Annotated in this window: 49 protein-coding genes, 1 pseudogene and 1 riboswitch (1 of these 51 running past the window's edge); of the genes and pseudogenes, 23 read left to right on the top strand and 27 right to left on the bottom strand. The window is 65.9% G+C overall.

The window, feature by feature from the left end; genetic code table 11:
* From ABZ293_RS36225 to ABZ293_RS36205, 5 genes are all read right to left on the bottom strand, one after another.
* Positions 1-130, bottom strand: the 5' portion of a protein-coding gene (locus tag ABZ293_RS36225) for a hypothetical protein (RefSeq protein WP_355188232.1). 320 nt of this gene lie to the left of the window's left edge; the window shows 130 of its 450 coding nt (coding positions 1-130); its start codon is at positions 128-130; its stop codon lies off the left edge, out of view.
* A gap of 523 nt (positions 131-653) precedes the next feature.
* A complete protein-coding gene (locus ABZ293_RS36220) occupies positions 654-1925 on the bottom strand; it encodes an SGNH/GDSL hydrolase family protein (RefSeq protein ID WP_355188230.1) in 1272 nt (423 codons plus the stop codon).
* Positions 1926-2648: 723 nt separating this feature from the next.
* The gene (locus tag ABZ293_RS36215; RefSeq protein ID WP_355188228.1) at positions 2649-3086 is read right to left on the bottom strand and encodes an ester cyclase; all 438 of its coding nucleotides are present in this window, start codon (positions 3084-3086) and stop codon (positions 2649-2651) included.
* A gap of 28 nt (positions 3087-3114) precedes the next feature.
* Complete coding sequence (locus ABZ293_RS36210) at positions 3115-4452, bottom strand: carotenoid oxygenase family protein (protein ID WP_355188226.1); 1338 nt, start codon at positions 4450-4452, stop codon at positions 3115-3117.
* Positions 4377-5714, bottom strand: a complete 1338-nt coding sequence (locus ABZ293_RS36205; RefSeq protein ID WP_355188224.1) for an MFS transporter — start codon at positions 5712-5714, stop codon at positions 4377-4379. Before ABZ293_RS36205 ends, ABZ293_RS36210 begins: the two co-directional genes overlap by 76 nt.
* Positions 5715-5825: 111 nt before the next feature.
* Here ABZ293_RS36205 and ABZ293_RS36200 point away from each other — a divergent pair, with 111 nt between their 5' ends.
* The gene (locus tag ABZ293_RS36200; RefSeq protein ID WP_355188222.1) at positions 5826-8426 is read left to right on the top strand and encodes an AAA family ATPase; all 2601 of its coding nucleotides are present in this window, start codon (positions 5826-5828) and stop codon (positions 8424-8426) included.
* 122 nt (positions 8427-8548) lie between these two features.
* Here ABZ293_RS36200 and ABZ293_RS36195 read toward each other — a convergent pair whose 3' ends face one another.
* From ABZ293_RS36195 to ABZ293_RS36185, 3 genes are all read right to left on the bottom strand, one after another.
* Entirely contained in the window at positions 8549-10033 is a 1485-nt protein-coding gene (locus tag ABZ293_RS36195) for a biotin carboxylase (protein WP_355188242.1), read from the bottom strand.
* Between the two features lie 2 nt (positions 10034-10035).
* Complete coding sequence (locus ABZ293_RS36190) at positions 10036-10209, bottom strand: hypothetical protein (RefSeq protein ID WP_355188220.1); 174 nt, start codon at positions 10207-10209, stop codon at positions 10036-10038.
* Between the two features lie 229 nt (positions 10210-10438).
* Positions 10439-10993, bottom strand: coding sequence for a CGNR zinc finger domain-containing protein (locus ABZ293_RS36185; RefSeq protein WP_355188218.1), 555 nt, complete (start codon positions 10991-10993; stop codon positions 10439-10441).
* A 35-nt stretch (positions 10994-11028) separates the two neighbouring features.
* Here ABZ293_RS36185 and ABZ293_RS36180 point away from each other — a divergent pair, with 35 nt between their 5' ends.
* Positions 11029-11943: an AEC family transporter gene (locus ABZ293_RS36180; protein ID WP_355188216.1), complete on the top strand. Its 915-nt coding sequence runs from the start codon at positions 11029-11031 to the stop codon at positions 11941-11943.
* Positions 11944-12025: 82 nt separating this feature from the next.
* Here ABZ293_RS36180 and ABZ293_RS36175 read toward each other — a convergent pair whose 3' ends face one another.
* Positions 12026-12322: a nitroreductase/quinone reductase family protein gene (locus ABZ293_RS36175; RefSeq protein WP_355188214.1), complete on the bottom strand. Its 297-nt coding sequence runs from the start codon at positions 12320-12322 to the stop codon at positions 12026-12028.
* Between the two features lie 362 nt (positions 12323-12684).
* Here ABZ293_RS36175 and ABZ293_RS36170 point away from each other — a divergent pair, with 362 nt between their 5' ends.
* The 5 genes from ABZ293_RS36170 to ABZ293_RS36150 all read left to right on the top strand — a co-directional run bounded on the left by ABZ293_RS36170 (position 12685) and on the right by ABZ293_RS36150 (position 19565).
* Positions 12685-14325 carry a GMC family oxidoreductase gene (locus tag ABZ293_RS36170; protein WP_355188212.1) on the top strand — a complete coding sequence of 547 codons (1641 nt, stop codon included), beginning with the start codon at positions 12685-12687 and terminating at the stop codon, positions 14323-14325.
* Between the two features lie 10 nt (positions 14326-14335).
* On the top strand, positions 14336-14728 hold the full coding sequence (locus tag ABZ293_RS36165) for a hypothetical protein (RefSeq protein WP_355188210.1): 393 nt from the start codon (positions 14336-14338) through the stop codon (positions 14726-14728).
* Between the two features lie 57 nt (positions 14729-14785).
* Positions 14786-16219 (top strand): cytosine permease, encoded by a 1434-nt coding sequence (locus ABZ293_RS36160; RefSeq protein WP_355188208.1) that lies wholly within the window; start codon positions 14786-14788, stop codon positions 16217-16219.
* Between the two features lie 111 nt (positions 16220-16330).
* Positions 16331-17833, top strand: a complete 1503-nt coding sequence (locus ABZ293_RS36155) for an aldehyde dehydrogenase family protein (protein ID WP_355188206.1) — start codon at positions 16331-16333, stop codon at positions 17831-17833.
* A 205-nt stretch (positions 17834-18038) separates the two neighbouring features.
* Positions 18039-19565 carry a PucR family transcriptional regulator ligand-binding domain-containing protein gene (locus ABZ293_RS36150; protein ID WP_355188204.1) on the top strand — a complete coding sequence of 509 codons (1527 nt, stop codon included), beginning with the start codon at positions 18039-18041 and terminating at the stop codon, positions 19563-19565.
* Between the two features lie 387 nt (positions 19566-19952).
* On the opposite strand, the gene lpdA is transcribed toward ABZ293_RS36150, so the two are convergent.
* Both lpdA and ABZ293_RS36140 read right to left on the bottom strand, forming a co-directional pair.
* Positions 19953-21326, bottom strand: a complete 1374-nt coding sequence (gene lpdA, locus ABZ293_RS36145) for a dihydrolipoyl dehydrogenase (RefSeq protein WP_355188202.1) — start codon at positions 21324-21326, stop codon at positions 19953-19955.
* Positions 21327-21417: 91 nt separating this feature from the next.
* Positions 21418-21513: pseudogene (locus ABZ293_RS36140) on the bottom strand (lipoyl synthase); the annotation flags it as partial.
* Between the two features lie 242 nt (positions 21514-21755).
* Positions 21756-21863: riboswitch (glycine riboswitch) on the top strand.
* 123 nt (positions 21864-21986) lie between these two features.
* Here ABZ293_RS36140 and gcvP point away from each other — a divergent pair.
* The 7 genes from gcvP to ABZ293_RS36105 all read left to right on the top strand — a co-directional run bounded on the left by gcvP (position 21987) and on the right by ABZ293_RS36105 (position 33980).
* Positions 21987-24956, top strand: coding sequence for an aminomethyl-transferring glycine dehydrogenase (gene gcvP / locus ABZ293_RS36135; protein ID WP_355188200.1), 2970 nt, complete (start codon positions 21987-21989; stop codon positions 24954-24956).
* The gene (gene gcvT / locus ABZ293_RS36130; RefSeq protein WP_355188198.1) at positions 24953-26086 is read left to right on the top strand and encodes a glycine cleavage system aminomethyltransferase GcvT; all 1134 of its coding nucleotides are present in this window, start codon (positions 24953-24955) and stop codon (positions 26084-26086) included. Before gcvP ends, gcvT begins: the two co-directional genes overlap by 4 nt.
* Positions 26087-26181: 95 nt before the next feature.
* Positions 26182-26586 (top strand): glycine cleavage system protein GcvH, encoded by a 405-nt coding sequence (gcvH, locus tag ABZ293_RS36125; RefSeq protein WP_354952626.1) that lies wholly within the window; start codon positions 26182-26184, stop codon positions 26584-26586.
* Complete coding sequence (gene glyA / locus ABZ293_RS36120; RefSeq protein WP_355188196.1) at positions 26583-27851, top strand: serine hydroxymethyltransferase; 1269 nt, start codon at positions 26583-26585, stop codon at positions 27849-27851. Before gcvH ends, glyA begins: the two co-directional genes overlap by 4 nt.
* An 89-nt stretch (positions 27852-27940) precedes the next feature.
* On the top strand, positions 27941-29323 hold the full coding sequence (locus ABZ293_RS36115) for an L-serine ammonia-lyase (RefSeq protein ID WP_355188194.1): 1383 nt from the start codon (positions 27941-27943) through the stop codon (positions 29321-29323).
* Positions 29324-29527: 204 nt separating this feature from the next.
* Entirely contained in the window at positions 29528-32587 is a 3060-nt protein-coding gene (locus tag ABZ293_RS36110; protein WP_355188192.1) for a protein kinase, read from the top strand.
* Between the two features lie 424 nt (positions 32588-33011).
* Complete coding sequence (locus ABZ293_RS36105; protein WP_355188190.1) at positions 33012-33980, top strand: zinc-dependent alcohol dehydrogenase family protein; 969 nt, start codon at positions 33012-33014, stop codon at positions 33978-33980.
* A 103-nt stretch (positions 33981-34083) separates the two neighbouring features.
* On the opposite strand, the gene speB is transcribed toward ABZ293_RS36105, so the two are convergent.
* The 3 genes from speB to ABZ293_RS36090 form a co-directional block, all read right to left on the bottom strand.
* Positions 34084-35097 carry an agmatinase gene (gene speB / locus ABZ293_RS36100; protein WP_355188188.1) on the bottom strand — a complete coding sequence of 338 codons (1014 nt, stop codon included), beginning with the start codon at positions 35095-35097 and terminating at the stop codon, positions 34084-34086.
* A 242-nt stretch (positions 35098-35339) separates the two neighbouring features.
* Entirely contained in the window at positions 35340-35735 is a 396-nt protein-coding gene (locus tag ABZ293_RS36095; RefSeq protein WP_355188186.1) for a hypothetical protein, read from the bottom strand.
* Positions 35736-35875: 140 nt separating this feature from the next.
* On the bottom strand, positions 35876-36145 hold the full coding sequence (locus tag ABZ293_RS36090) for a hypothetical protein (RefSeq protein ID WP_355188184.1): 270 nt from the start codon (positions 36143-36145) through the stop codon (positions 35876-35878).
* A gap of 200 nt (positions 36146-36345) precedes the next feature.
* On the opposite strand from ABZ293_RS36090, the gene ABZ293_RS36085 reads away from it, so the two are divergent.
* On the top strand, positions 36346-36624 hold the full coding sequence (locus ABZ293_RS36085; RefSeq protein ID WP_355188182.1) for a hypothetical protein: 279 nt from the start codon (positions 36346-36348) through the stop codon (positions 36622-36624).
* Between the two features lie 466 nt (positions 36625-37090).
* Complete coding sequence (locus ABZ293_RS36080) at positions 37091-37609, top strand: DUF4232 domain-containing protein (RefSeq protein WP_355188180.1); 519 nt, start codon at positions 37091-37093, stop codon at positions 37607-37609.
* A gap of 259 nt (positions 37610-37868) precedes the next feature.
* Here the strand turns inward: ABZ293_RS36080 and ABZ293_RS36075 are convergent, their stop codons facing one another.
* The 5 genes from ABZ293_RS36075 to ABZ293_RS36055 all read right to left on the bottom strand — a co-directional run bounded on the left by ABZ293_RS36075 (position 37869) and on the right by ABZ293_RS36055 (position 43115).
* Positions 37869-39302, bottom strand: coding sequence for an aminotransferase class V-fold PLP-dependent enzyme (locus tag ABZ293_RS36075; protein ID WP_355188178.1), 1434 nt, complete (start codon positions 39300-39302; stop codon positions 37869-37871).
* Between the two features lie 141 nt (positions 39303-39443).
* On the bottom strand, positions 39444-40856 hold the full coding sequence (locus ABZ293_RS36070; protein WP_355188176.1) for a DHA2 family efflux MFS transporter permease subunit: 1413 nt from the start codon (positions 40854-40856) through the stop codon (positions 39444-39446).
* Positions 40853-41386, bottom strand: a complete 534-nt coding sequence (locus ABZ293_RS36065; protein ID WP_355188174.1) for a PadR family transcriptional regulator — start codon at positions 41384-41386, stop codon at positions 40853-40855. The genes ABZ293_RS36070 and ABZ293_RS36065 overlap by 4 nt, the downstream gene beginning before the upstream one ends.
* Positions 41387-41654: 268 nt before the next feature.
* Positions 41655-42572: a type II CAAX endopeptidase family protein gene (locus tag ABZ293_RS36060; protein ID WP_355188172.1), complete on the bottom strand. Its 918-nt coding sequence runs from the start codon at positions 42570-42572 to the stop codon at positions 41655-41657.
* 78 nt (positions 42573-42650) lie between these two features.
* Positions 42651-43115, bottom strand: a complete 465-nt coding sequence (locus ABZ293_RS36055; protein WP_355188170.1) for a DUF6194 family protein — start codon at positions 43113-43115, stop codon at positions 42651-42653.
* A 62-nt stretch (positions 43116-43177) separates the two neighbouring features.
* On the opposite strand from ABZ293_RS36055, the gene ABZ293_RS36050 reads away from it, so the two are divergent.
* On the top strand, positions 43178-43906 hold the full coding sequence (locus tag ABZ293_RS36050; RefSeq protein WP_355188168.1) for a MerR family transcriptional regulator: 729 nt from the start codon (positions 43178-43180) through the stop codon (positions 43904-43906).
* Here ABZ293_RS36050 and ABZ293_RS36045 read toward each other — a convergent pair.
* The 3 genes from ABZ293_RS36045 to ABZ293_RS36035 all read right to left on the bottom strand — a co-directional run bounded on the left by ABZ293_RS36045 (position 43835) and on the right by ABZ293_RS36035 (position 46008).
* Positions 43835-44386 carry a MarR family transcriptional regulator gene (locus ABZ293_RS36045; RefSeq protein ID WP_355188166.1) on the bottom strand — a complete coding sequence of 184 codons (552 nt, stop codon included), beginning with the start codon at positions 44384-44386 and terminating at the stop codon, positions 43835-43837. The two genes, ABZ293_RS36050 and ABZ293_RS36045, sit on opposite strands and share 72 nt — an antisense overlap.
* Positions 44387-44432: 46 nt before the next feature.
* Complete coding sequence (locus ABZ293_RS36040; protein WP_355188164.1) at positions 44433-44855, bottom strand: SRPBCC family protein; 423 nt, start codon at positions 44853-44855, stop codon at positions 44433-44435.
* A 697-nt stretch (positions 44856-45552) separates the two neighbouring features.
* Complete coding sequence (locus ABZ293_RS36035; protein WP_355188162.1) at positions 45553-46008, bottom strand: nuclear transport factor 2 family protein; 456 nt, start codon at positions 46006-46008, stop codon at positions 45553-45555.
* Positions 46009-46148: 140 nt separating this feature from the next.
* On the opposite strand from ABZ293_RS36035, the gene ABZ293_RS36030 reads away from it, so the two are divergent.
* Positions 46149-46748: a TetR family transcriptional regulator gene (locus ABZ293_RS36030; RefSeq protein ID WP_355188160.1), complete on the top strand. Its 600-nt coding sequence runs from the start codon at positions 46149-46151 to the stop codon at positions 46746-46748.
* Positions 46749-47343: 595 nt separating this feature from the next.
* Here ABZ293_RS36030 and ABZ293_RS36025 read toward each other — a convergent pair.
* The 4 genes from ABZ293_RS36025 to ABZ293_RS36010 form a co-directional block, all read right to left on the bottom strand.
* Positions 47344-47730, bottom strand: coding sequence for a hypothetical protein (locus tag ABZ293_RS36025; RefSeq protein WP_355188158.1), 387 nt, complete (start codon positions 47728-47730; stop codon positions 47344-47346).
* A gap of 134 nt (positions 47731-47864) precedes the next feature.
* Positions 47865-48707, bottom strand: a complete 843-nt coding sequence (locus ABZ293_RS36020; RefSeq protein WP_355188156.1) for a hypothetical protein — start codon at positions 48705-48707, stop codon at positions 47865-47867.
* Positions 48707-49021, bottom strand: a complete 315-nt coding sequence (locus ABZ293_RS36015) for a type VII secretion target (RefSeq protein WP_355188154.1) — start codon at positions 49019-49021, stop codon at positions 48707-48709. The genes ABZ293_RS36020 and ABZ293_RS36015 overlap by 1 nt, the downstream gene beginning before the upstream one ends.
* Positions 49018-49590, bottom strand: coding sequence for a hypothetical protein (locus ABZ293_RS36010; RefSeq protein WP_355188152.1), 573 nt, complete (start codon positions 49588-49590; stop codon positions 49018-49020). Before ABZ293_RS36010 ends, ABZ293_RS36015 begins: the two co-directional genes overlap by 4 nt.
* Between ABZ293_RS36010 and ABZ293_RS36005 the strand changes: the two genes are divergently transcribed.
* The 3 genes from ABZ293_RS36005 to ABZ293_RS35995 all read left to right on the top strand — a co-directional run bounded on the left by ABZ293_RS36005 (position 49589) and on the right by ABZ293_RS35995 (position 51767).
* Entirely contained in the window at positions 49589-49966 is a 378-nt protein-coding gene (locus tag ABZ293_RS36005) for an SSI family serine proteinase inhibitor (protein ID WP_355188150.1), read from the top strand. The genes ABZ293_RS36010 and ABZ293_RS36005 overlap by 2 nt on opposite strands.
* 449 nt (positions 49967-50415) lie before the next feature.
* Complete coding sequence (locus ABZ293_RS36000) at positions 50416-50766, top strand: hypothetical protein (protein WP_355188148.1); 351 nt, start codon at positions 50416-50418, stop codon at positions 50764-50766.
* A complete protein-coding gene (locus ABZ293_RS35995; protein ID WP_355188146.1) occupies positions 50748-51767 on the top strand; it encodes a TIGR03118 family protein in 1020 nt (339 codons plus the stop codon). Before ABZ293_RS36000 ends, ABZ293_RS35995 begins: the two co-directional genes overlap by 19 nt.
* Before the next feature lie 293 nt (positions 51768-52060).
* On the opposite strand, the gene ABZ293_RS35990 is transcribed toward ABZ293_RS35995, so the two are convergent.
* Positions 52061-53119 (bottom strand): serine hydrolase domain-containing protein, encoded by a 1059-nt coding sequence (locus ABZ293_RS35990; RefSeq protein WP_355188144.1) that lies wholly within the window; start codon positions 53117-53119, stop codon positions 52061-52063.
* 214 nt (positions 53120-53333) lie between these two features.
* On the opposite strand from ABZ293_RS35990, the gene ABZ293_RS35985 reads away from it, so the two are divergent.
* Both ABZ293_RS35985 and ABZ293_RS35980 read left to right on the top strand, forming a co-directional pair.
* The gene (locus ABZ293_RS35985) at positions 53334-54266 is read left to right on the top strand and encodes a helix-turn-helix domain-containing protein (protein WP_355188142.1); all 933 of its coding nucleotides are present in this window, start codon (positions 53334-53336) and stop codon (positions 54264-54266) included.
* A gap of 1978 nt (positions 54267-56244) precedes the next feature.
* A partial coding sequence (locus ABZ293_RS35980) for a polyketide synthase (protein ID WP_355188240.1) occupies positions 56245-57479 on the top strand: 1235 nt, incomplete at its 3' end.

Below are 57479 nucleotides of genomic sequence, written 5' to 3'. Positions count from 1 at the left end.
CACCGGCCGCGACACCCTGCACGCCGCCGATCACGCCATTGACGGCGGCGCCGCTCACGGCCCCGGCCGCAGCTGTGGTCGCGTCGGCCGTCCAGGTAATCATGTCCACCACGCCATCGGAAATGTTCATCGTCACTCCATCGCGTTCGCCGTCGGACATCACCGGGCAAATCGGAGTTTACCCGGAATCGGGTCATGCGACCGGGTCGTCGAACAAGTACGCGTCAGCTTGGCAGACCCGCTCTCCAACACTGATAAGCAGGGATTTGTCACACAAAATCCAGATATGTTGCGACATGGTCACGACGCCGAACTACTGCCGGACGGAGTAGTTGCGATCCGCCGCTCAACGATGCGGGATCCGATTGGACAATTCTCGGCAATCTTCCAGAAACGGTCAGGGAACGTCACATCCAGCCGTTTGGCAACCTCGGTAGGAACTTTCACGTAGAACTCCTCGACGGAGCGGTGGGAGCGAATACGAACGGACCTGTCCCCCTTCAGAATTGATCGACTTCGACGACTTGGCCCGATATCCGCAGCGACAGGGGAACAGGCCTTTCTGTCGGTGCCCTCGACCATCAGCATGGCCTTGACGCACGTCGCCTCGGCCGTGCTGGACGATGCCCGCAACGGATACGGGCGCAAGGGCATCACAACCTGTCGATATCGACTGCCGCGGCCATGGCGTGGTACCCCGCGTCGTTCGGGTGTAGATGGTCGCCGCTGTCGTAGATCGGAGCGATCTTCTCCGTGTCGACCGAATCGGCAATCGCCGTGGCGAAATCCGCGACTCCGTCGAACGCACCGGAATTGCGGATCCAATCGTTGATTGCGTGGCGCTTTGCGGCCGACCGGGTGGAGTAGTGGTCCGAGTCACCGAATGGCAGCATCGTCGCGCCGACGACCTTGATGCCGCGTTCATGAGCCTTCTTGATCAGCGCACGGTATCCGGCGATGACTTGATCGGCGGAGACGTCCGCGCTGGGTTTGTACGTTGGCTGATCGGTCTCACTGAACCCGATGTCGTTGACACCTTCGAGGACGATCACGCTGCGCACTCCTGGTTTGTCGAGGGCATCGCGCTCGAACCGAGCAGCGGCACGGTCTCCGTACCAAGCGGAATCGTTGACCACCAGGTTCCCGCCGATGCCCTCGTTCAGCACGGCGCGCTGCTTGCCCGCGAGCGCCAGTCGGTCGGCGAGTGCGTCCGTATAGCGGCGGTTGGCACCTGCGGTCGAGGCGAAACCATCGGTGATCGAATCGCCGAGCGCTACGACGGTGTCTCGCCGGACCGGACCATCCGACATCTCGACATCGGTCAGGTAATACCAGGATTTCGTGTGCTCGCCGAAAGCTGTCGCGCCTGTATCGGTCACGTGATCTCCGGCCGAGCGGTATGTGTCGGTCCACGCCTGTGAGTGGAAAGTGGCAGGGCCGGTGGTGCCTGCGAAATAGAGTGTCACCGTTACCGACTCGAGCGGCGCTACTCGCAATTCCGCTGCATCACTTGCTACTTCTGCACCGGCAGGAATAACGACATGCTCGGATGAGTCGAACGTCAACGGCCGCAGCGAATCCGGCCGGGTCGCCGCACCGTTGGCGGCAAGGGCGATGGTCGCGCCGGTTACTTCGAGTGGGCTCGCACCGAACCGGTTGGATAAGCGGATCCTCGCGTTGCCGCCACCGTTGGTGACTCGCACCACCTGACGGATGGTCTGTCCAGAGAATCCCTCTTCGGACCAGTTCGGGCCGAATCCGGCCGATGGCCGCTGCATCGCCGCCGACCAGGCCGCTGACCATGACTGCTCCATACCGTTCGATATCGAGCCGCCGTGGTCGGCGCCGCATGCCGACAGAGTCGCCGCCGCCACCGCCGCGACGGCTGCCAGCACCCCAGCAACGCTCAGCGATTTCTGCACCATCTCGATCCCTCGACTTCGTGATTGGTCGCAATCCGAGAGCCTCGCCAGGCTAACGGGTCACGAGTTCCATTAAGATGTCCGACGGTATCAGAAGTGCACGACTAATGGAACCTGAATCCCATTTATGTGCGGGGTGCTGTTTGGCGGCCGGCGGCCGGACGCACTGTCCTGAGCCATATCGCAGTACCGCCTGACAGCGAGGTCGATCGCGGCCGAGTCGCAACCCGACGCGGCACCGTGATCCCCTGGATCCCGCAAGGAGCAAACGGTCGGCGCAGAAGCTGAGCGCCCCAATACTTCTGGAGCATCTGCATTGTGCTGATGTCCGCGAAGCACGGCATCGCTATGCCCGGAGGCGCCATCAGCCGTGTCGGGGGCCCGGGTCTGCGGTGCGGAGTGCACAAGCGGTGTGGGCCGATCGCTCGGACAACGAACTTTCCGCACACATAAGAATGCTCCCCGGAGATCGGAACTGATTTTCTCAGTCCAACTTCCGGGGAGCAGCTCAGCAGCGGTACCACCGCTCAACTCACTTCGACACAGGCCCTAGCCGAGGCGCACAGATCCGTCGCTGACACGGCCCGTTGGAGAACAACTCTCCGGTCCAAGCGCGACGCGACACCCTCGAATGACCACTTCCCACGCCGAATCCGCGACGGCGTGCACCCGAGGAGGACGAGGAACCGGATCGTTGCTACCAGCGAAGGAGCTGGCTGGAGTAGTTCAGGTAGAGACGCCGAGCTGGGCCAGCAGCACGTGGATATCGGAGTTGATCCAGTACTCCGCGAACTTGCCGTCCTCGACGCGCAGCACGTCGGTGCCCGCGAAACGGATCGCGGCACCTACCGTTGCCGTCGCGCCGGGGAACCCGCCGCCGTAGGTTCCGGTGGCGATCCACCGGACCGCGCAGCGGTCACCGTCCACGATCGGACCCACCTCCACCTGAAACACCAACTCGGAGAAGGCGGCCCGAGTCTGTGCGATCCACGCGACCAATCCCTGCGGGCCTCGCACCGCACTGCCGTCACCACCGTCGAGCAGCGCGGCATGCACAGTGAAGTTGGGGGCGATGATGTCGTCGGCGGGGCTGTAGTCGCCGTTCCAGATGGTGAGCCAGCTGGAGAACAGCTGCCCGACAGTGCTGCCGGTCGTTGATTCCATGACGAAAATCCTTGGTCGAGCGGTGGTTTCAGCTCTGGGCCGGGATCCAGTGCCCGTGGATGCCGGCGGGCACTCGCTGCGGGAGATCGACGGTGGCAATCGGCTCGGACAGATCCGAGGCGTCGAGGATGAGCAACTGGGACGCGTCGGCCTCGATATCGCTGACGACGGTGAGCAGATAGCCGTCGTCCTCGCGGGTCGCCCCGGCGGCGGGCGCGAAGACGGCCTCGCCGGGCATACGTGCCGGTCCGTGCGCGAACAGCTGTCGCTCGCCGGTCCGGGTGTCGAATTTGACTGTGTGATAGCCGGTCAGTCCGGCTCCCGGGAAAGCGACCGCGTAGCTGTAGCGATTCGGTGCTCCGGTCAGATCGTCGTTGATGGCGGGGAATTCGACGACCAGATCGTCCAGCGCCTCCTCGGTCGCGGTGCCGGTGGCGGGGTCGAGAATCCAGCGATGGAGCGTGGTGCCGACGCCGGGGGTGTCGGGGTAGCCCGGGGCGGCGATCCACCATTTCCAGGAGGTTTCCCAGGCCGAGCGGTCGAAGCGCGGGCATTCGAGCACGACGCGTCCACGGTCGTCGACATAGGAGTTGGCGACGTGCAGGATGGCCGCCTGGCTGTCGATGTCGAACCAGCTGATCTCTCCCGAGCCGTGCCTGGGCAGCACGCCGATCCGGAACGGCGCGTCGTCGTGCCAGCGGTAGGGGATTCCGGAGTGCTCGGCGGGATCGAAGACGACCGGGGAATGCAGGAATACGGCATGCTCACGGGTGATCGCGAAATCGTGCATGAGCGAGGGCCCTGCACCGTCGATCGTGGTCGCCCGGATGATCTCGCCGGACGCGTCCGCGATGTAGTAGATCAGATAGGGCGGGAACGGGCTGTAGGAGAAGAAGTGCAGCTCTCCCGTGACCGGATCCACCTTGGGATGCGCGGTCATCGAACTGGTCAGCTTCCCGCCGAAGTCGTAGACGCCGACCGTGTCCAGTTCGCCGGTGACTTCCCAGGGCAGGTTGGCCTCCTGCAGCGCCAGATAGCGTCCGCCGTGGAAGATGATATTGGTCGCGGCGGCGCTGACCTCGAGTTCGGTGCCCGTGAACGGAACCCCGTCCAAATAGGGCGTCTTGACCCAGCGATTGCGGTACCATTGCGCGCGCCCGCCGGACAGCCGGATACCGTGCAGCATCCCCGCACCGCGGAACCAATGGGTCGGTGTCACACCCGGTTTGGGATTGTGACCATTGCGGAAGTAACGGCCGTCCAGGTCGTCGGGCAGTGTTCCGTGGACGGTCAGCTCGAATGCGGTGAGCTCGTCGGGGGTCGGTGCGTAGTGCCCGGTGACATAGGGCCTGGGTGGTTGTGCCATATCGATATCGCCTTTCCGGTGACGGTGATGAGGGTGAGCACGGTGATGGCGGCACAGGTCAGGAAGACCGCGCCGAAGGTGGGCAGGACGGTCAGGAAGGACAGGCCGGCGGCGCCGCCGAGCTGGCGGCTCGCATTCACCAGGCCGCCCGCCAGCCCGCTGTCGGTGGCCGGAACTCCGGCGGAGGCCAACGCGGTGATCCGGACGAAGGCCACGCCCATTCCGGCCCCGATGAGCAGGGTGGGACCGAGCAGATCGATGAGAAAGCTTGCAACGGATGGCGTCCGGGCCAGCCAGGCCAGACCGGTTGCAAGCATGAGCAGGCCGACCGGCAGCGTGGCGCGGCTCGGAAGCCGGCCCGCCACCCAGGAGGAGACGGTGATCATCAGCGCCAGCGGAAGCTGGGTCAGCCCGGCGCGTAACGGCGTGTAGCCGAGGGTGTGCTGCTGATACAGCGGCAGGTAGTAGAACAATCCCAGCCAGACGGCGCCGAGCAGCGCCATCGCGACGTTGGGCCACGCGACCGGCGCCATCCGCGGCGGCAGCAGCGGGTCGGCCACGCGCCGCTGCCGAAAGGCGAAGGCCACCAACAGGATCAGTCCCGCGGCCAGCGCCGTCCAGTGGCCCGACAGCCCGTAGGTGAGGGCGACGAGCCCGACGGTGGCGGTGACCACACTCGGAACATCCGGTCGCCCACCGACCGCGGGCCTCGGCTCGACCAACCGCCACGTCGTCAGCAGAACGGCCAATGCGACGGGAACGACCAACAAGAAGACCGACCGCCAGCCGAAGCGATCGGTGAGCAGTCCGCCCAGCAATACACCCGCGGCGCCGCCCGCACCGGATACCGCACCCCAAACCCCCAACGCCACGCCACTGTCCCGGGAATCGCGGTACAGCGTGAGTACCAGGGCCAGCGCCGTCGGTGCCATGAGCGCCGCGCCGAGCCCCTGCACCGATCGGGCCGCGATCAGGGCGGCAATGTCGGGCGCGATCGCCGCGGCCGCTGCGGAAGCCGCGAAAATGCCCGCACCGACGAGGAATACGCGGCGCAGACCGTAGGCGTCGCCGAAGCGCCCGCCCGGCAGCAATAGCGCTCCGAACGCCAGCACATAGGCATTGACCACCCACGACAGGCCGGTCGCCGATGCGCCAAGACCGCTGCGGATCTGCGGCAGGGAGACGTTCACGATGGAGGTGCTGAGCACCACGAGGAACTGCGCGGTAGCCAGCACCGCCAGTGGCAGCCATCGTGTTCTCATGCCCGTCAGCCTGGTGCGCGCCGCGGTTCGCTCGCGTCGGTGATTCCTACCTACTCCGTCTACCTACTCCGTCGTGCCGCCGACCGATTTGTCCGGCATGATGCACCGTGTATGGATTCGTTGATCGGGCGCCGGGATGAGACGGCGCGGCTGCGTGCATTTCTGGACCAGGCGAGGCGGTCGCGGGGCGGTGCCCTGCTGGTCCACGGCGAGCCGGGCATCGGCAAGAGCGCCTTGCTGGCCGACCTCGGTGCAGCGGCCGCCGATTTCGTGATCATGCGGGCCTGCGGCGCCGAATTCGAGACGGAACTGCCGTATTCGGCGCTGCATCAGCTGTGCGCGGCGGCCCTGGCGCATCTGGACGGGCTGCCGCCCGCGCAGGCCAGGGCGTTGCGCATCGCGTTCGGTATGGAGGTCGGAACTCCCGACCCGTTCCTGGTTGGTGCGGCGACGCTCGGGCTGCTGCTCGAATACGACGGGCCGGTGCTGTGTCTCGTCGACGACGCGCAGTGGCTGGACCGCGCCTCGGCCCATGCACTGGCCTTCGTGGCCCGGCGCGTGGATGCCGAACGGGTGGCGATGGTCTTCGCCGCGCGCGACGATGCGGGTGATCTGAATCTGTTGCCGCGGTTGGCGATACCGCGGCTCAGCGATACCGCGGCCCGTGCCCTGCTGGCTCGCGCGCTGCGCGGTCCGCTGGACGATCGGGTCCGCGACCGCATTCTAGCCGAGGCGCGTGGCAACCCGCTGGCCCTGTTGGAACTGCCCGGAACCACCGAATTGGCCGGTCTCACTGGAGATTTCGATCTGCCCGCCCCGGCGGCGGCGGAACGGAGCTATCGCGCCCGTCTGGAGGTGCTGCCCGACCGGGTCCGGCTGCTGCTGACCGTCGCCGCCGCCGAACCCGTCGGCGATCCGTGCCTGCTGTGGCGGGCGGCGGAGCTGCTCGGCATCGAGACAACCGCCGACGACGAGGTGCCACTGGTCGAATTCGGCACCCGGATCCGCTTCGTACATCCCTTGGCCCGCTCCGCGGTCTACCGGGCCGCGACCGATCGCGAGCGGCGGCGGGCGCACGGTGCACTCGCGCGGGTGAGCGATCCGATCGCCGATCCGGACCGCGTGGCCTGGCATCGTGCCCAGGCCAGCGTCGGCCCCGACGAAGACGTGGCCGACGCCCTGGCTCGTTCGGCAGCGCGCGCGCAGGCTCGCGGCGGGGTGGCGGCCGCGGCGGCCTTCCTGGAACGTTCGGCCGCACTGACATTCGATCCGGCACTGCGGGCCGAACGGGTGCTGGCGGCGGCCGAGGCCAAGCTGTCCGCGGGGGATTTCGAGGCCGCCGACGAGCTGCTGTCGACCCTCGCTCCCGACGATCCCCGCATCGACCTGCTGCGCGGCCGAATCTCCTTCGCTCGCTTCCGGGGTGACGACCGTCCCACCGTCCGCCTGCTCCGCGCCGCAGCGAAATTGGCTGTGCACGAACCGGATCGTGCCCGCGCCTGCTATGTGGACGCAATCGAGACGGCCGTGCTGACCGGCGGCCTCGACAGCGTGATCGCGGCCGCGGCGGCCGCGCCGCGCGCCCCGGCGCGGCCCGGCAGTGCCGATATCGTCCTCGACGGCATGGTGGCCTTGACCACCGAGGGGCACGCGGCCGCCACGAAGCTGCTGCGCCCGCTCGTCTCGAACCATCGCGACGAGGTCTGGAGTCGTTGGCCCACACTCGGCTATCTGCTCGCCCTCGAACTGTGGGATCCCGACGCGATACGTGCTATCGCCTCGCGGACCGCCGTATCCGGCCGCAGTTCGGGTTCGCTCCACACGCTGCGGATCGGGCTGGCCATGCTCGCCACCGTCGCCGTGCACGCCGGCGATTTCGGCGCGGCCCAGGAGCTGATCTCCGAGGAGGAGGCGATCGCCGAGGCCACCTCCGCCGCTCCGCTGGTCTACCCGCGCATCCACCTGGCCGCGCTGCGCGGCCGCCGCGCCGACGCCGAAGTGCTGTTCGCCTCGGTGGGACCGCATCTGACTCTCAGCGTGCAGCACGCCACCGCGGTCCTGCACAACGGCCTCGCCGACTATCCCACGGCGCTGCAGGCCGCCGAAGAGGCCGTCGCGACGGGCGATCTGGGCCTGGCCGGCCAGACGCTGCCCGAACTGGTGGAGGCGGCGGTGCACTGTGGCGAGGCGGCGGTGGCCCGGTCCGCGCTCGCGGCACTGACCGAACGCGCTGGCGAGCAGTCGTGGGGACAAGGCGTCGAAGCCTGGGCGCGAGCCATGCTGTACGAGGACGAGGACGCCCACCAGGAAGCCGTCGCGCTGCTGGACTCATGCCCGATGCGGATCTGGTCCGGTCGCGCCCACCTGGTGTACGGCGAGTGGTTGCGCCGCAAGGGACGCCGCCGCGACGCCCGGACCGAATTGCGCCATGCCCACGAGTTGCTGTCCGACTTCGGCGCGGAGGCCTTCGCCGCCCGGGCCGCGGGTGAGCTCCGCGCCACCGGCGAACACGCCCGCCGCCGCACCGCGCAGGCATCCGACGCACTCACCATGCAGGAAGTGCACATCGCGCGCCTGGCCGCCGACGGCGCCACGTCCAAGGAGATCGCGGCCACCCTGTTCCTCAGCCCGCGCACCGTGGAAGCCCACCTCCGCAACATCTTCCGCAAACTCGGCATCACCTCCCGCCGGCAACTGCGCGACATTCGTTGATCGGTCCCTTGTGCCCGAGCGTCGCAGTGCGCGGCGCACCGTGACGGTGATCGTCACGGGCATCAGGAACTCCTGGATCAGGCGCTCGCGTTCGATGCCGGGTTTGTCGAGCAGCTCGCTGCTCACGCTCGTGCAACGAGCCGCGAGACGATCGGCGTGGCCGCCGCACCCGACGCCAGGGGTGTTGAGGCGAACTGCGCCTCGATGCCTTCGATCCAGCGCCGGGCGTGCTCGGTGAGCTGGTAATCGTTGGTCTGCAGGTGCCCGCGGGTGACGAGCACGCCGAGTTGGGCGCCCTTGCAACGTAAGTCGCCAGGCGCCGCGACGCGCATGTAGAAGGCCTCGGACTCGTCGACCAGCGAGTCCCAGTCGTTGCCCCAGCGCGCAAAGGAGATGCGCCCGTCGTCGTCGAGGTGCCACACACCTGTGCGTGGGGCCGCGGTCAAGAGCTCGAGATCCGGCGAGGTCTCCGTGATCATCAGCTGACCCCAGACCTCGTCTTCGCCATAGCCCCGCTCCCAGCGCGCGTTGATCTCCTCGACGTCGAGCTCGTAGTCCACGTCCATGTACTCGAGCAGGTGGAAAAGGAACAGCGGCATATCGGCGTAGGCCTCGGTGGTCAAGTTCGTCATCGTGCTTACCCCGCTCACGCGCGGGTTCACCTCGCCGAGGTAGAACTCGTCCGAGTCCAGGTCGTGCAAGAGATCCACCTCGAAGTAGCCGCAGTACCCCTCGCGGCGCAGGACATCGCCCAGCTTTCGCACCATCTCTCGCACGGCGTGCGTCTGTTCGGGCGGCAGCACCCCGCGCCAGATGTCATTGCCGCACCAGCCGCCCTTGTACGGAGTCAGCTCTGGGTAACCGACGAGACTCGTCATCGCGGTGCCGACCACGGTGCCGTGCCGGGTCACGGTGCCCTCGAGACACACCTCGACATTGCGGATGCGCTTCATGACTTTGACTTCCTGCTCGACCAGGTCACCGGCGTAATGGTCCCAGTCGCGTTGACCGCGCAGAAAGAACGTCTCCGTGCCGGCGTCGCCATAAGCGGCCTCGACGACGAGGTCATCTCCCAGCCCAGCGCTCTTCGCGAGCGTCAGCAGTTCATCGTAGGAGCCGACCCGTCCGATCACGTTGGGCACGCTCGGCACGCCCGCCTCCTCGGCCAGGCGCGTCATGACGATCTTGGAGCCCAGCCGATGGCGTAGCGCCGCCGACGGGTGCATGACCTCGAGCCCCGCCTTGTGCGCGAGGGCCTGGGTCTCCTCGTCGAGCATCACAAAGCAGGCCTTGCCACCGGGCCCTCGGTGCGCGATGAACTCGAGTGTCTCGGGATCGCACAGGAGGTGGTTGCACACGTCCTCCATGCCCCCGAAATCCCTGCGGTCGCGCCGCCGGGGCACGAACACGCGCGGATGTGCGCCCTCGAAAGAGTCGAAGTACGTCAGGTAGAAGAAGTTCCGTACCCAGCGGTCGATGCCTAATAGGTTGAACGGGGTCGGCGAGATGAAGTACAGCGGTACGGCGTTGGTGTGAAAGAACGCACGTACGTCCGAGACGCCGTTCAGCAGGCGGCGCGGCTCGGGCTCAGGCCCGCCGGCGTGCACGGTCACGTCAGCCGCTGCGACATCGACGCCTGGGCCTGGCGCAGAGACCGCGGCAGGGGCGCTGCGGTCAGCGCGACGGTGGTGGTCTCACATACCTCCACACCACAAGTCTGCACCTGCCCATAGCCGTGTGGAAGTGCGGAGTGCCCCAGTACTTCGAGTACTGGAAATCTCATGTGGTGCATCAGATTCGACGACTGGGCGAGCGATGTGTTCGCATGGGTCGCTGGCATCTACGGCGCCGCCCCCATCAACGATGGGCGCGCCGCCGCCGTTTCGCTGTTGCTGCGGCGAAGGCGATGGCCCCGCTCGACGTCTCGAGCTGTGGGCGATGGTCCAGGCAGTGCGTCTGGTCAATACCGGAGCGGTGGCCTGGGAATGTCAGTGTTGTACCGTCTTAGAGCATTATTCAGCGGGAGCTGGGTGCCTTGTGCTGTGGCGGGCTCGACGGCGGTGCCGGTCCACGGCGTCGGCATTGCTGCAGCGGGTCGAGCAGTAGGCGCGGCGACCGTTGCGGCTCGTGTCGACGAACACGCGTAGGCATCCCGATCGCCCGCAGGCGCCGAGCCGATTGCCCTCGGCCTCGACCGTGAAGATGGCGAGGCTCCCCGAGGTAACCGACATGATCCGGCCGACCACATCGTCCTCGTCCGGGGTGAAGTGCAGGTGCGGACGCAATCCGTTGTGCGTGGTCAGGTAGACGCCCGCGGCGCCGTCGACGAGCAGTCCGTTGATCGCGTGGCAGCGCGTCTCGACGTCGGGTGCCGCGAAGACGGCTCGCAGCCGGACCGCCCAGCGGCGCAGCGCGATGACCGCGGCGGGCGACAGCTCCGGCCGCCGGATGTCGTGGTGCCGGAGCACCGCCTCCAGGGCATCGAGCGACCAGTCCGTCCTCGCACGCAGGTTGACGATGTCGGCGGCCAGGTAGACCCCCGTCATATTGTCATGGTTGAACTGCATAGAGCCATTACATCAGGGTGGACGGTGTGTATCTAGTGACCACCGCGATCGTTCCCGTCGTCCTCGTTCTCGTACTCGGCGCGGTCCTGCGCCGCTGGGCAGTGACCGATCCCGGATTCTGGCGTGGCCTGGAGTGGATGAGCTACTGGGTCTTCACCCCGGCGCTGTTCGTCGGCTCCATCGCGCGCACCGACCTGACGTCGGTCTCGCTCGGCCTGCTGGCTCTGGGGCTCGCTGTCCCGATCCTCGGCACCGGACTGCTGGTGATCGCGCTGCGAAGGGTGCTGCGGGCCGACGGTCCGCAACTGACGTCGCTGGTGCAGGGCAGCATCCGCATCAACACCTACATCGGGCTGGTGTTCGCCTCGGCGCTGCACGGCGCGGACGGGGTGGCGACATTCGCGATCGCTGCTGCGGTGGTGGTTCCGCTGGTGAACGTCATCTCGGTGACCACGCTGTCGATCTACGGCAACGAGGAGTCACCGGCGCACCGGGGCGGGCCCTGGCGGGAACTGGCCGCCAACCCGCTCATCCTGGGTTGCGTCGGTGGCCTGGCGCTCAACCTGCTGGGTATCGGTCTTCCGGTGGTGGCGGCCGCGCCGGTCGACATGCTCGCCTCTCCGGCGCTGCTGTCCGGGACGCTGGCCGCGGGCGCGGCGATTACCCTGCAATTCCGGCTACGCGACGCGCTCGACATCGGGATGGCCTCGATGCTGAAACTGGTGGCGTTGCCGCTGGCCGCTGGCGCGATCGCGCACACGGTGGGTGTCACCGGCGCCGCTCTGGCGAGCGTCGTCATCATCTGCGCCCTGCCGACCGCGCCCTCCGCCTACATTCTCGCCACCCGGATGGGCGGCGACTCACGGCTCATGGCCTCCATCACCGGTGTGCAAACCATCCTTGCCACCGCAACCCTGCCCGCCGTGCTCACTGTCGTCGGAGTACTCTGAGCCGCGACCCCCTCCCTGCCTTCACCGTCGGCGACCGCGTGGGGCGACTGCGGCCACCAGCAGAGATTGTCAGTGCAGCCACTCAGGAGATCCGGTCGTGTGGATGTACCTGGATATTGCGATACCACTGGGCTTTCGTGCCGAACCTCGAGACGATGACGAACTCGCCCGGCGCGGGCCGATCGACGACTTCGAGTACGGCGAATCGGCGATCGCCGGATGTGCGCCCGATGTGTTGCACCATCAGAATCCGCGTGCCGAAAAGGAATCCGAGCCCGGCTCGGTAGAGCCGGATGGGCGCGCGCACCAGCCATTTCGCCCTGGACTGCAGCGATCCACCGCGACCCCATGCGTTCGCGGCGCGCACTCTGGTGTTCATGGATCGCCACTGACCAACCCCGGGTGGTCTTCGCTGCCGAACAGCGGAATTGTGAGCGTGTCTTCGAGAGCGGGAAGGTCCGCCGGCGGTGTTTCGGGGGTCGATCCGCGGCCCCACACCTGGCCCGCCGGTTGGGTCGAGGGGCGAAGGGGCACCGCGGTGGCCCGTGCCACGAAGTCGCGTTAATTGCGCATTTCGTCTCGTTGTGCGTATGCACAAGACAGGTTCGCCGGTTTGTTGCGGATCGACGCTAGCCGGCGAAGTGTGACCCACGCATCATTGCTCGTGACACCCCGATCCGGGGAAGGACCCATGGGCGCGACCGGCTTCGGCTGGGCCTGAGCTGACCAGGAGCACAGCCGATGAACACACAGCACATCGACTACGACACCGCCGAAGGAGTCGACGTCCTCATCGTGGGCGCCGGAGCAGCTGGCGGCGTGGCAGCACTCGAGTTGGCCAGCAGAGGCCTGAAGGTCGTGTGTCTCGAGCAGGGAGACTGGAACCTGCCCGACGACTTCACCGGCGACAAACCGTCCTGGGAGCTCACCCGCCTGAAGCAGTGGAACTCCAGCCCGAATGTGCGCCAGAACCCGGCCGACTATCCGGTCGACGCCACCGAGAGCCCGGTCGAACCGCTGATGTTCAACGGCGTCGGCGGCAGCACGATCATGTTCTCCGGGCACTGGGTTCGCGCGATGCCGTCGGACTTCCGGGTCAAGACGCTCGACGGCGTGGCCAAGGACTGGCCATTCACCTATGCGGATCTGCGACCGTTCTACGACGAGGTCACCCACCATATCGGCGCGTCCGGGCTGGAAGGCGACCCCGCCTATCCGGATCCGCACACCTTTCCGCTGCCGCCGCTGCCGATCGGCAAATACGGTGTAGTCGCGGCCAAAGGGATGGACAAGCTGGGCTGGCACTGGTGGCCGGCACCGAATGCCATCGCGTCGCGCAACTTCAAGAACCGCCCGGCCTGTCTGCGCTACGGCGCGTGTGAATCCGGATGCCCGACCGGAGCCAAGGCCAGCACCGACCTCACACACTGGCGTGACGCGATCGCGCTGGGTGCGGTGCTGATCACCGGTGCCCGGGTCAGCCAGCTCACCGTGAACGACCGCGGCCTTGTCACCGGCGCCGAGTACATCGACCGCGACGGGAACCTGCAACACCAGGCGGCCCGAGTGACCGTGATGGCCGCGAACGGTGTAGGCACACCGCGCCTGCTACTGAACTCGACCTCGTCGCTCTTCCCCAACGGCCTCGCCAACTCCTCCGGGCTGGTGGGCAAGCGTCTGATGACGCACCCGTACGCCTCGGTATACGGCGCCTACGACGAAGAGCTCGAAACCTGGCTCGGCCCGGCAGGACAGGCGCTGCAGTCGATGCAGTTCTACGAGACCGACACCGACCGCGGTTTCGTGCGGGGAGCGAAGTGGAACCTGATGCCGACCGGTGGCCCGCTCGCCCACACCCTGTGGGAGCGGGGGCAGGACTGGCGTGGGGGTTTCGGACCCGCCTTCCACAGCCGCCTCGAGCGCACGTTCGGGCGCTACACCGAATGGGGGATCACCACCGAAGACCTGCCCGACGAGCACAACGCTGTCGTGCTCGACCCAGACGTCACAGACTCCGACGGGATCCCGGCCGCGAAAATCCGCTACACCATCGGTGAGAACTGTGAGCGAATGCTCAAATTCAACGTGGAGCGGGCGATCGAGGCGCATCAGGCCGCCGGGGCTGTCGAAGTCCACTCGATCCCAGTGGTACGCCACAGCGCCTGGCATCTGCTCGGGACGGCCACCATGGGCACCGACCCCGCCACCTCGGTCGTCGATCAGTGGGGTCGGGCACACGACGTACCCAACTTGTTCATCATCGACGGCAGCGTCTTCGTCACCTCCACGGGTGTGAACCCGACCGCGACCATCATGGCGATTGCCCTGCGCTCGATGCGGCACCTCGCCGACACCCGCCACAGCATCCAGACCGCGTTCTAAGGACAAGATGATGCTCGACTCCGACCAGCGCCGCACCTTCGCGCTTCTCGCCGACACACTGATTCCCGCGTCCGGCTCCATGCCCTCGGCGAGCGCCGCCGGAGTACCCGACGCGTTGCTCGACCAGGTTCTCGGCTACCGGCCTGATATCGCAGAAGCATTCGCCGCCGCGGTTACCTCGTGCACCGGCAAAGACCCCGAAGCCGCTCTCGATGAGCTCGCGGCGCACCGGCCCGACCAGTTCGAGGCGCTGACGGTGCTGACGGCGGGCGCGTACTTCCTCAGTCCCGCCGTGAAGGCCGCCATGCCCTATGCCGCGGCACCGCGTCCGGCCCGCGAGGACATGGACTCCTACGTCGATCTTCTCGCCGACGTTGTCGAGCGCGGCTTCGTCATCCGCTGATCAAGCCCGTCACCACAATCTCCAAACCTGCCCCGGGTCCAGCGAAAGGGAACAGCAGTGAGTGAAAATCACAGCGGGCGTGAAGAATCTGTCTCCACGATCGAATCGGCCACCATCCAACCGATCCCGCACGACCAGCGCCACGGGCGCAACCGGGACATGTTCACGATCTGGTTCGGAACCAACATCATGATCCTGGCGGTCGTCACCGGGGCGTTGTCGACGACCCTCTTCGGGCAGCCCGCCTGGTCGGCCGCGCTGGCGGTCATCGCAGGAAACCTCTTCGGTGCGATCTTCATGGCGCTGCACTCTGCTCAGGGGCCGCGGCTGGGTGTTCCACAGATGGTGCAGACCAAGGGCCAATTCGGTTCGCTGGGATCGATTCTCATCGTCGCAGTCGTCGTCTTCATGTACCTCGGGTTCTTCATCTCGATACTTGTCTTCGGCGGGGAATCCCTTGCATCAGCCTTACCCTTCCTGAACGGTAAGGCCGGCATCGTGGTGCTCGCGGCGATCAGCGTCTGCGCGACCATCTGGGGTTACACCCTGATCCACGCCTATGCGCGCATCATGACGTGGGCGTCGGGGCTGGTTCTGCTGATGGCGTTCGTCTGGGCGTTCATTGTCCACCCTGTGCCCACTGACTTCTTCAGCACGGGCACCGCGACGCTGGCCGGCTTCCTGAGTACCTTCGGGGCGTGTGCGGTATGGCAGATCGCCTATGCCCCATATGTTTCCGACTATTCGCGCTACCTGCCGGCAAAGACGGGCTCGCGGCCGGCATTCTGGATGAGCTACTGGGGCACCAGCATCGGCTCGATTTTGCCGATGTTCCTCGGGGCAGGCGTCGGATTGCTGCTCCCCGACACCGACCCGGTTATCGCCCTGACCCAGGCCACCGCAGGGATCAGCGTCGTGGTGGTTGTGGTCTTCAGCATCGGAGTCGCCGCTACGAACGCGATGAACCTGTACTGCGGCACGCTGAGCACGATCACGATTGTGCAGACGATCTTGCCGCGCTTCAATCCACGCGGCCGCGAACGTGCTTTGATCGCCACCGGACTATGCGCGCTGGCCGTGAGCGTCGCACTCACCGCGGGCAGCGACTTCGTCGCCACCTACAACAGCTTCCTGGTTCTGCTGCTGGGTTCGCTCGTCCCGTGGACCGCCGTGAATCTGGTCGACTACTACCTGGTCCGGCATGGGGACTACGTCGTCGAGGACTTTTACAAGCGCGACGGCGGTCGCTACGGCCGGGTCAACTGGCCTGCGGTCGGCTGCTACCTCGTCGGTGTCGCTGTACAACTCCCGTTCATGATCATCGGAACCGACTTCATCGGACCGATCGCCAAGATGCTCGGCAACACAGATATCTCGTTCATCGTCGGATTGGCTGTCGTCTCACCGCTTTACTACTTCACAGCCACGGCTTTTGCGCGCCGCAGCAATCGTTCCGCCGCACCTGTCGCCTCGGCGGTGGAGCAGTGGTAGGGAACCCACGACACGGCTTCACCCGCATGAACCACCCCACCGCTGCGTGACCGAAACGAAGAACCTACCTACAGGCGCCGGACCGGGCGCAGAAAGTACAGGCGAATGATCATGGCATCAACTGAAATTGGGCAATTCACCGTTCGGCGTCCCGCTCCAGGTCAGATCCCGGTCGCTGACGTGCCGCCCGCGCGCCACTTCATCGGCGGATCGTTTGTCCCGAGCTCGTCCACCGAGGTCATCGACGTCCTCGATCCGACCACGGAAAATGTCCTCGCATCCGTCCCAGCAGGAACCGTCCAGGATGTCGATTCGGCCGTGGCGGCGGCCGTCGAGGCGCAGAAATCGTGGGGCTGCACCACACCGAAAGAACGATCCGAGGTGCTCTCTCGGATCGCGGACATCGTAGAAGCCAACCGCGAAGAACTCGCACTGCTCGAGTCCACGAATACCGGCAAGCCCCGCAGCGTCGCCGAAGACGATATCTCCAACACCATCGACACCTTCCGGTTCATGGCGGGGGCGGGGCGGACGATGACTTCGCTGGCCGGTGGAGACTACGCGCGAGGACACACCTCGGTCATTCTCCGCGAACCGGTTGGAGTGGTCGGGGTGATCACGCCCTGGAACTATCCGCTGCTGATGGCCGCATGGAAGATCGCCCCCATTCTGGCCGCCGGAAACAGCGTGGTGCTCAAGCCATCCGAACAGACCCCGCTGTCGATACTGAAGCTGGTCGAGCTCGTCGCCGGACACATCCCCGACGGGATCGTCAATATCGTGACCGGCCGAGGCCGCACAGTGGGACAGCGCCTGGCCGAACACCCCGACATCGCACTTGTCGCGGTGACGGGAAGTGTTCTCAGCGGCCAGGCAGTCGCAGAAACTGCCTCACGTTCGGTCAAACGCGTCCACCTCGAACTCGGTGGCAAAGCACCCGTTGTCGTCTTCGCCGACGCCGACCTCGGTGCGGCCGCGGCCGGAGTGCGTAACGCCGGATTCTGGAATGCGGGCCAGGACTGCGGTGCAGCCTGCCGGGTGCTGGTGCACGAATCGGTGGCGGAAGAGTTCACCGAACTCCTGGTTCGGGAAGTCGGCAGGCTGGTAGTCGGCGCGCCGGCCGCCGGGGACGACGTCGAAATCGGTCCTATGGTTTCCCGCCCACACTTCGAGCGCGTACGGGACTCGCTTGCCGAGGCGAGGGCGGCCGGCCTGCACGCGGCCATCGGCGGCGCGGTCCTGGACGGCCCCGGCTACTTCATCGAACCGACCGTGTTCAGCGACGTGCCGGCCGGGGCGCCGATTACCCAGCAGGAAATCTTCGGCCCCGTCGTCACGGTCGAATCGTTCAGCACCACCGACGAGGCGGTTGCCAGGGCCAACGAGACACCGTACGGACTCGCGGCGTCGGTATGGACCCGGGACGCGGGCCTCTCCCTCGACGTGCCCAAGCGGCTCGACTTCGGCACCGTCTGGGTCAACTCGCACCTCGTGTTCGCATGCGAGGTGCCGTGGGGTGGGTTCAAGGGATCGGGCTACGGGCGCGACCTCTCGCTCTACGCGCTCGACGACTTCTCCCGGACCAAACACGTCATGATCAACCACGGCGCATGAGCCCTGGATACGAGCATTTGAGCCCGAGGTGACACCAACACGAAGGCGCTGAGATTCCAGTCCACAGAAAGGTGGAGCGGTGTCCCCGGCACTGCCGGAACACCGCTCCACCCGTGCCTGGACGCGAGTAGCAAAGACGCAAAAATGACGATCTGTTCTATTCGATCGCACAAACGGCTTGGTCACCGATGCTTAAGATGTGATCGTGGCAATCACTATCGGCGAGCTCGCGGAGATCCCGCACCTCCAACTCGATGTGCACTCCGGAGCGGCAGGTCTGGGACGTGAGGTCACGTGGACACATGTCACCGATCTCCCCGAACCCTGGCGCTGGGTGACCGGCGGCGAGTTCCTGATGACCAACGGTATGTCGTTTCCGAAATCAGCAAAAGCGCAGGCCGACCTGCTGCGACAGCTCGCCGCGAAAGGAGTGGCCGGCCTCGGGATCGGCGAGAACATGTACTGCCCGCCGCTTACCAAGGCGGTTTCGACGGTCAGTGACGAACTGGGGTTTCCGGTGTTGTGGATCCGGTATCCGCTGCCCTTCGTCGCCATCTCGCGGGCCGTCGCGGAGGCCACCCTCCTCGATCAGTCGCAGCGGCTGAGTCGCACGGTCCGGATGTATGACCTGATCCGCCGCCGCACCGCTCATGGCGCCGACCCGGCAGCCCTATTGTCTGCGCTGGCACGCGAGCTGGGATGTGAGATCCAGGTATGCGAACGCGCGACCGGCGAGCCGTGGTTCCCGGACTCGCCGCCGCTGGATCCGACGGTCAGCGACGCCATCGCGGCACTGTCGGACTCGTCGAAGAACGTGGCCGGAGGAGCATACGGCCTTCCGTCCATCGGTGACCGTGCGGCCATGCTCACCGACATCCCTCGGCACGCGGGGGCCGCATTGGTCGCGCTCAGCGATCCGAAGGTCAGCGTCGACCCGATCCAACTCCAGCACGCGGCCACCGTCGTAGCGATCGAACTCTCCCAAACACGGCTCATGCTCGAACACGAGCGGCGGTACAAGTCGGGATTACTCACTCAGATGCTCGAAGGGCGGATGGACATTCCCGCTGTCGCCGATCAGCTCGCCGAACTCGGCCTGGATCCGGCGTCCGCGGTGCTGGTCGCCGCCCACAGCGACGACACGAATCGCATGCTGGACCTGCACAATTCGTTGTGGCGGCGGTCACTGCCCTATCTGTGCCGGCTCCGCATGGACACAGCCCATGTTCTGGTACCCGATGGCCCCGACACCGACGCCGTGCTTATCCGAGCGCTCGGCCCGACCGCCCGGATCGGAGTAAGCGGGAAAATCGGTTCGCTCAACAGGTTTCAGGATGCGGCCCGGGAGGCTTCCTGGGCGTTGTCGATCGCGGAACGCCGGGGAATCGTCGTGTCTCGGTACGGCAGCGCCGTACCCTGGATCGGCCTGTCCGACGTGGCCGACGCACAGACCCTGCTCGACCGCATCCTGCGCCCGGTCCTGGACTACGACGAGAAGCACCAGTCGCAACTCGTTGAAACCCTCGACATGTTTCTGCAGAACCAACGGTCGTGGCAACGGACCGCACAGGCCATGCACATCCACCGGCAGACGGTGATGTACCGAATCCGGAAGGTGGAGGCGCTCACCGACCGCGACGTGGCGGACACGAACTCACTGACAGAGCTATGGCTGGCCGTGCGGGCAGCCGAGCTGCTCTCAATTCCAAGGACCGAGACAAAGTCCGAGTAGACATGTGAAGTAACCCGCGCGGATCATCCACCCGCGATCCGGGCCACCACCCAGCCACGCCGCGACAATCAACTGGCCACCGAACCGTCACCCAGGACACGCCTGTCGAATAGGGGGTCAGGTCCAGGTTGTCGGGTGGCCGAGGTAGCGGCCGCATGCGGTGTCCAGGGCGTCTTCGGGCCCCGGCGGGCGCGCATCCGCCGTAGCGTAGCCGCATCAGTGACTGAGTCTCGACGTCGGCGAGATATCCTGTGACGTAGGCGAATTGGGCGCGGAACCGTACATCGACACCAGCCAGTTGCGGCCATCGTTCGCGGGCGCGTTGGGACAACCGCAGCTGCAGTGATGTTTTCGTGGACTCCGACGGGTCCCCCCACCGGGGTAGGGCTACCCGTGTACGTGCAGGGGCTTGCCGGAGACGGCCAGCAACGCCTCGCCCAGCGCCTCGCCCTGCGTGGGATGGGCATGCACGAATTTCGCGGCCTCGCCCGCATTCGCCTTCAGGTTGTAGAGCAGCTGTGCCTCGCCGATCAGCTCGCCGACCCGATCGCCGACCATGTGCACGCCGATCACCGAATCATCCGGCGCTACCACGAGTTTGACTGCTCCCGATGTCTTGAGAATCTGGCTCTTGCCGTTGCCCGCGAGGTCGTAGGTCACGGTCTTGATCTCCTCGCCGAACGCCTCCCGTGCCCCGGCCTCGGTCAGGCCGACCGAGGCCACCTCGGGGTGTGAGTACGTCACGCGGGGGATGCCGGTCTCGTCGATCGGGTCGGGGCTCAGGCCCGCGATCTCCTCGGCGACGAAAATGCCCTGCTGGAATCCGCGGTGAGCCAACTGGAGTCCGGGCACGATGTCGCCGACCGCGTACACGTTCGGCAGCGCGGTGCGCAGTCGCTCGTCGGTGGTGACGAAGCCGCGGTCGAGAACGATGCCCGCCTCCTCGTAGCCCGTCGCCGCGGTGTTCGGACCTCGACCCACCGCGACCAGCACGACGTCGGCATCGAGAACGTCGCCGGACCCGAGGGTGACGCGCACGCCGGCGTCGTCCCGCGCCACCTCGGTCACCCGGGCGCCCGTCTTGGCGGTGATCTTGCGCCGCCGGAAGGCCCGTTCGAGGTACTTCGAGAGGGCCTCGTCCTCGTTCGGGACCAGCCGCGGCAGCGCCTCGACGATCGTCACCGAGGCGCCGAAGGACGCCCAGACACTGGCGAACTCGACACCGATGACGCCGCCGCCGAGGATCACGGCCTTGGCGGGGACCTCGGGCAGGGTCAGGGCCTGGTCGCTGGTGATCACTCGGCCGCCGATGCTGATCCCGGGCAGCGACTTGGGGTACGACCCAGTCGCGAGGATCACGTCGGTGCCGGTGATCAACTCGCCGTCGACCTCGACGCCGTTCGGTGCGACGAACCGGCCGCGGCCGTTGACCACGTGGATGCCGTACGAATCGATCAGGCCCTGCAGGCCCTTGTGTAACCGGGTGACGATGGTGTCCTTGTAGCTGAGCACCTTCTCTGCGTCGATGCCGCCGAACGACGCATCGACGCCGAATTGCGAAGCCGTGCGGGCGTTGTCGGCCACTTCGGCGGCATGCAGTAGCGCCTTGGTGGGAATGCACCCGCGGTGCAGGCAGGTGCCACCGAGCTCGTTCTCCTCGACGAGGATGACCGAGCGGCCGAGTTCGGCCGAGCGGATGGCGGCGGCGTACCCGCCGGAACCGCCGCCGAGAACGACCACGTCTGCGGATCGTGAGGTCATGTGAATACTCCTGGTGTGGAATGTGAAAGCTGTGTGGCTGAAGGCGCATTTCGTGGATCTACCGGGAATCGGCGGCGGCCATCGCCTCGGGTTCTACGCCGGTGCCCGGGCTCTGCTGGCGAATCTGGCGCACCGTTTCGGCATACAGCCAGGAGCCGCCATCCGGTAGATCGTCGCGAGCGACGCCGGCCGGAAGCAGTGTCAGCAGGGGAAGAGGAGGCATGCCCTCGATACCTTGGCGGGACTTGGTATCTGGACGCCGAATGCTCGGTGTGTGCGGTCACACCTGAGCGAGTTCCAGACCGAGGATGCCAAACGCTGATGCGTTTTGGCAAGGGGGATCGGTGGTCGAGTGGTCCCGAGAGGTCGGTGGCAGACAAACCTCGGGGGAGTGTGTACTGTTCTGCAAGTCACAACTGAAGACGCCGATGACGCGCAGCGGGAGAACCTCCGAGTTTCAGACTTCTGAACTCCGAGGCGCCGTAGGAGCAACTTCCTCCCCGGGAATCTCTCAGGCCCCAGTACCGCAGCGCAGAGGCAACTCTGGAGAACAGGAACGGCCGCAGGCCGGTACTTACCGAAGGTGAAGAGCAACGCCGCAGTGCGGCAATGCCCAAACTCTCAGGTTTCAGGACAGAGCGGGGAGGTGCCCCCTAGTCGATGTCCGGTGCGGTCCGGACAGAGCGAAACCGGAGTCACCTCGTGCCAGTCGAAACCCGCATTGCCCCCAATGGTGGGCCCTCTACCAGCGACTTTCCCTCGCGTCACATCGGTCCCGACGCCTCCGCAGCACAGCACATGCTCGCAGCACTCGGCTACGAGACGCTCGATGAGCTCATCGACGCCGTGGTGCCGGACCAGATCCGCAGCGAGAAGGCCATGAACCTGCCGGCGGCCCGGAGCGAGCCGCAGGTCCTCGCCGACCTGCGTGCCCTCGCCGACCGCAATCAGACCCGTGTCCAGATGATCGGTCTCGGCTACCACGACACCGTCACACCTGCGGTTTTGCGGCGAAACCTGCTCGAATCGCCGGCCTGGTACACCGCCTACACGCCCTATCAGCCGGAGATCTCCCAGGGCAGGCTCGAGGCGTTGCTGACCTTCCAGACGTTGATCGAGGATCTCACCGCGCTCCCCGTGGCCGGGGCCTCCCTGCTGGACGAGGCCACCGCCGTGATGGAGGCCGTGCTGCTCATGCGGCGGGCGAACAAGTCCAAGTCCGGCGCGAACCGGGTGATCGTCGACGCGGACTGCCTGCCGCAGACCCTCGCGGTCGTCCAGGGGCGTGCCAAGTCGGTCGGCATCGAGGTGCTGGTCGCGGATCTCTCCAGTGAATTGCCGGACGGCGACGCATTCGGTGTGGTGTTCCAGGCGCCGGGCGCGAGCGGCGCCGTGCGCGACCTGTCACCGCTGATCGCGGCCGCGGGCGAGCGCGGCGCACTGACCACGGTGGCCGCTGACCTGCTCTCGTTGACGATCTTGACGCCGCCCGGAGAACAGGGCGCCGACATCGCGGTCGGATCCGCGCAGCGCTTCGGCGTGCCACTGTTCTTCGGCGGCCCGCACGCCGGCTACATGGCCGTGCGCACCGGGCTCGAGCGCATGCTCCCGGGCCGCCTGGTCGGGGTCTCCGTCGACGTCGACGGACAGCCCGCCTACCGGCTCGCGCTGCAGACCCGCGAACAGCACATCCGCCGCGACAAGGCGACCAGCAACATCTGCACCGCGCAGGCACTGCTCGCCAACGTGGCCGCCATGTACGCGGCCTACCACGGTCCGGAGGGTCTGCGCGTCATCGCAACCCGCGTCCACCGCCATGCCGTGACGATTGCCGAGAGCCTGCGGGCGGCCGGCCACCAGATCGTGCACGACCGCTTCTTCGACACCGTGCAGGTCCGGGTGCCGGGTCGGGCAAGGGAGTTCGTCGCCAATGCCGATCGCCTCGGCATCAACTTGCGCCTGGTGGACGACGACCACGTCGGCATCTCCTGCAACGAGTGCACCACCGACGACGTGGTACGTCGCGTCGTGGCCGCCTTCGGCGCGATGGTGACGGCCCTGCCGACCGCGGTCGCCGGGCTGCCGACCGAGCTCGAACGCACCTCGAAGTTCTTGCAGCACCCCGTGTTCCACGAGCACCGTTCGGAAACCGCAATGCTGCGGTTCCTGCGGAAGCTCTCGGACAAGGATCTCGCCCTGGACCGCACCATGATCCCGCTGGGGTCGTGCACGATGAAGCTGAACTCCGCGGTAGAGATGGAGCCCATCAGCTGGCCCGGATTCGCCGGCATCCACCCCTACGCGCCCGCCGAGCAGACCGGCGGGTACCTGGAGCTGATCGGCGACCTCGAGCGGTGGCTCGGGGAGATCACCGGATACGATCGAGTCTCGTTGCAGCCCAACGCCGGATCTCAGGGCGAGCTGGCCGGACTATTGGCGATCCACAGATACCACGAGTCCCGCGGCGAGAGCGGCCGCAAAATCTGTCTCATCCCGCAATCCGCACACGGAACGAACGCTGCCTCGGCGGTCCTGGCCGGGATGCAGGTGGTCGTGGTGGCCACCGCGGCCAACGGCAATATCGACATCGACGATCTGCGCACCAAGATTGCGGTCCACGAGGGCAAGGTCGCCGCGATCATGCTCACCTACCCGTCCACTCACGGCGTATACGAGAACGACGTGCGCACGGTCTGCGACCTGGTGCATCAGGCCGGCGGTCAGGTGTACATCGACGGCGCGAACCTCAACGCGCTGGTCGGCCTGGCCCAGCCGGGCAAATTCGGTGGCGACGTGTCACATCTGAACCTGCACAAGACCTTCTGTATCCCGCACGGCGGCGGCGGACCCGGCGTCGGACCGGTCGCGGTGCGCGAACATCTCGCCCCGTTCCTGCCCGGGGACCCACTCGGCGGCGGCGACGGGGGAGCGCCGGTCTCGGCCGCGAACTACGGCTCGGCCGGTATCCTGCCGATCACCTGGGCATACCTCGCGCTGATGGGCCCGGACGGCCTGACCAGCGCCACCAAGACCGCGGTGCTGGCGGCCAACTACGTCGCGAAGTCGCTCGACGCGCATTTCCCGGTGCTCTACACCGGACCGTCGGGTCTGGTGGCGCACGAGTGCATCCTCGACCTGCGCGCCATCACCAGGGAGACGGGTGTCACCGCCGAGGACGTGGCAAAGCGACTGATCGACTACGGATTCCACGCGCCGACGCTGTCCTTCCCGGTGACCGGCACCCTGATGGTCGAACCGACGGAGTCGGAGGATCTGGCCGAGCTGGACCGGTTCATCGAGGCGATGGTCGCGATCCGGCAGGAGATCGATCTGGTCAGCGACGGGGTGTGGCCGCTGGAGCGCAGCCCGCTGCGTCAGGCGCCGCACACTGCAGAGCAGGTCACTGCCGATGAGTGGACGCTGCCCTACCCCCGCCACACGGCCGCCTTCCCCGTCGCCTCCCTGCGCGCCGCGAAGTACTGGCCACCGGTACGTCGGATCGACGGGGTACATGGGGACCGCAACCTCGTCTGCTCCTGCCCGGCGCCCGAGGCCTTCGAAACCCCGACCAACCAGAACGACACCGGCACCTCGGCGAACGCCGACATCCGCGAGGAGGCTTTCGCATGAGCGAGCGCAGCGTTTCGTCCGTCTCGACATCCCCCGTATCTCCGCTGCTCGAAGAGCACGCCGACCTCGAAGCAAGCTTCACCGACTTCGCCGGCTGGCAGATGCCACTCAAGTACGGCAGCGAGCTCAGCGAGCATCGGGCCGTGCGCAGCACTGCCGGGCTCTTCGACCTTTCGCACATGGGCGAGATCGTGATCACCGGCCCCGCCGCCGGTGCGCTGCTCGACTACGCGCTTGTCGGCGAACTCTCCAAGATCGGCATCGGGCGGGCGAAGTACTCGCTGCTGTGCAACGCCGACGGCGGAGTGATCGACGACCTGGTCGTCTACCGGCTCGCCGACGAGCACTTCCTGGTCGTGGCCAACGCGTCCAACGCACCGACCGTGACACGTGAACTCGTCTCGCGCGCCGAGGGATTCGATGCCGAGGTCGACGACCAGTCGGCGCAGACCGCGCTGATCGCCGTGCAGGGTCCGGCCGCCCAGGACATCGTGCAGGCACTGGTGCCGGACGAGCAGGTCGCAGTCGTAACGGAGCTGAAGTACTACGCGGTCACCCCAGCGTCGGTCGCCGGCATCGACGTGTTGCTCGCCCGCACCGGGTACACCGGCGAGGACGGCTTCGAGCTGTACGTGCCCAACGAGCAGGCGGTGCGGCTGTGGCGGGCACTGCTCGACGCGACCGCGGACCGTGGCGGTGTGCCGGCCGGTCTCGCCTGCCGCGACACCCTGCGGCTCGAGGCGGGCATGGCGCTGTACGGTCACGAGCTGACCCTGGACACCAACCCGTACGAGGCCGGACTCGGCAAGGTGGTCCGGTTGGGCAAGGAATTCGTGGGACGCGATGCGCTGCAGGAACTTTCGGAGCGGCCCATCGAGCGGGTGCTGGTGGGACTGAAGGGCACCAGCCGACGAGCGGCCCGCGCCGACTACACCGTGTACGACGCGGCGGGCGGGACGGCGGTCGGTGTCGTCACCTCTGGTGCGCTCTCGCCGACGCTCGGCTACCCGGTCGCGCTCGCCTTCGTGGATGCGGCTCTGCAGGAGTCCGGGACAGAGCTGACCGTCGACGTCCGCGGCAAGAAGGAACCCTTCGTAGTCACTCCCTCGCCCTTCTATCGCCGCTCCTGAAGCCGGAGCGCTCGAACACTTCGTGCTCGAACACGCAGCGCCCGAACACCATTGACCTACCAGTCACCAACGAGAACCCTCGAGAAGGTACAAGCATGTCCTCATCCGATCTGCCCGACGACCGCAGCTACACCGACGACCACGAGTGGGTGGCCATCGAACCGGGAGCCGAGCTCCCCGACTATCCCGTCCGAGTCGGCATCACCTCGATCGCCGTCAACTCGCTCGGCGAACTTGTCTTCGTGGACCTGCCCGAGGTCGGCGCCACCATAGTCGCCGGCGAGAGCTGCGGTGAGGTCGAGTCCACCAAGACCGTCTCCGAGCTGTACCCGCCGGTCAGCGGCCGTGTGACCCTGGTCAACAGCGCCGTTGTCGACGACCCGAGTCTGGTCACCTCCGACCCCTACGGGGAGGGTTGGCTGTTCGCCGTGCAGCCCTCCGCCGCCGGTGACCTGCTGACCGCCGCCCAGTACGCGGAGAAGAACGGAGTCGTGGCATGAGCGTCCTGGACCAGACCCTCCTGGATTTCGACCCTGAAGTCGCCGCACTCATCGGTAGGGAACTCGAGCGTCAGCGCACCGGGCTCGAGATGATCGCCTCCGAGAACCACGCTCCGATGGCCGTCATGCAGGCGCAGGGTTCGGTGCTGACCAACAAGTACGCCGAGGGCTACCCGGGGCGCCGGTACTACGGCGGGTGCGAGCACGTCGACGGGATCGAGCAGCTCGCCATCGAGCGAATCAAGGCACTCTTCGGCGCGAAGTTCGCCAACGTGCAGCCGCACTCCGGAGCCACGGCGAATGCGTCGGTGATGCACGCGCTGATAAAGCCGGGCGATACCATCCTCGGCCTGTCCCTCGCCGACGGTGGACACCTCACGCACGGCATGCGGCTGAACTTCTCCGGGAAGCTGTACAACGTTGCGGCGTACGGGGTCTCGGCGAGCGACTACCTCATCGACATGGACGAGGTGGCCCGGGCGGCACGCGAGCACAAGCCGCAGCTGATCATCGCCGGCTGGTCGGCCTACCCCCGGCATCTGGACTTCGCCCGCTTCCGCGAGATCGCGGACGAGGTCGGCGCCTACCTGATGGTGGACATGGCCCACTTCGCCGGGCTCGTCGCGGCCGGGCTGCACCCGTCACCGGTCCCGCACGCGCACGTGGTCACGTCGACGACCCACAAGACGCTCGGCGGACCGCGTGGCGGCATCATCCTCACCAACGAGGCCGACATCGCGAAGAAGATCAACTCGGCGGTGTTCCCCGGCCAGCAGGGTGGGCCGCTCGAACACGTCATCGCAGGCAAGGCGACCGCGTTCAAGATGGCGGCCCAGCCCGAGTTCGCCGAGCGGCAGCAGCGTTGCCTCGACGGCGCCGAGCGCCTAGCGGAGCGGTTGAGTCGACCGGACGTGCAGGGCGCCGGCATCTCCGTGCTGACCGGCGGGACCGACGTGCACCTGGTTCTGGTCGACCTGCGGGACGCGCAGATCGACGGCCAACAGGCGGAGGATCGCCTCGATGCGATCGGAATTACGGTCAATCGCAACGCGGTGCCGTTCGATCCGCGTCCGCCGATGGTGACCTCGGGGCTGCGAATCGGCACGCCGGCCCTGGCTGCCAGGGGTTTCGACGCCGGGGACTTCGAGAAGGTCGCCGACCTCATCGCCCAGGCGTTGATCGCGGCGCCGGAGGCGGACGTGTCGGCGCTGGCGACCGACGTTCGCGCACTCGCCGACAAGTACCCCCTCTACCCGGAGCTGTAGCACATGGCTGCGCTGTCCGTCGCGGCCCTTACATCCGCTCCTCGCTGCGCTGCGGCACTTGCTGCGATGATCCGGAAGGACCTCGACTCATGACCATCAGCGTGTTCGACCTCTTCACGGTCGGCATCGGTCCGTCCAGTTCACACACCGTCGGCCCGATGCGGGCGGGCGGGAGGTTCGCCGAGGCCCTCGCTTCCCTCGGTGTGCTCGATGCCGTCGCCCGTGTCCGCGTCGACCTCTACGGATCGCTCGCGGCCACCGGCGCCGGCCACGGCACCTTGTCCGCGATCCTGCTCGGGCTGGAGGGGTACCGACCGGAGACCATCGAGACACGGGAGAAGGACCGTCGCCTCGCGACGTTGCGGGAGACCCGTCGGATCATGCTGGGCGGCGTCCGGGAGATCGATCTCGCCGAAGACGAGATCGTGCTGCATCCGTTGACCGTTCGGGACTTTCATCCGAACGCGATGACCGTCGCCGCGACCGACGACGACGGGCGGGAAGTGCTGCGGGAAACCTACTACTCCATCGGCGGCGGCTTCGTGGTCACCGAGTTCGAGACGGAGGCGCCGGCGCAGGCGAACCCATCGGCGCTCTCGTTCGGTTCCGCGAAGGAGTTGCTGGAGATCACTGAGCGCCACGGGATCTCGATCGGCGACGTGATGCTCGAGCACGAACGTGCGGCCCGGCCCGAGTCCGAGGTGCGCACCCGGTTGCTACACATCAGGGACGTGCTGGTGGAGTGCTTCGAGCTGGGTATTTCGCGGGTGGGTTACCTGCCGGGTGGACTGCGCGTGCGGCGTCGGGCCCGCGACTGGTACGAACGTCTACGTCGCGAGGATCCCAACCGGGACGCCGCCTTTGCCGAGGACTGGGTCAATCTGGTGGCCCTGGCGGTCAACGAGGAGAACGCCTCAGGGGGACGGATCGTCACCGCTCCCACGAACGGTGCGGCCGGGATCATTCCTGCGGTGCTGCACTACGCCACCCACTACACGCCCATGGGCAAGTCCGATCCGGACGGCACGGCTATCCGATTCCTGCTGGCGGCGGGTGCGGTCGGGTCCCTCTACAAGGAGCGCGCCTCGATTTCGGGCGCCGAGGTCGGGTGCCAGGGTGAGGTTGGGTCCGCCGCCTCGATGGCGGCGGCGGGGCTCGCGGAGATCCTCGGCGGCACGCCGGCGCAGGTAGAGAATGCCGCGGAGATCGCCATGGAGCACAGCCTCGGCCTGACGTGCGACCCCATCGGCGGGCTCGTCCAGATCCCGTGCATCGAACGGAACGCGATCTCGGCGGGCAAGGCCATAAACGCGGCCCGAATGGCGTTGCGCGGGGACGGAACTCATCATGTCAGCCTCGACCAGGTGATCGAGACGATGCGCGCGACCGGGCTGGACATGAGCTCGAAGTACAAGGAGACGTCGATGGGCGGGCTCGCCGTCAACGTCTCGGTCAACGTCGTCGAATGCTGATCGCGGGCGTCCTCGGCATCGCGTGGGCGCTGCTGCGGCGTCGGCCCGCTCATCTGGCACGCGAGGCCGAGTTCGGGGCCGACCTCGATGCGGCAAAACAGGGTTGATGCAGACGCGCCGAGCGCCTGTCCGGGACGCAGCCCGCGGGTAGTCTAGAGAACACTCAGCAGGCAGTGACACAGGTGTTCGAGGAGAGAGCGTGCCGTGGCCGATGCGGACCCACCGGCAACCCAGGCGGACCTCGCCGGATTCGATCCGGTGGAGGCAGTTGCTGCTGAACTGAGTGCGGCCGGATTCGAGGATTCGCATGAGGTCGGCCGCGGCGGCTTTGGCGTCGTGCTTCGGTGTCGGCAGGGTGCCCTCGGCCGAACGGTCGCGGTCAAGGTGCTATCGGCGTCCCTCGATCGCGAGAATCGAGAACGCTTCCTGCGCGAGGAATATGCGATGGGCACGCTCTCCGGGCACCCGAACATCGTCGCGGTCTACGAGGTGGGAGTCACCGTCGGCGGCCGGCCCTTTATCGTGATGCCGTTCTGCGGCGCAGGCTCGCTGGAGGCGAGAATCCAGCGACAGGGGCCGCTGACCTGGTCGGAGGCCCTGCATGTCGGCGTAAAGCTGGCCGGCGCCCTCGAGACGGCCCACGGTGCGGGGATTCTGCACCGGGACGTGAAGCCGGCGAACGTCCTGCTGACCGACTACGGCGAGCCGCAGCTCACCGACTTCGGCATCGCCCGCACCACCGGTGGTTTCGAGACCACCGCCCGTGCCGTGACCGGCACTCTGGCGTTCACCGCCCCCGAGGTGCTCGAGGGCGGGCCGCCGAGCATCGAGTCGGACGTCTACGCGCTCGGTGCCACACTGTTCTGCCTTGTCTCCGGTCATGCCGCCTTCGAACGACGCAAGGGGGAGCAGGCTGTCGCGCAGTTCCTGCGGATCGTCGCGAATCACCTCCCCGACCTGCGCCAGCAGGGAGTGCCCGGGATCGCGTGCGAGCTGATCGAAACCGCGATGGCGCGCGACCCGGTCGATCGCCCGCACACCGCGGCGGATTTCGGAAACCTGGTGCGCGAGGTCGAGCTGCGCAGCGGCCTGCCGATCGACGAGATGGCCCTGCCCGGCACGACGGGATCGCGGGACACGTCCGCGCCGAGGGCCGCGCGGGAGCGCTCCCCGTCCGGCTGGACCGCGCGACCTCCGCGCTTGCCGCTGCAGTTGACCAGCTTTGTCGGCCGGCGGGCCGCGCTCGCCGATGTCGGCGCACTGTTGACGACGGCGCGTCTGGTCACGCTCACCGGCCCGGGTGGGGTGGGGAAGACTCGGCTCGCGATGGAGGCGGCGGCGGCGTCACCGTTGCACGCGAACACCTGGCTCGTCGAGTTGGGAACCGTGCTCGAACCGGAATTGCTCATCGACAAGATCGCCGACGACCTCCGGCTCGGCGACGAACCGACCGGCGGGCGCAACCCGATCCGGGCCCTGGTCGACCGACTCTCGGACGCGTGGGGCGATCGCGACGCCCTGATCGTGCTGGACAGCTGCGAGCACCTGGTCGAGTCGTGCGGCCCGCTGGTCGAGGAGTTGCTGCGGTCGCTCGGCGGATTGCGCGTGCTGGTGACCAGTCAACGGGTTCTGGGCGTCAATGGTGAACATGTCTATCCGGTCATGCCGCTCTCGCTGCCCGATCCGGCCGCCGACGAAGAGGAGGGGGCCGAATCCGAGGCGATCACCCTGTTCGCCGAGCGCGCTCGGGCGGCCGAACCGGATTTCGCGCTGACCGACGACAACCGCGTCGCGGTGGCCCGGTTGTGCGAGCAACTCGACGGGATACCGCTGGCCATCGAGTTGGCGGCCGCCCGGCTGCGCGCGTACGGACTGGAGGAGATGCTGGCGATGCTCGCCGACCGGTTCCGGATGTTCGCGGCTACCGGCCGGCCTGTTCCGCGGCACGGCTCGCTGCAGGCGCTGGTGGAATGGAGCTACGACCTGCTCACCGCCCGGGAACGCGACGTGTGGGCCATGATATCGGTATTCACGGGACGTTTCACCGCTGCTGCTGCGGCAGAGGTCTGCGCGGGTCCCGGATACCAGGAACAGGATGTCCGGTTGATTCTGGCGTCGCTGGTGGACAAGTCGATGTTGTTGTCCGGCACCGTCAGTGGTGTCCGTCGCTACTGGATGCTGGTGACGCTGCGCGACTTCGGGCGCGAGCGCCTGGCCGAGACCGACCTGCGGCCGGCGTGCGTGCAACGATTCATCGCCCGGTACCGGCGCCTGGCCGCGGAGTTCCGGCGGGGGTGGTTCGGCCCCGGTCAGCAGGCGGTGTACGACGCGGTCCACGACGAGCGGGAGAACTTCCGCGCGGCCCTTTCGTACAGCCGCAGCGACGGGCAGCTGTCCCTGGCCGGTATCGAGATCGTGACGTCGCTGCACTTCTATTGGCTGGCCAGCTGCAGTCTGTCGGAGGCGCGGCGCTGGTTGTCGGCGGCGCTCGAGTCCACCTCGATGGACGAGGCGAATCGATCACGGGCACAGTGGAGTTCGTCGGTTGTGGTGATGCTGCAGGGTGACCGGACGACGGCGCTCGATCGGGCCACGCGGGCGCGCGAGCTCGCGATCGCACGCGGCGATCACGGCGACCAGGGATACGCCGCGGCAGCGCTGGGATTCGCCGCGGTCTGTGGTGGCGAACTCGAGCTCGCCCGGGTGCACTACCAAGAGGCGGTGCAGTGCCAACGCGACTCCGGCGACGCCGAGGGCCTCGCGGTCGCCATTGCCGGGCTGCTCACCGGTCTGCCGCCGGGCGGCGACACCCACGGTGCCCAGCTCTGGCGTGAGGCGGAGGCGCTGTGCACGGCGGCCGGCGACAAGTGGACCCTCGCGTACCTCACCTTCGTGCGTGGATACGATGCCTTCCTGGCGGGGGACCTCTCGGGTGCCATCGACCGTCAACGCGAGTGTCTGCGGCTCGCAAGGGGATTCGGCGATCGGATCCTGTACGCCTGGGTGTTCGAGGTGATGTCCTGGATTGCGGTCCAGCGCGGCGACGCCGAACTGGCCGCGCGGATGCAGGGGGCCGCGGCCGCCAGTTGGGCGTCGGGGGAGACGTCGATGCTCGGCTACGGCGGTATGCGCGAAGGGCATGACGAGGCCTGCGCTCGTATCCGCGCCGAACTGGGGGAGTCGTCGTCCGATCGGCTGCTGCGTCGGGGCAGTCGGACGTCACTGCAGAAGAGCATTTCCGTTGCTCTCGGGGAGCGGGACTGAGGTTCCGCCCGCCCCGATCGGCGGAGGACGTATTCGCCTGGACAGCAGGATATTACGGGCTGGCGATGGAACAGATGCGCCGCGCGGGGCGCATCGATGATGAGGTGCCTGCGCACGTGTCGCCCGCGCACAGCGAGAACATCGACTTCACGGCGCCAGCGCGGGGAGGGAAGCTCCGCACTGGCGCCGATCGCCTTCTAGCTGGCCTTTTGCGCCGCAGCTCGCCGGTAGAGGCTGAGCACGAGCGCCAGGTTGACCAGGGACAGTGCCAGTGAGATCCACTCCTCCTTGTCGGTGGGTGGTGGATATACTTTCGGAGGGAAGGTGGACGCGCCTGGTTTGACGCGCCCACCGGTGTTGCTTCCTCCTAGCTCGGTAGGCAGCCGCTCACACAGCGGCCCCCCTTCGATGGAGAGGAATTAATATGCGCGCCATCCAGATTGAACAGTTCGGCGACCCCACGCAGGTGCTCCGCGTCGTCGACATCGAGGAGCCGCCGCCACCGGGTCCGCATGAGGTTCTGTTGGGCGTTGAGATCTCGCCGTTGAACAAACACGACCTACTGGTTGTCACCGGCAGGCTGGCGCGACCCCCTCTGCCCCACATACCAGGCGCAGAGGGGGTCGCCCGCGTGCTTGCCGCTGGCGCCGAGGTCGACGGACTTCAAGTCGGCGATCTGGTCGTGATACCCCTGTATGCCGGTGCGTGGCGTGAGCGGCTCGTCGTGCCCGCCGACGGCCTGTTCGCACTCCCCGCCGACGGCAACATCGAGCAGTACTCGATGCTGGGCAGCAACCCCCCGACGGCAGGGTTGATGCTCAGTGAATGCACCCCCCTGCAGCCCGGTGACTGGGTGGTTCAGAACGCCGCGAACTCCGGTGTGGGACGGTCATTGATCGCGCTAGCCAAACTTCGTGGACTGAAGACGATCAACCTGACCCGTGACGACGCAACGTTCGCCGAGCTCACAAAGGCCGGGGCCGACGTGGTCCACGTCGACGACCCCGATGCGGTCGGCGATGTTCGAGCAGTGATCGGCGACGCGCGAGTGGCACTGGCAGTGGAAGCCGTCGGTGGTCCGGGGGTGGCGCGGCTGCTCGAATTGCTCTCCGACGGTGGATGGTTGGTCAGCTATGCCTGGGCCAGGGACGAACCCATGTGGGTCGACACCTCGACACTGGTCGGCAAGCACCTCACCGTCCGCGGATTCTTTATCGGCGACTTCGACTACCGCGACAAGGTGGTGCCTGTCATTCGTGAGGCGGCACCGCTGGTGGCCGACGGCGCCCTCGTCGTCCCCGTGGCGGGCGTGTACCCGCTCGAGCATATCGAGGACGCGGTGCGACATCTCCTCCGTGGCGGCAAGATCCTGCTGAAAGTGGCGGGGCGATGAAGGCGACGAGCGCCCCCAGGGTGCGGCGAAGGTTCTTTCGCCGCACCCGGAGGGCTTCGTCCTGGCCCGGGGACGGATCACCACGTCCCCGGGTGGTCTTCGGCTATCTCGAGCGCGCGGACTCCTCGAGTGACTCGGCGGCGGAGAGGGCCTTCGCGGCCGAACCGGACACCATCAGCGAGACCAGGTCGAACACCAGCGTCGCGGCTGCAACGCAGGTTATTTCGGCGTGGTCGTAGGCGGGGGCGACCTCGACGACATCGGCGCCGACGATGTTCAGACCGGTCAGCTGGCGCAGCATCCGCAGTAGTTCGCGCGAGGTGAGCCCGCCGGCCTCGGGTGTGCCGGTGCCCGGTGCGAACGCCGGGTCGAGCACGTCGATGTCGATGGAGACGTACACCGGGACGTCACCGATGCGCCGGCGCACGACGTCGACGGCGGCCTCGATGCCGATGACGTCCAGGTCGCCGGCCCGGATGATCCGGAATCCCATCCGCGCGTCGTCGTTCAGGTCCGCCTGGTCGTAGATCGGGCCGCGGATACCGACGTGAATGGAGTGATCCTCGACGAGTAGCCCTTCCTCGAACGCCCGACGGAAGATCGTCCCGTGCGTTACCGGCTGGTTGAAGTAGGTGTCCCAGGTGTCGAGGTGGGCGTCGAAGTGCAGCAGGGCGACCGGGCCGTGCTTGGCGCGCAGCGCACGAAGATTCGGCAGGGCGATGGTGTGGTCGCCACCGATCGAGACGATCTTGCGGTCGCCACCGCGGAGGATCTCGCTGGCATGGTCTTCGATCTGTTTGCAGGCCGCGGCGATGTCGTACGGGGTGACCGTGATGTCGCCGGCGTCGACGACCTGGACCTCTTCGAGCGGCGCGAGACCGAGTTCGACGTGGTAGCCGGGGCGCAGTGCCCGGGCGGCCTGTCGGACGGCGAGCGGGCCGAACCGGGCGCCGGGCCGGTACGAGGTGCCCCCGTCGAACGGCACTCCGAGGATGGCGATGTCGTAGTCGTGCACCTCGTGGATGTCGGCTATGCGCGCGAAGGTGCTCTTCCCCGCATAGCGGGGAACCTCGGTGGCGGGGACGGCGCCGATCAGGCGATTCTCGGGCTGGTTCATTGTTCTTCTCACTCCGGTATCAGGGCTGGCAGCGGATGCTGGCGGGTCGAGGGTGGGTGCGATTCAGACGGCGCGAACCGTGGCAGGGACCGGCGGCGCGACCGCGGGATCTGACCGGCGGCGGTCTCGCGGAGCGAGACCCCACGGGTTTCCGACGCCATGAAGATCGAGACGAGGAGCCGGGTCGCGGTGACGATCGCGCCGATCACCAGGGCACCGCTCGCGCCGAAGCTGCCCCTATCTCAGTGCTGAGGCGAGTTGCCCCGCATCAGTTTTCGTGCCAGACCGAACCGGGCTGTCTGGTCAATGGGGTGGCGATCCGCATCGGCCGTGACGTCGGCATAGCGCTCGACCACCTGTTCGAGTTCGTCGAACCCCATTCGTGTCGGCAGGACCAGTCGCGACAGGTCGAGGTCGCCGATGCCCAGTACCTGCCTGATCCTCGTCAAGGCCACGCATCCCGACGAGCAACGCAGATGCAGGGTGAGGCCGTTCATCGCCTCCGCCGATGTCAGGCGGCCTGGATCGGCGTAGCAATCACCGATATTGGTGTTCACATGGGTCAACAGCGAAGGATCGAGGTAGCCGGGCCGCAGTTCGTTCCCCATCGCGCCTGACCCCACCCGATCCAACGCCACGTGCGCCCTGGATTCAGTGCTTCCGATATCTCCCACCGTATGCACCTTTCTGTCTCGAATAGTGGTCGTGGCCTGAAAATGGGGTCCGCGTGCCGCGCTGACGGACTACACCTTCGGTCGCGACTTGGCCGCGTCGATCGTCAGCTCGGCGACGAGTTCCAGCGGCGGCCGTCGCTTTCATTCGTCCTCGCAGGTACTGGCATCGGGTTGGAAGTGTGGTCCGGTAGGTAAAGTCGCTGGCACGGAAGCTGTCTCATATCCGCCGTCAGGAGGTCGTCGACTGTGATGGCGGACGCCAGGCCCTGCCGCCGCATATTGGCGGCGAACTCCTTCGCCACGCACTCCTCTGCGCGGTAGTGCAGGATCGGTAGTCCTTCGACATCGAAATCGACGGCCACATGGCGCTCCATGGCAATCACCGTTGACTCTCGCAGGGCACGAATCGGACCCCGGCCCGCGGCACCGGTTGACGAGGCCAATGCCTAGGCGGCTTCACCGTCCACACCTCGGCAAGCTCGACACGCCGGAACTGACCGCGAAGCGAGCGCCGCGAAGAAGATCTCCGCCGAGACGTTGGGGATGAACGCAGGCTGGGCGAGCGCGACCACGATTGATCGAGAACGATCCGATCAGTAGCTTGCGGCGGCAGATCCGCTCCACCAGCCACAGGCCGGGGATGCCGCCGACGACGATGCCGATCAGGCTCGCCGGGCCGACCATGCCGATCCCGGTTGGCACTCGGACCCATCGCGCGCTCGAGGGTGATCAGCGCGACGCCGATGATGGAACGCGCAAAGCCGCCGATGAACGCCCCGCCGGACGAGGAGAGGGTCAGCTTCTTATGCAACTTCGTGAGCGGCGCATCGTCGATGAGGTGACCGGTACTTGACATATGGTGCTCCTGGATCAGGGCGGAAGCTCGACGTCCGATGGATGCAAGCTCCGACCCAGGATCACCCATCCGGGCGTGCCCTGACGAGTAACTAATGCGCAAATCCGATGCGCATGCTTTGAGCGATCGCACAACGCATGCTGTCGTGGAATCAGGCAGATTGCGAGCGTGGTGGTCACTGTCGCCGGGCTAGTGGCGATCCCGCGCCTGCGGCTCGACGGGTACTCCGGTGCCGACGCAGCTATGCACTGTCGCCGGAGGCCGTCGCCAACCCGGCTAGTTCCCCTTTTGCCTGGACATGCAGCAGCCTCCATCCCTGTCACGGATTGAAATTGCCCTGAAACTGTGGCGGTGCAAGTAGATTCGGGCGCTGTGGGGACGAGTCCCTCGAGCGCAACCCCACCCGTTCGGGCGAAATATCTGTTCAAATGGCCCGGTGGTATATCGCATTTCGAAAGGAATCATGACGTCAACCAAGTGGCGGGTCGCGGGAACGGCCGGCGCCGTAATGGCATCCCTGGCGGCGGTGATGATCCCGGTGGCGACCAGCTCGGCCGCGCCGGCGCCATGTGCCGCGGAGGCGCTGAATCTGAGCACCCGCGAGCGGCCGTCCGACTCGCCCGGCCAGAGTCGGCTGGAGGTCGTCATGACCAACACCTCCACGCAAAGCTGTTCGGTGCAAGGATTCCCGGGCATCGACCTGGTAGGCCCGGAGGATCCGACCTTCGGTCCGACCTACCAGCTGCCCCGCCAGGCCGCGGATCCCGCACCACTGACGGTGGAACCGGGCGCCGCGGTGAGCAGCGTGCTCACCTACCTGCCGGGAGGCCGGGACGGCTGGGTCCCGGCGACGATCGTCGTCACCCCGCCGGATACCACCACCCAGCTGCAGGCACCGTGGCCAGTGGGGGTGAGCGTGCAGCGCCAGGACGGCGCCACCCACCCGGGCACCTACATCGGCCCGCTGCAACCCGCGTCCTGAATCACCCGTTCCACCGCCGCGCCGACCCGGTCTGCGCGGCGGTTCATCGTCGCACGGCAACCTGGCAACTCTTTCGCGAACCGGCTCGGCACAGGACCCCGGTAAGCGCCCCGTCGCCGGATCGATTCCGAGCCCCTCACACGGCGTGGCCCATGGATCGGTTCTTGACATCTCGGAGCACAGTGGAAATCTCCCTGACCAGTCGGCGAGGGATCCCGCTCATGGGTGGCGTGCGACACCGCCCAGTCCACCGGAAGCGTCAGCATCGTTCTCGATCCGGAAACTCCCCGAGATGCTCGTCGGCAGTGCGGTGGTCACGCCACAACCGAAGATAGCGACAGAATCCGATGATGTCGTCGAAGTTGCTGACCGGGCCCAGCGAGATGCGCAATGCACCGCCGGTGGGTAAGCCGATGGCTCGTCGATAGTCTTCGACCGTATGCAGGCCCGCCCGCATCGTGCCGACCCGAATCAGGTCTGCGGGATCGAGTTCAAAGACCGTCTCGCCGACTCCCGGGTTGCAGAAACAGCCAGCACGCAAGGCGATCCCACGCTCTACCGCGCGGTCTTCGGCCACCCGCTCGTCCACGAGGTTGCCGTCCATATCCAGCAGGTTGAACGCGATCGTCGGGCCTCTTCCCCGAGTGTCGGTGGGTCCGTACAGTGCACACACAGGCATGCCATTGCTGTGGCGCAGCCTCGACATCTCACCGAGCAGGAATTCCATCAGACACTGCACTCGTGTTCTGACCGCGTCGCGATCGAGAGTCTGTTGCACGTAGTCCAGGCCGATCGACACACCGAGCGCGCCCAGAAAATCAGGTGTCCCGTCCTCGAAACTGTCGGGGGGTTCGGCGCTCGCGTGCCAGCCGCCCAGCGCACTCGAGGCGACGACGGTGCCGCCGGAGAACCAAGGACGGCGCAGCTGCGTGAGCGCGTCGTTTCTGGCGATCAGGCATCCGAGCCCGGTCGGCCAGCCGACGATCTTGTAGTAGGACAACGGTACGAAGTCGGGCTTGTGCCTGGTGAGATCCAGATCTGAGATCGCCGCGTATGCGGCAGCGTCGAGAAGTACCTGCCAGCCGCGGGCATGGGCTTCGGGTATCCATTCGAGTGGATGTTGGACACCGGAGAAGTTGCTCTGCGCTGGATACGCAAACAACGCGGGCGCCTTCTCAGCCTGGTCCAACGCGTCTACCACGGCAGAGAGATCGGCGCGGAGATCTGACCGGAGGCCAATCGTTTCCGTTGTCGCTCCACGAGCACGTGCGTACTCGCGGATACCGAGCACAGAATTGTGATTGTCGCGGAGTAGCGCCAGACGGGCTCCCGGCTGGAACGGAAACGATTCACCGACAAGCCGAAGAGCGCCCGTGGCATTCGCCGTGAAGATAACCGAGTACTCGTCGGGATCGGCGTTCACGAATCGCAGTGTCGCCTGGCGAGCGCGCCTGATCGCTTCGGTGGATCGCCGTGACGGAACGCTCGCGGAGTGCGGATTTCCCCAGATCTCGTTGCTCATGGCGCGCTGATACGCGCGAAGCTGTGATCGGCTGGGGAGGCCACTTCCCGTGTAGTCCAGATAGATCAGGCCCTGCTCATCGAGTTGAGGGAAGTCGCCAGCGCGGATGCGATCGAGATGTCGTGTCCCTTGATAGGCGGGGTACGAGCTCGAGAACCTTTCGAAGCTCACATCCCCGTGTTGTGTAACGGTCATACTCGGTCCACATCGCGTGTCGTCGAAATAGATTCCCCACCATCATGATCGAGCAGTCGATGCCCGGCGGGCAAGTACCCGGATTTCGGCCGACCCCGCGATTACCGTCGTGACCGGTCAGCGGTCGGTGATGGACGTGTTGCGGATCGACGGTAGTGGCGCGGCGCCGATAGCGGCGAGGCCGGCGAGCCCGATGAGCACAAGCGCGGTGTGATGCAGTGCGGTGACCGGACCCTGGTGGGTCGCGGTGGTGGCGTAGAGCACGGCAACGGCGCCGACGCCGAACGAGCCGGCGATGCGTTGGCAGATGTTGAACAGCGTGTTGGCGTCGGCGAGCTCCTCGCTGCGCGTCGGTGCCAGCATCACGGTCAGCAGGGGGGTAATGACCAGTCCGATCGCGGCGGCACGGGCCGCGAGGATGGCGGCGGTCACCGCGATCGGGGTGTGCGTGTCGATCCCCAGTAGCGCGACGCTGGCGACGGCGAGCACGATGAATCCGCCGAGGACGGTGACGCGGACGCTGACTCGCATGAGCACCCGTTGCCCGACGACGGTGGCGATGCCGGTGACGATCCCTTGGGGCAGCATCGCCACCCCGGTGGCCAGCGCCGAATACCCTTGTGCGGTTTGCAGGAACACCGGCAGCAGGAACACCGCGGTGTAGGTGATGACCGACGCGGCGGCACACAACAGCAACGCCAGCACCGCGCGACCGTGCCGGACCAGGGCGAGATCGAGCGCGGGATACTCGCGGCGACCGGCCCACCACACATACACCGCGAGCAGAACCGCACCGCCGACCCCAGGCACCCACATAGCGGGCTCCGACCACGAGTGCGTGCCGAGCCCGCTGATGCCGTAGAGCAGCAGCGTCAAGCCGGCGGCGAGCAACCCGAGCCCGAGCGGGTCGAACCTGACGCCGACGCTGCGGCCCGGCGCCAGCCCGGCCGGAATCCGCCACGTCGCGGCCACCGCAAACGCGGCGATCGGAATGTTGATCGCGAAGATAGCGCGCCAGCCGAGACTCCCGATCAGGGCGCCGCCGATGCTGGGCCCCAGCGCCGGACCGAGGAACAACATGATCCCGGCGGCCGGCGACATCGAGCGTGTCGGGTCGCCGGAGCCGAACAGCATACTCATTGCCAGCGGCACCAGCGGCGCACCAAGGATGCCTTGACATACCCGCGCCCCGACCAGCAGCTCGATCGTCGGCGCGAAGGTACACGCGAGCGAGGCGAGCGTGAACCCGATCAGACTCGCCCGATACACGGTCAGCGTGCCGAATCGCCGCGCCGGAAACGACGTTGCGGCCAGCCCGGTGCCGATCGCGAGCAGATACCCGGTGATCGTCCACCCGACCGTCGGCAGAGGTGTGTGCAGTTCGGTCGCGATCGGCGCGACCGCGACGTTGACAATGCTGGAATCGACCATCGACAACAACGGTCCGGCCAGCAACGCGTACTGCACGATCGGCCCGAGCCGCGGGGTCGATGCAGCCGTGACCGGCGCCGGTGACGCGGCGGACATCATTCGCCCTCCGGCACGACCGGTGCCGATATCGCCTCCGCCCGAAGCTGGTCGAGCCACTCGCATTCGGCCTGGCAGCGGCGCAACAGTTCAGCGGTCACCCGAGCTCCCCATGTCTCACCCGCTCCCCGCTCCGCCAACCCGGCCAGCAACTCTGCGCGCTGCTGCACCGCAGCGTGACGTGCGTCGAGCACCGCCACCCGGTCGCTCGGGTCGAGCATCGCGAACTGCGACAGTCGGGTCAGGAACTCCGCGTCGTCCCCGGCATCCCCGGGCGGCAACTCGGCCAGCATGTCGCCCAACAACTCCCGCCCGACCGCGGTGATGGTGTAGACGTGCCGCGGCGGCCGGCCCGGCAGCTGTTGCGAGGTCTTGGTCACCGCACCGGCATCCTCGAATCGCCGCAACGCCGGATACAACGCGTTGTTGTTCAACACCACCCCGGTGTTGGCCTCTACGTGCTTGCGCAGCTCGTACCCGTGCGCGGACCCGCGCATCAGGTGACGCAATACCAGGATCTCTACATACGACATATAGTCCAGTTTAACCTAGGTTCTGATGGACTACTAGGGTTATGGCCAACAGAGAGATCACACCCAGCAGGTGACACCGCAACGGCACGTCACATCAGTCGATCGTTGAACATGCTGCGCTGCAAGCGAATTCACCGTCGACAGCGCGCGCCACTCGCGGCAAGACCGCACATCGCATCGCTGGATCAGGGCTTGGTGCGCAGGGGCGGGAACTGGCTGCGAGTGCGGTGATGATTGCGGCCGGATCGATATCCGGGACACACTGACGTCAGGCCAGACGAGCCTTCGGCGTTGGGGGAGGCTGCTGCGCGGATAGGTGACAACCGGGTTGGCTTGCCTTTTGGGCGCGGTCGCCTGGACTCAGGCGACCGGTCATCACGATCCATGCCGCCACGACGCCCAGCGGCACGGCAATGACGGCGGTGAGGACCATGTCGCCGAGCTTGGTGGCGAGAAGCTGGCCTGCCAGGAGTGACAGCAGCATATTGTTTCCGGCGTGGGCCAGGCTCGCGGTCCAGATGCTGCGGCTGCGTATATAGAGCCAGGCGAGGATGGTTTCCTGACTGAGGAACGAAAAGGTCCAGATCGCCAGGCCCAGCGCCACATTGCTGAAGTTGATGTAGCCGAGGAACGCTAGCGGGTAGTGCCAGACCGCCCAGACGAGGCCCGTGACCAGAACCGACCTCAGCGGGCGATCCGGGTACACGCGAGGCCGCAGGTAGCTGGTCCAGCCGAACTCCTCACCCCAGTAAACCGGCATCAGCAACATGACCAAGACCAGCAGGAGTGGAATCCCAACCAGCAGGGACGGGCTCGAATCCGATCCGGGCGCACCGGAACCCGGCCACCACAGGCCGGTGACCACCGCCACCGCGACGCTGGCGGCGGCCAGCCCCAACGGCCCGAGCCAGGCGACCAGATACCACCGCCACTTCTCTCGCACTCGCAGTCGCAGCCCGGCATCCGCGAAGCCCTCGCGAGTAATCCAGCGCCGCACGATCACCGCCGCCGCGGCCGGTGCCAGCCCGAACGGCAGCTGCACCACCGGATTGGCGATCGAGTATCCGCGCATCACCACCGCGAGTAACAGCCACAGCCACGAGACCCCGAAGGTGATCAGCACAAACGCAACCACCCCACGCGGGTTCGCGACTACGACCCTCTCCCGCCCATCGTTTCCGATCATGGCCCAATTCCACTGGACGACAACAACTGTGGTCAGCGGTGCAAACCCCCGAATCGATGGTGTGGCCACCTACACCGGTCAGTCGGCGCGGCGGTCATAGGCGGCTCGGGCACGAGCGTGGGCGGTCGTCAGGAGTTCTTTGGCCATCGCTTCGGTTCCGCTCGCCGGGTTGACCACCGCTAGCCAGCCGGCGCTGGCGTAAATGGGGTGAGGGATCCAGGTGTCGGGTTTGCTCGCGTCGGTGGGGTGGTCGGTGGTGTCGCGCGGGGTGTGGCCGAGTTGGCGGGTGAAGGCGTCGCGGCCGGGGTTGATGTTGAGGCGGAAGACGCCGGGGCGGTCCAGGTTCGAGGTCGTGTCGTCGGGGTAGTTCCCGGTCACGATGGTTGCGAAGGGCTGGGTTCGGGTGGGGACCTGGCCATCCGGGGCGTAGTAGAAGAACTTGTCGCCCCAGGCGATCTCCGGGAAGCCGCTGCCCGGGCCGGGGGCGAGTGTCAGGACGCCGCCCAGGGATTCGATGAACTCGGTGATCTCGTCGATTTCCATGAGTTCTATCGTCGTATTGAAGTGCTTGTGGAGGGTTGGACATCGAATGCTGAGGTGAGCCAGTGGGAAGTCCCAACTCCGGGTCGTTGCGCACCGCCGATGTCGCACGCCTGTCGGGGTATTCGGTCCAGCAGATCCGCAATCTCGAACGTGACGAGGTACTGCCGCCGACGACCCGTACCCCAACCGGATACCGGGTCTACCACCAGATTCATGTCGTGTCGGCGCGGGCCTATCACGCGCTCGCAATGGGCGTCGGGCCGGTCGAGGCCAAAGTCATTGTGCGCGTGGCACACCGGGACCCTCCCGCCGTCATGCTGGCGCTCCTGGATGCCGCGCACGCCACACTCGACACCGAGCGCCGCGACCTCGAGGCCACCCGGGCCGCGGTGCGCAACATCAGGGAAGAACCGATCACCGATGTGCGCGTCTCGGATTCGATGACCATCTCCGAATTGGCCGACGCCCTCGGCATCCGCCCCTCGACATTGCGACACTGGGACGCAGAGGGTTTGGTGACCCCTGGCCGCGGCGAAACCCGCGACGCCCGCACCTACGCACCCACCGACGTCCGGGATGCGCGCGTCATCTACCAGCTCCGCCGCGCCGGTTACGGCATCCCCGCCCTTCGCCTGCTGCTGCCCGAACTGCGGGACGCCCGGCGCTGGAGCGACGTGCTGACCCGCCTGGCCGCCCGCGACGCGAACATCGAATCCCGCTCACGTGCCCTGCTCACGGCCGCTGCCGAACTGCACGCCCTCCTCACCCTGCGCTTCGAGTGCATGATTTGACCATCGGTCATTGCTCGTGCCGCGGTCGCGTAGCTGATGCAGCGCTTCGGTAAAGCCTGGCGTGCGGTCGCCGAGAGGGCCGAAGAAGTCGCGGTCGCAAGCTTCGACCGCGCCGATGGCCCGGTTGACCAGGGCTGCACCGGATTCGGTGGGGATCAGGGATTTGGCGCGACGGTCGGTGGGGTGGTCGCGGCGTTCCAGGAGGCGCTTTTGTTCCAGGGTGCGCAGCACCTGGGAGGTCATCATGGGGTCGGTGGCGACGTGGTCGGCGACGTCGCGCTGGGTGACCGGCTTGCCGGCCGATCGGCCGGCAAGCCAGGTCAGGGCGGCCAACAGGACGAACTGGACATGCGTGAGGTCGAAAGGGCTCAGCGCTGCACGATGTGCGGCCCGCCAGTGGTTGGTCACCTGCCAGAGCGACAGACCGAGGCTTTCATCGGCATGGTCGAATCTGCTGCGAGCTATCTCCCAAGCCGCCATTGGCCGACCATGGCGGGGGAGACGACGGCGAGCCAGTACGTGGTGCTCATACCAACACCGCCTCGGCGGCGGCGACCAGCGCGTCGAGATCGCCCGGCAGCGACTTGGCGAGATTGCCGCCCATGATCTTGTTCCACAGCCCGCGCAGCGGACCGTCCATGGAGATACGAACGGTGACGGTGGTGCGCTCACCGTCGGTGGTGACCTGGTGGGCGAAGATCAGCCGCGCGCCGATCAGCTTGGACGAGTCGATGAATTCGGTGTCGGTGAGCTTGGTGACGACGAACTTGGTCTTGGGACCACCCTTGGGCTTGATGATGCCGGTCGCGCCCTGCTCGAACTTGCCGTCGAGCTTGGCCCATTCGGTGTCCTGGTTCCACTCGTGCCAGGTGGCCATGTCGGCCCACTTGGCGAAGAAGGCGGCGGGGGTGGCGGTCGAGGTGGCGGTGGCTTCTGCGATCTGCGTCATGCAATTAGTATGCGCGCTTATTACCTTGCTGTCAACTCTTGATCTTGGATTGGCTTCCCGGGCGACATCGATCGGATCACAACCGACCCCGCGCTGGGACATTGCCGGTCAGTCGTATCTGCGGTCCCAGCCGACGCACGTGTTTGGTCGGCAACATGGCGGGGGAGCGGAATTGCATTGTCGCAGCGATGAATCCGTGCCCATGCCTGCCTCTCGCAGTGGGACTGGGGTTGCAAGCAGTCGGCCCAGATTCCTCGGGCATGAAGAGTTCGATCGAATTCTGAGCGAAAGGCCTGCGTGGGAGTCTCATTGGAAATCCCGCCTCGAATCGTCATGTCGCCTTCCGTTTTCGAGCTGGGGTGCGCAGGCCGTGCCGTCGCGCCGGAACCGACACCAGACCGGCATGAGCGAAATCCCCCAAAGGTCCACTGAAGGAACAACTCTGGCGGCAGATGGCAGTTGATCGCCCACGCAGATCGCGACGGCATCCACCGACGGCAGTTCCCTTGGAACCGTTGACTGCGGTAATCGCATACGAAAGGTCCTGCTGGGGACAGCTGCTGTACCCGACAGGACCTCCGTGGCGGAATTCGTGCTGACAGTGCCCCGGAACGAACGACACTGGTCAGCGATTGTCAGGCCTGCTGCGGCAGTGTCTGTAGCGTTGTCAAGAGTCGCAGCCCTGTCGTCGTGGAGATCAAGCGCTGTGCGCGCTTGCCTGTAGGGCGCGGATGATGGCGATGTCGATGCCGAGTTGGGTGGCGAAATCGGCGGTATCCCAATAGGACCGGATCCGGTCGATTCTGCCCTCGTCGTCGAAATGATAGAACGACACCATATCCAGGCTGTAGGGTCGCCCGCCCGGCTCCAGTTGAGCAGCTCCCTCGGGTATGACCACGGTGCCGGTCTCGGTGAATTCCGTTGCGGCGGTGTCGCCTTCGACAACGATGCGCTGGACGGTTTGCTGTACGTCCGGGATCACCGTGTCGAGCACCCTCGCCCACACCGGTCGCAGCTGCTCTTTGCCGCAGATGGGCTCGGGGCTGGTCGGGAACCGCACGGTCACGTTGTCGGCCAGTGTCGCCAGCAGGGCTTCGAGGTCGTGGTCGCTGTAGGCGCGGAAGTGTCGGCGAAGGGTTTCGGTGTGGTTCATCGGATTCTCTCTGTTATGGGGCTCGACCCGGCGGTGGGTCGGACACAAGCAGAGTATGTGGCAGATGTGCCATTTGGCAAGAATGACAAACGGCAGATGCGCCTTTTTGCGCGTATGCCACAGATTGCTACCCTGGTTCCGTGGTGGCAGATGACGGCGAGACCAGCCTGAGAGCCCGCAAGCGCAGGCGTACGCAGGACACGATCGCGGACTGCGCACTACGGTTGTTCGAGGAAAAGGGCTACGACGCAGTCACTGTCGAAGAAATCGCCGCCGCGGCCGACGTCGCGCCGCGCACCTTCTACCGCTACTTCCCCGCCAAGGAGGATGTGATCCTCGGCAATCCCGACGGGCGGGCTGCATCTGCCGCTGCCCTGTCCCAGCGGCATCCGGGGGAATCCGACGCCGAGTTCGTCACACGAGCAATGCTCGCCGGCCTGATCGCAGGCGACCCCGAACGCACCGCACGCTCGTACCGCTTGATCCAATCGGTGCCCGCCTTGCAGGCCCGAATGTTTCGCCTGATGTGGGGCAGCGATCAGCAGCAGTTCGTCGATGCCTTGCTGGAGGGGACCGAACAGACCCGCGATGCCGAATTGCGGGCGCGGGTCATCGCCCATGCCGTCAGTGACACTCTCCGGATCGCAGCGACTTGGTGGCTGCAGGGGCACCAGACAGGCACCCTTGCCGATGCATGCGACAAAGCCATGTCCTACCTGTCTGAAGCAGTGCACGGCTGACACCAGATCTTCGGCCGCTTCCGGACTGCTCCATCGGGTCGAGTCGAACCGGTCGAGCGGTCATCTGATCAACACGATGGACTCTGCCTCGCACGGGCCAGGATTCGGTCATCGGCTTGGCCCGAGCCCGACCGACGGGAACAGTCCCCCATCCCGGTGCGCAAAGGCGTTTCCTCGGCCGTGGTGGACCTAGCTCGACAGCGCATCACCCGCGCGCATCTGCACCGGCGAACCCCCGGGGCGCCGGAACGGACCTGCCAGCCAACGCCTGAAACGATGCTCCTTTGATGGTGCGGCTCGGGCCAGCTTCTCGCGCATGGCCGGAGCCCGGGTCGACCGCGACGAGGGCCAGGAGGCTGGCCTCCTGGCCCTCGTCGAGTATCTGGCAGTTCCCCTGCACTGCGTCTTGGGGGTCAGTCGTTGCGGTAGTCGGGCCGCGCCTACTACGACAAGAAGCTCCCCGAAGGGAAGGCTCGAAAGAGAGGAAGCGCTGTCTCGAGCGCCACCTCGCACGAGAAGCGTTCCGCGCGTAGCGATCCGACTATCAACCCCTTGCGACCAGCCATATCTGTCCGAAGATCTTCAGGTACCTCAATCAATTCTTCAGTGTGCGAACCATATTCACCAGCATCTCGGCTGCTGCCTTGATGGTCGATTCGTGATCGGAATTGAATATGAACGTGCCTGTCCATCGATCGATGGTGGCCTTCAACGTAATAGAAGGTCCTGTGGTGCTCGTGGACGAATGTTGATCAGATGGTACTTCCTGAACGGGAACACCATCGATTGTCCACGTTCTGGTTGTTCCAGGGTTCGAGTGTTCGGGCGTCCGCGAGTAATCCATGCCAACCGCAGTGACTACAACCGGGGAAACGTTGGTAAGCCAGCACAGGTCGCCGTGACCGAGTTTCCGGTCCATGGGTGGCGAACCTGGTCCCTCCGGCCTGACCTCCAGCTTTTGAGCGTGAAACGTGTTGGTCACGAACTCCTTTGGAAAGTTGCACAGGTCTTGCATGGTGTGCGTACTTTCGGGCTCCCGGTGCGTAATCGAGTTGGGGAGCAGGCTGCAACTCGAGAGCGCGACCACCGACAATCCGGTCAGTGTGAGCCGCGCCCCTATTCGGCCTGCCATGAGTCTCCTTCGGAGTCCGAGTCGAACTTTGTCGATGCGCTTTGCGGCCACTTGTTTCCGAGGAAACCTTTCGCGTTGTCCGTGGCGGAGGAAATATTGTTGATGGCGTCCTGTTCGGTCTTCAATGCCGTTGTCAGCGTCTGCATGTAGGTCACCACGTTGTCGATGACCGTCTTGAGGAGATCGATCGCGCTGGACACGCCCTCGGTGAAAGAGACGACGCTGGCGATCTTGGCGACCGCGGCGCCGAAACTCGTCAGAAAGCTGACCAGCTGTTTGACGACATCGGTGTAGTACGTCCACGCCGCATTGGATACTGCGACAAGGCTTTTGTTGAGGGTGTCGCAGATCGACTTCGCGGTGTCCATGGCCGTGTCCTGGACCGTGCGCGCTCCGGCGTACTTCAGCGCGGAGCTGCCCTTCCAATACCCGCTGAGGTTGCCGTTGACGACCTCTTCGTTCTGCGCGGCGCCGATCTGTGACTTCAGTTTCAGCCAGTCACCGCTGGTATTGAGCAGGGCGATGGGAGCTCTCAGCGCTTCAATAGCCTTGGCCAGTTTGTCCAGCAGTTCCTGGATCTTGTCTTTGATCTCCTGCTTGTGCTCGCTCATGTAGCCGGTGAAATCGTCGCCGGTCATCGAACCGTACGCGTACCCTACAGCGGCACCGATGACCCCGAACAGGGCGCCGCCTTCCGCTGCGGCGGCATCGGATGCCAGTTCGTCGAACGCGGCGTCCACCGCGGCCGGCTGGTTCTTCAGCTTTTCGATTTGCTTGGAGAAATCGTCCAGGACCGTACTGATTTCATCGAGTGTTTTGTCACCCATCAGTTTCCCCCGCCGTTGTTGCTTATTTGACTCGCCCAACCCTGGTCGTGATTTTCGTACACGGTGGCAATATGGTTCAGCACATTGCTGATGGACTTGGCCTCGGTGCTGCCTTCGTTCAGTCTGTCGTGTAGGAATTGCGCGGCGGAAACCTGTGCGTCCCATACGGCCTGAAACACCGACCAGGTGATCTCTTTATTGCAGTCGTGCAGTTCCTGCGCCTTGGTGACGGCAGTCGAAAGATCGTCGCTCGCCGTCGACCACGCCTTCGCCGTGTCACGCAGTTGGACCAGATCGACCTGGAAGTTCGTCATCGGTTCCTCGTCAGACTTGCGTAGTACTCGCGAACCTCTTGGGCCAGTTCGTCATCGGTGCGGTGGGCCCACGAACCTTCGTCCGGAACCTTTGGCCGCCACTGCCGAATCCGGTTGGCGCAGGCGATGATGTCGTACCCGATATAGGACGGCTCGGTCCTCGCTGCCCAGCGCGGATCGATGGTGATCGCCGAGATGCGGCCAAGTCCCGCGGTGACCGACATCGAGGGGAATCCGAAGTCGGTTACGGGTCCGTGCGCCGTGAATTCCTCGTGCCAGTACAGCACTCGTTCCAGTGCCTCGTACTCGGCGAGCGACCTGGCGTTCAGCAGGGTGATCAACTCCGCGCGGCGTGGCAGACGCGCGGTGAGTGCGGTGTAGTTGCCAGTGCGGGTGATGGGGGCGTCGTGGTAGAGCGCCGCCACCCAGTATCCCGTCATCGCGGCGGCCGAGACCTCGCTCGGCTCGAGTCGGCTCCACAGATTCCTGCTGACCTGGACTTGAACGGGAAGGCGCCCATCATCAAGAGTCATCTCGAATAGCCCCGCCCCGATCACATGATTAGACATGTGTTCGCTTCCTTACAGTTACCGGACCCGCGGCAGTTACCCAACCCGCAGACCTGACAAACCTGACGCGCGGGCCCCCCGACGGGCAGTGTATGCCCGCGTTTCGCGGACTCCTGACCCTAACCGGACGCTCCAACGGACGCAACGGATTCCATTTCGAACCTCCACCCTCAGATCCGGGTTCATCGCACAGCGGAGCTCGGCATTCAGCCGGGCCGGGGCCTTGGCCCGTACACGGCCGGGCTGTCAGTTCATCTATAAGCCGATAACCGTTGCCGCTGAAGGTATTTGGAACGGCGTTTCGATGTCCTACCATCGCACCTTCCTGAACCGCTGCGTGGAACAGAACAGCAACAGGTGCGTGTTCGCGTTCTGAATGAACGTGATCTGGGGAACTTTGGCGAGTAGCAATAGCGGGGACGAATCGATAAGTGCCGCATGGTTTGTCACGCCGACACTGTTCCCACCAGCCGCTGAGAAAGCGCTGTGAACAAACCGGCTGCGGGACAGCAGATCTCGCGTATACGGCAAAGGAATTCGTAAAAGGAGCGATTCGCGCAAGAGGGTAGCAAACATCATTATGCAAGGCCGGCCCGCTCCGATGCGGGTGCCGAGCCTCGGCATGTGATCCAGATGCGGTGCGAATTGCCGCAGTTACCCGGAAGACCAGCTGCGGCGACCGAGCACCGGCACCTTCGTGTCCGCCCTGGTGTTCACGCACCTGTCATCAGCAACTTAGTGTCCCCTGATAACACTTTGGATGGTTCCGGCTATGGTTAGCATCACCTAACGCCACATCTGGGCGTTTAGCCGGAAGGACCTGTGATGAACGGACGCTTTGGCAGCATGCCGACGCGTAAGACACTGCTGCGCGTGTCGGCCCTCGGCGCCGCGCTGGTGGTCGCGGCGGCATGCAGCAATACGAAGTCGGACAATGACGACGTCAAGGCGCTCGACGGCAATCACTTCGCCCAGATAAATATTGCCTCCAACAAGGCGGAGGACAAGGCGCAGTTCACCTTTCCCGATTTCATCAACGCCTGGGGCATCGCCGATCGTCCGAAGGGCGCCGGCGGCCACTTCTGGGTCGGCGCGCCGGCAACTCCTACCAGTTCGTCGGTGACGTCACCAAGTCGCCGGATGCCAAGTACCAGAAGATGTTCCAGGATCCGCTGAAGCTTGTGAAGATCCCGGGTGCGGACTCCATTCCGGACGAGGACGGCGACGACAGCGAAGGCAAGACCACCGGCGTGGTCTTCAACCCCGCGCCCATCACCTCCGACATCTTCGTGGTGAAGGACCAGCCCGTCACGGTCGATGGCAAGGAGCAGAAGCTCACCGGCTCTTCGCGATTCATCTTCGCCACCGACTCGGGAAAAATCTCCGCCTGGACCGAGCAGGGCGCGGGCGGTGAGATCGTCCGCCACGACGGCCCGGCCATCCTCGAATTCGACGGCACCGCACAGGGCATGAAGTTCAAGGGCATCGCCCTGGACCCGTCCGGCGCCAAGCTGCTAGCCGCCGACTTCGGCTCCGACCCGCAGGTCCGCACCTTCGACAAGGACTGGAAGCTCGTGCCCACCACCGGTTTCGTCAACCCCTTCGCCACCGGTGACGCTGTGGACCCGGCCGACGCCTCGAAGGGTAAGAAGGTCAAGATCGGCGACCCGGCCCCGTTCAACGTGGCCACCATCGGCAACCGCGTCTTCCTCAGCTACGCCGTCACCCAGGCCGATGAGAACAACAAGACCAAGATCCGCGCGGGCGAAGAGGACAAGCTCGACAAGGATCAGGAGAAGAAGGCCGCCAACAAGGCCGAGAAGGGCCGGGTCGCCGAGTTCGACAAGGACGGCAAGCTGATCCGAACCTTCGACGCCGACGGCCGCCTCAACGCCCCCTGGGCCATCACCATCGCCCCACCCGGCTTCGGCCCACTCAGCGGCAAGCTCCTGATCGGCAACTTCGGCGGCGCGGGCCACATCCTCGCCCTCGACGATACCTCCGGCAAATTCGTCGACTACCTGCGCGACGCCGACGGCAAGCCCGCCGAGATCGACGGCCTGTGGGGCCTGATGTTCGGCAACGGCGAGAGCCTCGGCGACGCCGACGCCCTCTACTTCACCGCCGGACCGGATGACGAGAAGAACGGCCTGTTCGGCAGCCTTCGTCTGAAGTAGTGCTCCCCGTCAATATGTATGGCCCCGAGTCGATTCCGGCTCGGGGCCAGCATCAACCGCTCCGGCAGCACCATCGCGGCGGGTCTGTTCAACGGTCCACCGGCGGTAGCAGCCTGTGCACCTGCGGTACGTGCACCACGGCAGCGACGAACTGATCCGACACCGTCCCCGCGCCCGGCCGGGAAATTCGGATCTGATGCTGCCAGGGGCCGGTACTGGAGTGCTGCTGACCAGTGCATCCAGCGACGGCGACAGCCAGGCCCGCAACGCCGAGTAGGCCCGCATTTACGGGGTCAGTCGAATTCGGCCTGGAGCAGATCGGTGAACACCCCGATCGGATCGTGCCAGTCGCCGTGAGCCCAGTCGGCGTTGACATTGGCGACGAGGACGTGGCGGCCGTCGCGGGTGCCGTATGTGTATGTCCACGAACCGAACAGCGCGCCACCCATACCCCACAACGTGACGCCGGAGGGCAGGGTCACCGAGGAGATGCCGAGGCCGTAGCCGGTGTGCGCGATCCAATTCTTGGTGGGGACGGTTCGGAACATCTGGGCCTGTTCGGCGGGGCGGAGAAGCTGGCCGCCGAGCAGCGCTGCGAAGAAGCGGTGCAGGTCACCGACGGTGGAGATCATGCCGCCCGCCGCGCCGAACATGGAGACATCCAGCTCGGTCGCGTCGTGGATCGCGGCGTCGGGGCTCGAGTCGAACAGCTTTGTGTAGTGGCGGGAGTGGGGTCCCTCGATGGCGGGGTCGCTGCCGTGGGGCAGGGAGGTCGCGGTGAGGGCAAGCGGCTCGATGATGCGGCGGCGGAGCTCGTCGTGTAAGGATGCGCCGGTCGCCGCCTCGATGAGCAGTCCGGCGAGGATGTAGTTGGTGTTGCTGTAACCCCAATCCATGCCCACCGCGAAGGTGGGCGGGTGCGCGACAGCAATATCGACGAGTACCGCCGGGGAGTGGGTTTCGTAGCGGTTCAACGCTTCTCGGTCGTCGGTGTAGTTGAACAGGCCGCTGGTGTGGTTCAGCAGCTGCCGCACGGTGATCGCCTCACCGTCATTGCCGTTGCCTCGCACCACATTCGGCAGCCACCTGTGCACAGTGTCGTCGAGGCTCAGGAGGCCCTCGCCCGCGAGCTGCAGCAGCATGGTGGCCACGAAGGTTTTGGTGGTGCTGCCGATACGAAACCGGTGCTGCGGCAGGCGCGGTCGCTCGGTGGTGGTGTCGGCGACACCCGCTGTGCCGAACCATTGCCGTTTACCGTCGCGTACCTCTATGAGGATCCCGGGCACACCGCCTTCGGTCACCGCCCGATCGAGCATGTCTTGGATGGTGATGGGAGCCGTCGTTTTCGTCATATCCATTCCTTCTCGTTCGTCTGCGCGCCGTCACGAAAGCTACGTCGCGTTTCCCAGGCCATCAAGTGTGCGCGAGGGGCTTTATGCCCTTTCACCTGTGATCATTCGCGAATCATTGCAATAGCGGTGCCGAGAAACGCAACGACTCGTTGCAATGACTGGAAGGGTTAACGCACACTGAACCCGACCCCGATCCGGAAGGAAGGACGCACCCATGCCCGGAGGCAGGCTGACCGAGCAGGACCGCAGGCATATCGCCTCCGGACTCGCGGCCGGACTCGATTACGCCGAGATCGCCCGGCGGATGGGCAGACCCACGTCGACCGTCACCCGCGAAGTGGCGCGCAACGGTGGACCGGGCGGCTACCGGGCCGACCTTGCGCAGCGAGCTACTCGACGGCGAGCCCGCCGACGCATAGCGACTGCGCCGCAGCCACTTTCGGAGGCAGCTTTCGGGCGTGACGACGAGACAGTGCGCGAATTCGCTGAACAGTTCGCGGCATTGATGGTCGATTCCGGCCTACCGCGGATGGCAGCCCGCGTGCTGGCGTTGCTGTTCACCACCGATTCGGGCGGTGCAACGGCGGCCGAACTCGCCCAACGGTTGCGGGTGAGTCCCGCGTCGATTTCGAAGGCCGTCGCCTACCTCGACGGGCTCGGGGTGATCCGCCGTGCCCGGGAGGGGCGGCGCGAACGCTACGTCGTCGACGACGACGTGTGGTTCGAGGCATGGTCCGACAGCGCCCGCACGACCAACCGGTGGGCGCAGGCCGCCGAGCGCGGAGCCGAAATCTTCGGCGCGACAACGCCGGTCGGCGTGCGACTCGAGCATATGGGCCTGTTCTTCGCCCGACTCGGACGCGATATCGCGGGTGGTCCCGTGGATACCGCGGCGGGCGAGCACGCGCTCACCGTCATGGCCGCGCTCGTGCACGCGGGCACGCCGCTCACCCCAGAGCGGCTTGCCGCCGCGCTGGATTGGCCCCTCGACCGGGTGACTTCGGCACTGCACGACGCCGGCCGCCACCCCGACCTCGCGGACCCAGTCGCCGTGCGCGGCAACGAGGCCGGAGCCTACTATGTGGTCGCACGGACCGATCGCCTCACCACCGCCCAGCGCCGAAGCCTCGCCGAGAACACGGCGTAGACCGCGGTGACGAGGTCCTTGGGGGGGCGACGGATTGGTCTGGGTGCCGTTCGCCACTGACGCACCCGCTGTCCACGAGGCAATACCGGGTGGATCCGCAGCCACCAGGTCGGCGGCGATCTCGCGGTATCGCGCGGCGGATGAATCGGCCGGATTCCACACCAGGGCATAGCGGATTCGGGACCGGTGGAGGTGTCGCGATGACGGCCCCGCACCGGAAGTACTGGCTATGGGAAGGCCGCGTTCAGCCGGATTCCTGGGCCTCACCAGTGCGCGAACGCATCTGACGGGCCGGCGGATTCCGCCAAACCGGTGAGACGCCGGGCCGGTGACCAGCGCGTCGGCGATTCCGAGTGGGGTTCGGCAGCGCGAGGCACACCACGTCGAGCGCAGCCTTGGCGGCTATGCGGATATTCCGGTCTCATATGGCGGATGTTTCGATACATGTCACGTCATAGCCTCCGGTGTACCGGTCGAAGCTCGATACACCACGGGCCGAAACCTCCACACGCACACTGAATCCCGCCAGAGCTATGGGGCCGCATGATCACAACTCCGCCTACTGGTCCGAAACCGTCCCGCCATGAGAGGCCGCGGACCCTTCCGTGACGCCGTCTCGAGCCTGATCCGGCCCTCTCCGAGCGGAAACGTCCATCACCCCGCCTTGGCCACCGAATACAACAAACGGTCGACAGCTCATCGGTGCACCTGCGCCCGACGTCCCCAGTTGGTTCGCGGAAGTCTATCAAATTCCTGCCGGGGCCAGAAATAGGTACTCGGAGTACTGTTCCAGCAACCATGCGAAGAATGGTGATGCCGGTATGCTATCGATTCGCTGTGATAGCAAGAAGGAATTGCCGTTTCGGAATGACTACAGATCTGTTTGATCATCTTGCAGTTACAATTCCAAAAGTATCGTGATGTTTGCGTTAATATCGCGTTCATCGGTGGCGGTCGTTCCCACCGCGACATTATATGCGACCCGCCAGCCGCTGGATCTGGACGTTCATCCGTTCGCCGGAAACGGCTGTATAGAATGCGCCGCACGAGGGCGATGGATGCCGATTCGACAGATAATGCCTGGTAGCAACGCTGCGTAGAGCGGATCGCTGTTCTTCTTAGTGACGAGTGACGTTTCTGCGTGCACTCATGGTGCGACGATTGGCAGTGGAATCGGATTTGCATCGACGATGCTGATGCCCGGCGTGAGCGCGACGCTGTTTCCGGGTTGACGACGGCAAATCTTTCAGTCTGCCCAACGGCCGTCTTCCCGCCGAATATAGCCGATAGAAGAAGCGTCAACAAAAAGATCGCCCATCGGTTGCGAGAACCCGACAAGGCTGGCAGGCTACTGGCTGAGCGAGTTGCTCGGCGGCTACTCGAAGCAATTCGAGGGCCGGCCTAGCGAGAAGAGATGTCGAGTGAGTACTGATTTCAGTGTCGGGGCGGGGGATGTATGCCGCTGGTCGCGGGTGTCGAGTGTGCTGATACCGACGGTGTCGTCGCGGGCTTACCTTTCATCGCGGTAGAGGGAAGCGTTCGCATGGACTACGTTTCGGTAGCCATCGAGCACCGCGTGCCTGCTCAGACGCACTTTCGAGCCGTCGTCCACCACGAACTGTCGGAAGTAACAGAGCTCGCCACCGAAGGGCTTCGCATATCGGGCACCGTCCGGTCTGCGGGAGTGAACCCTCGACACGAGAGTTCTCTGGACCCGACACGGTCGACTGGCTATCGATGGCCGAAAGTCTGCCGACACGCTGCGCGCCCGCGGTGGCCGAGCGGGCGAGGCATTACGCAGCGAACTGGCTCTCGCTGGCCGACTCGTTGAGTCGCCGCGTCCGCACCGACCCCTGACCGAAACCTGACGGTAGCGCACTGCGCCCGTGTCGTCGCTCGCGACACCGGGCTCCTTCGTCAACCCCGAAATACCTGGATGTGACACGTGGACACAAGCACTGGCGATTCATCCGATCGCATGTTGGAGTACCTGAAAAAGGTCACTGTCGAGCTCATGACGACGCGCGACGATCTGACGCAGCTGCGGGAGAAGATCGACGAGCCGATCGCCATCGTGGGCATGAGCTGTCGCTACCCGGGCGGTATCGAATCGCCGGAACAGCTGTGGGATCTGGTCGCCTCGGGTGCGGATGCCGTCGGTGAGTTTCCGCTGGACCGGGGTTGGGACGTGGCAGGGCTGTTCGATCCCGACCCCGACCGGTTCGGGAAGGTCTACACGCGCGAGGGCGGCTTCCTGCGCGGTGTAGGGGATTTCGATGCCGGGTTCTTCGGTATCGGTCCGCGTGAGGCGTCGGCGATGGATCCGCAGCAGCGGTTGTTGCTGGAGGCGTCGTGGGAAGCGTTGGAGCACGCGGGAATCGACCCGGCGACACTGCGGGGCAGCGACACCGGCGTCATGGCCGGAGTGATGTACGCGGACTACGAGCACACGGCCAGAGCGGCGGGTCCGGTGGCCGAGGGCTACGCCGGCACTGGTTCGGCGGGCAGTGTGGTGTCGGGCCGGGTGTCGTACACGTTGGGTCTGGAAGGCCCGGCGGTGACGGTGGATACGGCATGTTCGTCGTCGCTGGTCGCGATTCATCTGGCCTGTCAGGCGCTGCGACGCGGGGAAACGTCGCTGGTGCTGGCGGGTGGGGTGACGGTGATGTCGACCCCGTTCCTGTTCATCGAGTTCTCCCGGCAGCGTGGGTTGTCGCGGGATGGTCGGTGTAAGGCGTTTTCGGCGTCGGCCGATGGTGTGGGCTGGGCCGAGGGTGTCGGTGTGTTGGTGTTGGAGCGGCTCTCGGATGCGAAGCGGTTGGGACACAACGTGCTTGCCGTGATCCGGGGTTCAGCGGTGAACCAGGACGGCGCCTCGAATGGACTCTCGGCCCCGAACGGTCCCTCGCAGGAGCGCGTGATCGCGGCCGCATTGCAGGCCGCGGGCTTGAGTCCGGCGGATGTGGACGCGGTCGAGGCGCACGGCACCGGGACGACATTGGGTGATCCGATCGAAGCGCAGGCGTTGATCGCGGCGTACGGGCAGGGCCGTGCAGAGCCGTTGCGGATCGGTTCGTTGAAGTCGAATATCGGGCATTCGCAAGCGGCTGCGGGTGTGGGTGGGGTGATCAAGATCGTGCAGGCGTTGCGGCATGAGATGTTGCCGAAGACGTTGCATGTGGATGCGCCGTCGCCGCATGTGGATTGGTCTGC

This window comes from Nocardia sp. NPDC005998, assembly GCF_040614395.1.
GTDB lineage: Bacteria > Actinomycetota > Actinomycetes > Mycobacteriales > Mycobacteriaceae > Nocardia.
The sequence above is the reverse complement of the archived record's forward strand: the minus strand, read 5'-3'. Positions and strand labels throughout refer to the sequence as shown.

What these genes read in the sequence shown, in the direction of transcription:
- ABZ293_RS36220 (WP_355188230.1), bottom strand. Translation starts at nt 1,925, where the DNA reads ATGGTGCAGAAATCGCTGAGCGTTGCTGGGGTGCTGGCAGCCGTCGCG.
- ABZ293_RS36215 (WP_355188228.1), bottom strand. Translation starts at nt 3,086, where the DNA reads ATGGAATCAACGACCGGCAGCACTGTCGGGCAGCTGTTCTCCAGCTGG.
- ABZ293_RS36210 (WP_355188226.1), bottom strand. Translation starts at nt 4,452, where the DNA reads ATGGCACAACCACCCAGGCCCTATGTCACCGGGCACTACGCACCGACC.
- ABZ293_RS36205 (WP_355188224.1), bottom strand. Translation starts at nt 5,714, where the DNA reads ATGAGAACACGATGGCTGCCACTGGCGGTGCTGGCTACCGCGCAGTTC.
- ABZ293_RS36200 (WP_355188222.1), top strand. Translation starts at nt 5,826, where the DNA reads ATGGATTCGTTGATCGGGCGCCGGGATGAGACGGCGCGGCTGCGTGCA.
- ABZ293_RS36190 (WP_355188220.1), bottom strand. Translation starts at nt 10,209, where the DNA reads ATGAGATTTCCAGTACTCGAAGTACTGGGGCACTCCGCACTTCCACAC.
- ABZ293_RS36185 (WP_355188218.1), bottom strand. Translation starts at nt 10,993, where the DNA reads ATGCAGTTCAACCATGACAATATGACGGGGGTCTACCTGGCCGCCGAC.
- ABZ293_RS36175 (WP_355188214.1), bottom strand. Translation starts at nt 12,322, where the DNA reads ATGAACACCAGAGTGCGCGCCGCGAACGCATGGGGTCGCGGTGGATCG.
- ABZ293_RS36170 (WP_355188212.1), top strand. Translation starts at nt 12,685, where the DNA reads ATGAACACACAGCACATCGACTACGACACCGCCGAAGGAGTCGACGTC.
- ABZ293_RS36165 (WP_355188210.1), top strand. Translation starts at nt 14,336, where the DNA reads ATGCTCGACTCCGACCAGCGCCGCACCTTCGCGCTTCTCGCCGACACA.
- ABZ293_RS36155 (WP_355188206.1), top strand. Translation starts at nt 16,331, where the DNA reads ATGGCATCAACTGAAATTGGGCAATTCACCGTTCGGCGTCCCGCTCCA.
- lpdA (WP_355188202.1), bottom strand. Translation starts at nt 21,326, where the DNA reads ATGACCTCACGATCCGCAGACGTGGTCGTTCTCGGCGGCGGTTCCGGC.
- gcvP (WP_355188200.1), top strand. Translation starts at nt 21,987, where the DNA reads ATGTCCGGTGCGGTCCGGACAGAGCGAAACCGGAGTCACCTCGTGCCA.
- gcvT (WP_355188198.1), top strand. Translation starts at nt 24,953, where the DNA reads ATGAGCGAGCGCAGCGTTTCGTCCGTCTCGACATCCCCCGTATCTCCG.
- gcvH (WP_354952626.1), top strand. Translation starts at nt 26,182, where the DNA reads ATGTCCTCATCCGATCTGCCCGACGACCGCAGCTACACCGACGACCAC.
- glyA (WP_355188196.1), top strand. Translation starts at nt 26,583, where the DNA reads ATGAGCGTCCTGGACCAGACCCTCCTGGATTTCGACCCTGAAGTCGCC.
- ABZ293_RS36115 (WP_355188194.1), top strand. Translation starts at nt 27,941, where the DNA reads ATGACCATCAGCGTGTTCGACCTCTTCACGGTCGGCATCGGTCCGTCC.
- ABZ293_RS36105 (WP_355188190.1), top strand. Translation starts at nt 33,012, where the DNA reads ATGCGCGCCATCCAGATTGAACAGTTCGGCGACCCCACGCAGGTGCTC.
- speB (WP_355188188.1), bottom strand. Translation starts at nt 35,097, where the DNA reads ATGAACCAGCCCGAGAATCGCCTGATCGGCGCCGTCCCCGCCACCGAG.
- ABZ293_RS36090 (WP_355188184.1), bottom strand. Translation starts at nt 36,145, where the DNA reads ATGGAGCGCCATGTGGCCGTCGATTTCGATGTCGAAGGACTACCGATC.
- ABZ293_RS36080 (WP_355188180.1), top strand. Translation starts at nt 37,091, where the DNA reads ATGACGTCAACCAAGTGGCGGGTCGCGGGAACGGCCGGCGCCGTAATG.
- ABZ293_RS36070 (WP_355188176.1), bottom strand. Translation starts at nt 40,856, where the DNA reads ATGATGTCCGCCGCGTCACCGGCGCCGGTCACGGCTGCATCGACCCCG.
- ABZ293_RS36065 (WP_355188174.1), bottom strand. Translation starts at nt 41,386, where the DNA reads ATGTCGTATGTAGAGATCCTGGTATTGCGTCACCTGATGCGCGGGTCC.
- ABZ293_RS36060 (WP_355188172.1), bottom strand. Translation starts at nt 42,572, where the DNA reads ATGATCGGAAACGATGGGCGGGAGAGGGTCGTAGTCGCGAACCCGCGT.
- ABZ293_RS36055 (WP_355188170.1), bottom strand. Translation starts at nt 43,115, where the DNA reads ATGGAAATCGACGAGATCACCGAGTTCATCGAATCCCTGGGCGGCGTC.
- ABZ293_RS36045 (WP_355188166.1), bottom strand. Translation starts at nt 44,386, where the DNA reads ATGGCGGCTTGGGAGATAGCTCGCAGCAGATTCGACCATGCCGATGAA.
- ABZ293_RS36040 (WP_355188164.1), bottom strand. Translation starts at nt 44,855, where the DNA reads ATGACGCAGATCGCAGAAGCCACCGCCACCTCGACCGCCACCCCCGCC.
- ABZ293_RS36035 (WP_355188162.1), bottom strand. Translation starts at nt 46,008, where the DNA reads ATGAACCACACCGAAACCCTTCGCCGACACTTCCGCGCCTACAGCGAC.
- ABZ293_RS36020 (WP_355188156.1), bottom strand. Translation starts at nt 48,707, where the DNA reads ATGGGTGACAAAACACTCGATGAAATCAGTACGGTCCTGGACGATTTC.
- ABZ293_RS36015 (WP_355188154.1), bottom strand. Translation starts at nt 49,021, where the DNA reads ATGACGAACTTCCAGGTCGATCTGGTCCAACTGCGTGACACGGCGAAG.
- ABZ293_RS36005 (WP_355188150.1), top strand. Translation starts at nt 49,589, where the DNA reads ATGTGTTCGCTTCCTTACAGTTACCGGACCCGCGGCAGTTACCCAACC.
- ABZ293_RS36010 (WP_355188152.1), bottom strand. Translation starts at nt 49,590, where the DNA reads ATGTCTAATCATGTGATCGGGGCGGGGCTATTCGAGATGACTCTTGAT.
- ABZ293_RS36000 (WP_355188148.1), top strand. Translation starts at nt 50,416, where the DNA reads ATGAACGGACGCTTTGGCAGCATGCCGACGCGTAAGACACTGCTGCGC.
- ABZ293_RS35995 (WP_355188146.1), top strand. Translation starts at nt 50,748, where the DNA reads ATGTTCCAGGATCCGCTGAAGCTTGTGAAGATCCCGGGTGCGGACTCC.
- ABZ293_RS35990 (WP_355188144.1), bottom strand. Translation starts at nt 53,119, where the DNA reads ATGACGAAAACGACGGCTCCCATCACCATCCAAGACATGCTCGATCGG.
- ABZ293_RS35985 (WP_355188142.1), top strand. Translation starts at nt 53,334, where the DNA reads ATGCCCGGAGGCAGGCTGACCGAGCAGGACCGCAGGCATATCGCCTCC.